General features: G+C 74.3%; 44 protein-coding genes and 4 pseudogenes (2 of these 48 cut by a window edge). 26 read left to right on the top strand and 22 right to left on the bottom strand.

Annotation, left to right across the window (positions count from 1 at the left end; all coding sequences use genetic code 11):
• From IPL61_13900 to IPL61_13875, 6 genes are all read right to left on the bottom strand, one after another.
• Positions 1 to 679 carry the 5' portion of an ABC-2 family transporter protein gene (locus IPL61_13900; protein ID MBK9032382.1) on the bottom strand. 122 nt of this gene lie to the left of the window's left edge, so only the first 679 of its 801 coding nucleotides appear in the window; it begins with the start codon at positions 677 to 679; the stop codon falls past the left edge of the window.
• Positions 676 to 1,659: an ATP-binding cassette domain-containing protein gene (locus tag IPL61_13895; GenBank protein MBK9032381.1), complete on the bottom strand. Its 984-nt coding sequence runs from the start codon at positions 1,657 to 1,659 to the stop codon at positions 676 to 678. The genes IPL61_13900 and IPL61_13895 overlap by 4 nt, the downstream gene beginning before the upstream one ends.
• Before the next feature lies 1 nt (position 1,660).
• Positions 1,661 to 2,197: a hypothetical protein gene (locus tag IPL61_13890; GenBank protein MBK9032380.1), complete on the bottom strand. Its 537-nt coding sequence runs from the start codon at positions 2,195 to 2,197 to the stop codon at positions 1,661 to 1,663.
• Between the two features lie 38 nt (positions 2,198 to 2,235).
• The gene (locus IPL61_13885; protein MBK9032379.1) at positions 2,236 to 3,900 is read right to left on the bottom strand and encodes an Hsp70 family protein; all 1,665 of its coding nucleotides are present in this window, start codon (positions 3,898 to 3,900) and stop codon (positions 2,236 to 2,238) included.
• Positions 3,901 to 5,213: 1,313 nt separating this feature from the next.
• On the bottom strand, positions 5,214 to 6,278 hold the full coding sequence (locus IPL61_13880; GenBank protein MBK9032378.1) for a response regulator: 1,065 nt from the start codon (positions 6,276 to 6,278) through the stop codon (positions 5,214 to 5,216).
• Positions 6,279 to 6,286: 8 nt separating this feature from the next.
• Positions 6,287 to 6,676: a hypothetical protein gene (locus tag IPL61_13875; protein ID MBK9032377.1), complete on the bottom strand. Its 390-nt coding sequence runs from the start codon at positions 6,674 to 6,676 to the stop codon at positions 6,287 to 6,289.
• 122 nt (positions 6,677 to 6,798) lie between these two features.
• Here IPL61_13875 and hemE point away from each other — a divergent pair, with 122 nt between their 5' ends.
• The 7 genes from hemE to IPL61_13840 all read left to right on the top strand — a co-directional run bounded on the left by hemE (position 6,799) and on the right by IPL61_13840 (position 13,198).
• Positions 6,799 to 7,863 carry a uroporphyrinogen decarboxylase gene (gene hemE, locus IPL61_13870; protein MBK9032376.1) on the top strand — a complete coding sequence of 355 codons (1,065 nt, stop codon included), beginning with the start codon at positions 6,799 to 6,801 and terminating at the stop codon, positions 7,861 to 7,863.
• Positions 7,860 to 9,191: a protoporphyrinogen oxidase gene (gene hemG / locus IPL61_13865; GenBank protein ID MBK9032375.1), complete on the top strand. Its 1,332-nt coding sequence runs from the start codon at positions 7,860 to 7,862 to the stop codon at positions 9,189 to 9,191. The genes hemE and hemG overlap by 4 nt, the downstream gene beginning before the upstream one ends.
• On the top strand, positions 9,188 to 10,081 hold the full coding sequence (locus tag IPL61_13860) for a hypothetical protein (GenBank protein MBK9032374.1): 894 nt from the start codon (positions 9,188 to 9,190) through the stop codon (positions 10,079 to 10,081). The genes hemG and IPL61_13860 overlap by 4 nt, the downstream gene beginning before the upstream one ends.
• On the top strand, positions 10,078 to 11,217 hold the full coding sequence (locus tag IPL61_13855) for a methyltransferase domain-containing protein (GenBank protein MBK9032373.1): 1,140 nt from the start codon (positions 10,078 to 10,080) through the stop codon (positions 11,215 to 11,217). The genes IPL61_13860 and IPL61_13855 overlap by 4 nt, the downstream gene beginning before the upstream one ends.
• Before the next feature lie 137 nt (positions 11,218 to 11,354).
• The gene (locus tag IPL61_13850; GenBank protein ID MBK9032372.1) at positions 11,355 to 12,056 is read left to right on the top strand and encodes a hypothetical protein; all 702 of its coding nucleotides are present in this window, start codon (positions 11,355 to 11,357) and stop codon (positions 12,054 to 12,056) included.
• Positions 12,057 to 12,209: 153 nt separating this feature from the next.
• Positions 12,210 to 12,608: a nuclear transport factor 2 family protein gene (locus tag IPL61_13845; protein ID MBK9032371.1), complete on the top strand. Its 399-nt coding sequence runs from the start codon at positions 12,210 to 12,212 to the stop codon at positions 12,606 to 12,608.
• A complete protein-coding gene (locus IPL61_13840; protein ID MBK9032370.1) occupies positions 12,605 to 13,198 on the top strand; it encodes a GNAT family N-acetyltransferase in 594 nt (197 codons plus the stop codon). Before IPL61_13845 ends, IPL61_13840 begins: the two co-directional genes overlap by 4 nt.
• 14 nt (positions 13,199 to 13,212) lie before the next feature.
• On the opposite strand, the gene IPL61_13835 is transcribed toward IPL61_13840, so the two are convergent.
• Entirely contained in the window at positions 13,213 to 14,361 is a 1,149-nt protein-coding gene (locus IPL61_13835) for a hypothetical protein (GenBank protein MBK9032369.1), read from the bottom strand.
• Positions 14,362 to 14,668: 307 nt separating this feature from the next.
• Here IPL61_13835 and IPL61_13830 point away from each other — a divergent pair, with 307 nt between their 5' ends.
• Positions 14,669 to 16,102: a hypothetical protein gene (locus tag IPL61_13830; GenBank protein MBK9032368.1), complete on the top strand. Its 1,434-nt coding sequence runs from the start codon at positions 14,669 to 14,671 to the stop codon at positions 16,100 to 16,102.
• Here the strand turns inward: IPL61_13830 and IPL61_13825 are convergent.
• Positions 16,078 to 17,679, bottom strand: a complete 1,602-nt coding sequence (locus IPL61_13825) for a hypothetical protein (GenBank protein ID MBK9032367.1) — start codon at positions 17,677 to 17,679, stop codon at positions 16,078 to 16,080. The two genes, IPL61_13830 and IPL61_13825, sit on opposite strands and share 25 nt — an antisense overlap.
• Positions 17,680 to 17,764: 85 nt before the next feature.
• Here IPL61_13825 and IPL61_13820 point away from each other — a divergent pair, with 85 nt between their 5' ends.
• From IPL61_13820 to IPL61_13810, 3 genes are read left to right on the top strand one after another with little or no spacing between them, the layout of a single operon-like run.
• Positions 17,765 to 17,986 (top strand): DUF4266 domain-containing protein, encoded by a 222-nt coding sequence (locus IPL61_13820; GenBank protein MBK9032366.1) that lies wholly within the window; start codon positions 17,765 to 17,767, stop codon positions 17,984 to 17,986.
• Positions 17,986 to 19,044, top strand: coding sequence for a DUF3570 domain-containing protein (locus IPL61_13815; protein ID MBK9032365.1), 1,059 nt, complete (start codon positions 17,986 to 17,988; stop codon positions 19,042 to 19,044). Before IPL61_13820 ends, IPL61_13815 begins: the two co-directional genes overlap by 1 nt.
• A gap of 1 nt (position 19,045) precedes the next feature.
• Positions 19,046 to 19,597, top strand: coding sequence for a hypothetical protein (locus tag IPL61_13810; GenBank protein MBK9032364.1), 552 nt, complete (start codon positions 19,046 to 19,048; stop codon positions 19,595 to 19,597).
• Positions 19,598 to 19,640: 43 nt separating this feature from the next.
• Here the strand turns inward: IPL61_13810 and IPL61_13805 are convergent, their stop codons facing one another.
• Entirely contained in the window at positions 19,641 to 23,042 is a 3,402-nt protein-coding gene (locus IPL61_13805) for a protein kinase (GenBank protein MBK9032363.1), read from the bottom strand.
• Between the two features lie 185 nt (positions 23,043 to 23,227).
• On the opposite strand from IPL61_13805, the gene IPL61_13800 reads away from it, so the two are divergent.
• Positions 23,228 to 23,761 (top strand): hypothetical protein, encoded by a 534-nt coding sequence (locus IPL61_13800; protein ID MBK9032362.1) that lies wholly within the window; start codon positions 23,228 to 23,230, stop codon positions 23,759 to 23,761.
• Positions 23,762 to 23,791: 30 nt separating this feature from the next.
• On the opposite strand, the gene IPL61_13795 is transcribed toward IPL61_13800, so the two are convergent.
• The gene (locus IPL61_13795) at positions 23,792 to 26,476 is read right to left on the bottom strand and encodes an alpha/beta fold hydrolase (GenBank protein ID MBK9032361.1); all 2,685 of its coding nucleotides are present in this window, start codon (positions 26,474 to 26,476) and stop codon (positions 23,792 to 23,794) included.
• Between the two features lie 98 nt (positions 26,477 to 26,574).
• Positions 26,575 to 28,851 carry a DEAD/DEAH box helicase gene (locus tag IPL61_13790; GenBank protein ID MBK9032360.1) on the bottom strand — a complete coding sequence of 759 codons (2,277 nt, stop codon included), beginning with the start codon at positions 28,849 to 28,851 and terminating at the stop codon, positions 26,575 to 26,577.
• A gap of 126 nt (positions 28,852 to 28,977) precedes the next feature.
• Between IPL61_13790 and IPL61_13785 the strand changes: the two genes are divergently transcribed.
• A complete protein-coding gene (locus IPL61_13785) occupies positions 28,978 to 30,132 on the top strand; it encodes a D-alanyl-D-alanine carboxypeptidase family protein (protein ID MBK9032359.1) in 1,155 nt (384 codons plus the stop codon).
• A gap of 90 nt (positions 30,133 to 30,222) precedes the next feature.
• On the opposite strand, the gene IPL61_13780 is transcribed toward IPL61_13785, so the two are convergent.
• A complete protein-coding gene (locus IPL61_13780; protein MBK9032358.1) occupies positions 30,223 to 33,114 on the bottom strand; it encodes a hypothetical protein in 2,892 nt (963 codons plus the stop codon).
• Between the two features lie 98 nt (positions 33,115 to 33,212).
• Between IPL61_13780 and IPL61_13775 the strand changes: the two are divergent.
• From IPL61_13775 to IPL61_13755, 5 genes and pseudogenes are all read left to right on the top strand, one after another.
• A pseudogene (locus IPL61_13775) lies at positions 33,213 to 33,998 on the top strand (DUF3344 domain-containing protein).
• A gap of 15 nt (positions 33,999 to 34,013) precedes the next feature.
• Positions 34,014 to 34,457 (top strand): annotated as a pseudogene (locus IPL61_13770) (DUF4215 domain-containing protein).
• A pseudogene (locus IPL61_13765) lies at positions 34,406 to 34,888 on the top strand (DUF4215 domain-containing protein). The pseudogenes IPL61_13770 and IPL61_13765 overlap by 52 nt, the downstream one beginning before the upstream one ends.
• Positions 34,868 to 35,164, top strand: a pseudogene (locus IPL61_13760) (DUF4215 domain-containing protein). Before IPL61_13765 ends, IPL61_13760 begins: the two co-directional pseudogenes overlap by 21 nt.
• A complete protein-coding gene (locus IPL61_13755; protein ID MBK9032357.1) occupies positions 35,047 to 38,172 on the top strand; it encodes a DUF4215 domain-containing protein in 3,126 nt (1,041 codons plus the stop codon). Before IPL61_13760 ends, IPL61_13755 begins: the two are co-directional and overlap by 118 nt.
• Before the next feature lie 16 nt (positions 38,173 to 38,188).
• On the opposite strand, the gene IPL61_13750 is transcribed toward IPL61_13755, so the two are convergent.
• The 4 genes from IPL61_13750 to IPL61_13735 all read right to left on the bottom strand — a co-directional run bounded on the left by IPL61_13750 (position 38,189) and on the right by IPL61_13735 (position 42,092).
• A complete protein-coding gene (locus IPL61_13750; protein ID MBK9032356.1) occupies positions 38,189 to 39,148 on the bottom strand; it encodes a polysaccharide deacetylase family protein in 960 nt (319 codons plus the stop codon).
• A 17-nt stretch (positions 39,149 to 39,165) separates the two neighbouring features.
• Complete coding sequence (locus IPL61_13745) at positions 39,166 to 39,909, bottom strand: glycosyltransferase family 2 protein (GenBank protein MBK9032355.1); 744 nt, start codon at positions 39,907 to 39,909, stop codon at positions 39,166 to 39,168.
• A gap of 70 nt (positions 39,910 to 39,979) precedes the next feature.
• Complete coding sequence (locus IPL61_13740) at positions 39,980 to 41,113, bottom strand: MFS transporter (protein ID MBK9032354.1); 1,134 nt, start codon at positions 41,111 to 41,113, stop codon at positions 39,980 to 39,982.
• Positions 41,100 to 42,092: an MBL fold metallo-hydrolase gene (locus IPL61_13735; protein MBK9032353.1), complete on the bottom strand. Its 993-nt coding sequence runs from the start codon at positions 42,090 to 42,092 to the stop codon at positions 41,100 to 41,102. The genes IPL61_13740 and IPL61_13735 overlap by 14 nt, the downstream gene beginning before the upstream one ends.
• A gap of 88 nt (positions 42,093 to 42,180) precedes the next feature.
• Between IPL61_13735 and IPL61_13730 the strand changes: the two genes are divergently transcribed.
• From IPL61_13730 to IPL61_13715, 4 genes are all read left to right on the top strand, one after another.
• The gene (locus tag IPL61_13730) at positions 42,181 to 42,603 is read left to right on the top strand and encodes a hypothetical protein (GenBank protein ID MBK9032352.1); all 423 of its coding nucleotides are present in this window, start codon (positions 42,181 to 42,183) and stop codon (positions 42,601 to 42,603) included.
• Positions 42,604 to 42,714: 111 nt separating this feature from the next.
• On the top strand, positions 42,715 to 44,535 hold the full coding sequence (locus IPL61_13725; protein ID MBK9032351.1) for a hypothetical protein: 1,821 nt from the start codon (positions 42,715 to 42,717) through the stop codon (positions 44,533 to 44,535).
• Between the two features lie 39 nt (positions 44,536 to 44,574).
• Positions 44,575 to 44,964, top strand: coding sequence for a PilZ domain-containing protein (locus IPL61_13720; protein MBK9032350.1), 390 nt, complete (start codon positions 44,575 to 44,577; stop codon positions 44,962 to 44,964).
• A gap of 13 nt (positions 44,965 to 44,977) precedes the next feature.
• The gene (locus tag IPL61_13715; protein ID MBK9032349.1) at positions 44,978 to 46,261 is read left to right on the top strand and encodes a universal stress protein; all 1,284 of its coding nucleotides are present in this window, start codon (positions 44,978 to 44,980) and stop codon (positions 46,259 to 46,261) included.
• A 145-nt stretch (positions 46,262 to 46,406) separates the two neighbouring features.
• Here the strand turns inward: IPL61_13715 and IPL61_13710 are convergent, their stop codons facing one another.
• A complete protein-coding gene (locus IPL61_13710) occupies positions 46,407 to 47,426 on the bottom strand; it encodes an RNA 3'-terminal phosphate cyclase (protein MBK9032348.1) in 1,020 nt (339 codons plus the stop codon).
• Positions 47,427 to 47,938: 512 nt separating this feature from the next.
• The gene (locus IPL61_13705; protein ID MBK9032347.1) at positions 47,939 to 49,144 is read right to left on the bottom strand and encodes an RtcB family protein; all 1,206 of its coding nucleotides are present in this window, start codon (positions 49,142 to 49,144) and stop codon (positions 47,939 to 47,941) included.
• 239 nt (positions 49,145 to 49,383) lie between these two features.
• Here IPL61_13705 and IPL61_13700 point away from each other — a divergent pair, with 239 nt between their 5' ends.
• On the top strand, positions 49,384 to 51,156 hold the full coding sequence (locus tag IPL61_13700; GenBank protein MBK9032346.1) for a sigma 54-interacting transcriptional regulator: 1,773 nt from the start codon (positions 49,384 to 49,386) through the stop codon (positions 51,154 to 51,156).
• Positions 51,157 to 51,456: 300 nt separating this feature from the next.
• Entirely contained in the window at positions 51,457 to 51,690 is a 234-nt protein-coding gene (locus IPL61_13695) for a hypothetical protein (GenBank protein ID MBK9032345.1), read from the top strand.
• A gap of 46 nt (positions 51,691 to 51,736) precedes the next feature.
• On the opposite strand, the gene yacG is transcribed toward IPL61_13695, so the two are convergent.
• The 3 genes from yacG to IPL61_13680 all read right to left on the bottom strand — a co-directional run bounded on the left by yacG (position 51,737) and on the right by IPL61_13680 (position 54,345).
• On the bottom strand, positions 51,737 to 51,964 hold the full coding sequence (yacG, locus tag IPL61_13690) for a DNA gyrase inhibitor YacG (protein ID MBK9032344.1): 228 nt from the start codon (positions 51,962 to 51,964) through the stop codon (positions 51,737 to 51,739).
• Between the two features lie 2 nt (positions 51,965 to 51,966).
• Positions 51,967 to 53,472 (bottom strand): sigma 54-interacting transcriptional regulator, encoded by a 1,506-nt coding sequence (locus IPL61_13685; protein ID MBK9032343.1) that lies wholly within the window; start codon positions 53,470 to 53,472, stop codon positions 51,967 to 51,969.
• A gap of 90 nt (positions 53,473 to 53,562) precedes the next feature.
• Entirely contained in the window at positions 53,563 to 54,345 is a 783-nt protein-coding gene (locus IPL61_13680) for an MBL fold metallo-hydrolase (GenBank protein ID MBK9032342.1), read from the bottom strand.
• A 220-nt stretch (positions 54,346 to 54,565) separates the two neighbouring features.
• Here IPL61_13680 and IPL61_13675 point away from each other — a divergent pair, with 220 nt between their 5' ends.
• Positions 54,566 to 54,847, top strand: coding sequence for a hypothetical protein (locus IPL61_13675; GenBank protein MBK9032341.1), 282 nt, complete (start codon positions 54,566 to 54,568; stop codon positions 54,845 to 54,847).
• Positions 54,848 to 54,900: 53 nt separating this feature from the next.
• Complete coding sequence (locus IPL61_13670; GenBank protein MBK9032340.1) at positions 54,901 to 55,836, top strand: ArsA family ATPase; 936 nt, start codon at positions 54,901 to 54,903, stop codon at positions 55,834 to 55,836.
• A gap of 493 nt (positions 55,837 to 56,329) precedes the next feature.
• On the opposite strand, the gene IPL61_13665 is transcribed toward IPL61_13670, so the two are convergent.
• A protein-coding gene (locus IPL61_13665; protein MBK9032339.1) for a SpoIIE family protein phosphatase crosses the window boundary here: on the bottom strand, positions 56,330 to 57,671 show its 3' portion. Its footprint extends 338 nt past the window's final position; only the last 1,342 of its 1,680 coding nucleotides appear in the window; its start codon lies beyond the right edge, outside the window; its stop codon occupies positions 56,330 to 56,332.

The following is a 57,671-nucleotide window of genomic DNA, read 5'->3' as shown; positions in this document are numbered from 1 at the left end:
GCACGCGCCCGATCACGATCGCGACCGGATCGCCCAGCATCGACCGGAACGGCAGCACCGCGGCCAGGTCCTGCATCCACCCGGGCAGGAGCGGCAGCGGCACCAGGTAGCCCGACAGGATCGCGAACACGCCGAAGTAGACCTCGATGATGCCCAGGGTCTTGTCGAGGAAGAACGCCAGCGCGCCCAGGCACAGGAACACCCCGAACGTGAGCAGCCACGCGCCGATCAGCGCGGCCGCGACCAGCGCCAGGTGGGCGCCGTCGGTGACCAGCACGCCGCGCGCGCTCGACGCGAACACGATCGCGATCACCGGCGCGACCGCGAGCGCCCGCAGCGGCACCGCGCCCAGGTGGGTGCCGAGGTAGCCGGTGAACGGGTGCAGCGGTCGCAACAGCCGCGCGGCCACGGTGCCGGTGCGGATCTCCTCGGACATCTGCCACGCCACCCAGTTGCTGGTCAGGTTGCGCACGATCAGCACGACCAGGTAGTACGCGACGAAGTCGCGCGTGGCCCAGGCCCGGAACGGCGCCTCGTCGGCCACCGACGTCCACAGCCCCAGCATGACCAGCGGCATGGTCGTCGTCAGCAGCCACACGACCATCTCGGCGCGGTACGCCAGCGCCTCGACCAGGCCGATCCGGGTCAAGGTCGGCAGCGCCCGCAGCGTCGCCATCATCGCGGCGGGTCCGCGCCGACGCGCTTGTCCTTGAACAGCTTGCGCATGACGTCCTCGAGCGGCGGATCCTCGACCGCGAGATCGGCGCCGGCGCGATCGAGCAGGTGGCCGACGACCTCGCGCAGCCGGGCCTCGGGCACGCGCACGGTCGTGCGGCCGCCCTCGGCCTTGACCAGCTCGCCCAGCCGGGCGACCTCCTCGGGCGCGACCGCGCCGGTGAAGGACACCAGCTTGTCGGGCAGCATGGTCTTGACCAGCGCCCGCAGATCGCCGTCGTGGATCAGCCGGCCGCCGTCGATCACGATCACCCGCGGGCACAGCGCGACCACGTCGTCCATGTAGTGCGAGGTCAGGAGCACGGTCGCGTCGTGGCGCTGGTTGTAGTCGCGGATGAAGTCGCGGATCGTCACCTGCATCGCGACGTCGAGGCCGATGGTCGGCTCGTCGAGGAACAGCGTCGTCGGCCCGTGCAGGAGCGCGGCGGCCAGCTCGCACTTCATGCGCTCGCCCAGCGACAGCTGCCGGGTCGGCTTGTCGGTGAGGCCGGCGAGGCCGAGCAGCTCGGTCAGCTCGGCCAGGGTCCGGCGCGCGACCGCGGCGTCGACGCCGAAGACCGCGCGGTTGAGCGCGTAGGTCTCGCTGGGCGGCAGGTCCCACAAGAGCTGCTGCTTCTGGCCCATCACCAGCGTGATCCGGCGCAGGAAGTCGGGCTCGCGACGGAACGGCTGGTGGCCCGCGACCGCGACCGCGCCCGCGGTCGGGTGCAGCAGCCCGGCCAGCACCTTCATCGTCGTGGTCTTGCCGGCGCCGTTGGGCCCGAGGAAGCCGACGCGCTCGCCGCGCGCGATCGTGAACGTGATGTCGTCGACCGCCTTGACCGTGTCGTAGGTGCGCCGGACCAGCGACCGCAGCGCCGCCGCCAGCCCGGGCGGGCGACGGTGGACGCGGAAGTGCTTGGTCAGCCCCGCGACCTCGATCACGCTACTTCGGCCCCGCCTTGCCGGCGCCGCCGACGGCCTTGGCCAGCTCGCCGACGGTCTTGATCGGCAGCGCGTCGACCGACTCGCCCGACAGGATCGACTCGATCAGGTGGGCGCCGACCCCGGCGAGCTGGGTCAGGCCGTTGACGCGGCCGGCGATGCCGGCCAGGCGCGCGCCCCGATCCGCGGTCGCGCCCGCGGCCAGCGCGGCGTCGGCCTCGGCGAACTGCTCGAGCGCGTCCTGGATCCAGCGCAGCTCGCGCTCGCGCAGCACCCGCGACACCATCTTCCAGATGCTGGTCTCGGCCTCGTAGAAGTCGCGGCGCTCGCCCGCCACCCACGCCTTCTTGACGACGCCCCACTGCCCGAGCTCGGCCAGGAGCATCGACATCGCGCCCGACGACAGGGTCAGGCGCTCGCCGAGATCGGCGGCCGACAACGGCGCCTGCTCGAGGTACAGCACCGCCCACACCCGACCCATGTTGCGCTTGAAGCCCCAGTGCTCGATGAGCGCGCCGATCGCGTCGGCGATCCTCAACACCGCCGCCTCGCCGGCTGGATCGAGCGCCGCCACGGTCAGCCCCCGCGCGGCTTGATCGGCGGCAGCTCCCGGGTCGGCATCCGGGCCAGGCCGCCGCCCACGCCCGGGCGCGTGGCCGCCGCCGCGGTCTCTTCCTCGCGCCGGCGCGAGATGATCTCGACGATCTCGCGCTGGGTCAGGCCGCCCGACGGCCGCAGCGTCACGCCGGCCTCGCGCCCGGTCGACAGCTCGCGGGCGGTGACGTTCATGATCGACTCGACGTCGATCGTCAGGTTGAGCTCGACCCGGATGCTGCCGGGCGGCCCGGGCGGCAGGCCCTCGAGCACGACCTGCCCGAGCCGCCGGTTCTTGCGCACGTCGGCGTGCTCGCCCTGGTACAGCTCGATCGAGACGAACTTCTGATCGGCGGCGGTGGTCGCGAACAGCTTGCGGACCCGCACCGGCAGCATCGAGTTGCGCGCGATCAGCACCGAGAACCCGGCCTCGCCGACCTTGATGCCGATGTCGTGCGGGGTCACGTCGAGCAGCGCCGCGCCGTCGTCGTCGCCGCCGATGATGCCGGCGTAGCTGGCGGCGCCGATCGCGACGACCTCGTCGGGGTTGGCCCCGCGCGACGGCTTCTTGCCGAAGATGCGCTCGACCGCCGCCGGCACCGCGGGCCACCGGGTCATGCCGCCGACCAGCAGCACCTCCTCGAGCTCGGCCGCGGTCAGGCGGGCGTCGGCCAGGGCCCGCTGGCACGGCTCGTCGACCCGCGCCAGCTCGGGCGCGGTCCACTGCTCGACCTCGTCGCGGGTGAGCCGGCGCTCGAGGTTGAACGGCTGGCCGTCCTGGTCCTGGGCCAGGAACGGCAGCCGGATCCAGGCCTCGCGCTCGACCGACAGGCTCTTCTTGGCGGCCTCGCACGCCTCGCGCAGGCGCCCGAGCGCGACCGCGTTCTGCATCAGATCGATGCGGGTCTTGTCGAAGATCTCGTCGGCCATGCGCTCGACCATGCGCCGATCCCAGTCCTCGCCGCCGAGCGCGCTGTCGCCGCCGGTGGCCAGCACCTCGAAGATGCCGTGCTCGACCGACATGATCGAGATGTCGAAGGTGCCGCCGCCGAGATCGAACACGGCGATCAGCCGCCGGCGATCGCCGACCCGGTGGGCGCCGTACGCGAGCGCGGCCGCGGTCGGCTCGTTGAGGATGCGGACCACGTCGAGCCCGGCGATCGTGCCGGCGTCGCGCGTGGCCTGGCGCTGGTGCTCGTCGAAGTACGCCGGGACCGTGACGATCGCGCGGGTCACGGGCTCGCCCAGCGCGGCCTCGGCGATCGCCCGCAGCCGCCGCAGCACGTGCGAGGCGATCTCCTGGGGCGAGCGCGACGTCGCGCCGATCCGGACCCAGGCGTCGCCGTTGGGCGCGGCGACGATCCGATAGGGCGCGGTCCGGGCCAGGAGCGCGACGTCGTCGGAGTTGACCTTGCGCCCGATCAGGCGCTTGGTCCCGAACACGGTCTGCGCGGTGTTCGACACCGCCTGCCGGCGCGCGGGCGTGCCGACGATGACCTCGGTGCCGGTCGCGGGCCAGGCCACGACCGACGGGGTCGTGCGCTCGCCCTCGGGCGAGGCCAGCACCGTCGCGACGCCGCGATCGTCGATGACCGCGACGCACGAGTTGGTCGTGCCCAGATCGATGCCGAGGATGCGCGACGCCATGGCGCTACTCCTTCTTCCCCATCAGGCGCGACAGCAGGCCGCGCCGCTCGTTGGTAGCCATGCGGCGCATCTCGGCGAGCTCGCGGGCCGCCCGCTCGTTGGTGGGATCGATCTCGAGCACGGCCTCGAAGCGCTGCGCGGCCTCGAGCCGATCGCGCTGCGCCAGCGCGCAGGCCCTCGGCCAGCTCGATGCCGGCCCGGGCGTTGCGGTCGTTGGGGTTCTTGCGGGTGTAGATCTTGAAGACCGCCAGCGCCTCGTCGTAGCGGCCGGCGTCGAGCAGCCCGTCGGCGGCGCGGAAGTCGACCGGGCCGTCGTCGGCCAAGGTCGGCGGCGCCACCGCCATCGGCCGGCGCTCGGTCTCGGGCGGGCGGCCGCTCACGGTCGGGCCCAACGACGACGGCGCCGGCCGGCGCGGCGCGGTCAACACCGGCGGCGCCGGCGAGCCGGCCGGGGCCCGCGGCGGCGGCTCGGGCGGACGCGCGGGCGGCGGCGCCGGGGCCAGCGGCCGCAGCGTCGGGACCTTCACCGACGGGCGCGCGCCCACGGCCTGCAGCGCCTTGGCCCGCGCCGGCTCGTCGCCGAGCCGGCGGTACGCGTCGCGGATCAAGATGAAGATCTCGGCCGCGAGGCCGCGCAGCTCCTGCGACGTGTAGCGCGTGAAGCGATCGGGGTGGTAGCGCTTGGTCAGGCCCGCGAACGCGGCGCGGATGTCGGCGTCATCGGCCTCGTAGCCGACCCCGAGGACCTGGAACGGGTTGAGCCTGCGCAACGACTCGAGCTCCGAGGTGAGCGCCGCCAGCAGCTCGTCCTCGGCCCGGCTGAGATCCTGGCCGTCGTCGACGGCGGCCTCGGTCGCAGGCGCGGTGGTCCCGCCTTGCTTCGACGCCGACGCCAGCGCGGTCTCGATGAGCCACATCGCGCTCTCGGGCAGCGTGTTGAGCTTGATGTCGACGCCGGGGCCGCGGCCCCCGAGCCCGCCCGGGGGCACGTGCTCGGACACGACGCCGGCGAGCACGATCATCGACTCGGTCGGCAGCGTGAGATCGATCCGGACCGGCGTGCCGATCGGCGGCGGCTGCGACGCCTTCAAGAAGATCGCGTGCCGCGACAGGTCGCGGCGATGGATGCTCGACAGCTGCTGCCACGACGCGCACCGCAGCTTGATATTGAGGGGCGCCTGCGACACCGATGGGCGAGTATGGCAACCCCTGCGATCCGCCGCAACCTCGCAGATCCACATCCGAAAGGCGCACGCCCTCGGCCGCGCGCCGCCGCCGGCCCAAACGCGGCGCCCCGCAGGGGGCCCCGGCGCTCACCGCGGCGTGCGCTCGCGCTCGATGTCGGCCAGCAGGAGACGGTACTGGCCCAGCACGCGCTCGTGCCGGGTCTTGATCCGCTGCAGGTAGCCGTGGTCGCGGGTGCGGGCCATCGCGGCGAGCGCCTCGCTCTTGACCCGGCCGATGAACGCCTTGACGTCGTCGAACGGCTTGAGCACGAAGCCGACCACGCCGAGATCGGCCGCGCGCGCGGTCAGCGAGGGATCGCTGAAGCCGGTGATCAGGAACGCGGCGACGCCCGGCCGCTCCTTGCGCAGGCGCCGGACCACCTCGAGCCCATCGATGCCGGGCAGGCCGATGTCGACCAGCACCAGATCGAGGGCCGCGCCGCGCTGGCTCATGCGCTCGGCGTGGACGACGGCCTCCTCGCCAGTGACGAACGCGAACGTGGTCAGCGCGGCGTCCTCGAGGTGATCGACCAGGAAGTCGGCGACCTCGCGATCGTCCTCGACCACCATCACCACCGGCGCGCGCTCGGCGTCGACGTCGCTGGCCAGGTCGGTCGCGCGGCCGGCCTTGGCCGCCAGCTGCTTCTCGAGATCGATCGAGCGGCGCTCGGTCTTGACCAGGTCGCGCAGCATGTCCTCGATCATCTCGCGCAGCTGCCCGACCGCGCGGCGCTGGGCGCCGGTGTGGGCGCGGCGGCTGGAGGCCAGCGCCAGCGCCCGCGCGGTGACCTCGAACGACTCCGAGCCCAGGTCGACGAAGTCGACCGCGCCGGCGCGCTGGCACGCGATCACCAGCCCGACCGACGGCCGCTGGGCCACCGCCACCGGCGCGGCGTCCGGCACCAGCGCCGCGACCTCGGCGATCCGCGCCGCGGCGTCATCGATCGAGACCGCGCCCCGGGCGGCATCCTCGACGTCGACCATCACGACCGCGCCCTCGTCGTCGATCAGGGCCTTGGCGGCCTCGGCCGCGTCGGCGACCATCGCGGTCTCGGCGCCGCTGCGCACCAGCCGCTCGACCAGCGTCCGCAGCGCCGCCGCGGTGCCGCCGCTCCAGCCCCGGGCGGCGACGACGATCACCGTTTCGGGCACCGGCGCGATCACGACCGCGCCCCCCGGCGCGCGGTGCCGTCGGCGATGATCTCGGCGGTGGTGAACGGCGCGTCCAGGTGGCGCTCCGATCGGTAGGGGGTCTCGCGCAGGTCGCGGTCGTGCGGGCTGCCCGGAGCGTAGATCACGCCGCCGGGGCGCTCGAGCCGCATCGCGCTCGGCGGGCCGATCGGGGCAGCGGCCCGGGATCGCTGCGCCGCCACCCTGGCGGAGCTGTCGTGACCGTGCGGCAGGCGGGCGAGCAGCGGCGGGCGGGCGGCGCCGTCGTCGCCGGGCCCGCGGACTTCGTCGTCGCCCGCGCTGCCGCCGGGCCCGCGAGCGCCGTCCCCGCCGGCGAGCACGGCGGCGGCGACCACGACGACGACCATGGAGCGCAACATGGACCTCGACGATACACCGAGCGGCGTCGGCGCGTCCGCGATCTGACCGCGGCGTCAGCGCCATCGGGTCGCAGGTGCGGCCCGGGCTGGCGCGGCAGCGACGGCGATGTAGGATGCGCGCGATGTCGCAAGATGCCCCGGCGGTCGATCACCTGTTCCTGCGCGCGTGCCGGCGCGAGCCCGTCGAACGGACCCCGTGCTGGATGATGCGCCAGGCGGGGCGCTACCTGCCGGCCTACCGCGCGGTCCGCGCCAAGGCGTCGTTCCTCGACCTGTGCCACACCCCGGCGCTGGCGACCGAGGTGACGCTGCAGCCGATCGACGAGTTCGGCTTCGACGCCGCGATCTTGTTCTCGGACATCCTGATCACCCTGCCGCCGATGGGCCTCGAGGTGGCGTTCCCCGAGAAGGGCCCGGTGATCTCGAACCCGGTGCGCGATCGCGCGGCGATCGACGCGCTGGTGGTGCCCGACCCGGTCGCGACGATGCCGTTCGTGATGGACGCGATCCGACAGATCCGCGGGGCGCTCGGCGGCCGGGTGCCGCTGATCGGGTTCGCCGGCGCGCCGTTCACGCTCGTGACCTACGCGGTCGAGGGCAGCGGCTCCAAGGAGTACGCCAAGGCCAAGGCGCTCCTGTTCAGCGACTCGGCCGCGGCGCACGCGCTGCTCGAGAAGATGGCCGCGACCGTCGCCACCTACCTGATCGCGCAGATCGAGGCCGGGGCCCAGGCGGTGCAGCTGTTCGACAGCTGGGCCGGGGTGCTGTCGCCGGCCGACTTCGACGAGTACGCGCTGCGCTGGGCGCGCGAGGTGATCGCGCGGGTCAAGGCCCACCCGGCGGCCGCCGGCGTGCCGGTGATCTACTTCGCCAACGGCTGCGCGCCGTACCTGGCCACGTACGCGTCGAGCGGCGCCGACGTGCTCGGCGTCGACTGGCGGGTCGATCTCGACACGGTCCGGGCGGCGGTCGGCGACGGCGTGGCGCTGCAGGGCAACCTCGATCCCGGCGCGCTGTACGCGCCCCCCGACGAGATCCGCCGCCGCGTCGCGCGCGTGCTCGAGCAGGCGGGCCCGACCGGCCACATCTTCAACCTCGGCCACGGCGTCACCCCGGCCACCAACCCCGAGCACGTGCGGGCGATGGTCGAGGCGGTGCGCGAGCTGTCGACGCGAGGCGGCGCGTGAAGGTCGCGGTGGTCGGCGGCGGCGTCGCCGGGCTGACGGCGGCCTGGCGGCTGGTGCAGGCCGGCCACGACCCCGTGGTGATCGAGGCCGGCCCGCGGCCGGGCGGCGTGATCACGACGTCGAAGGTCGACGGGTTCGTGCGCGAGCACGCGGCCAACGGCTTCCTGTCGGGCGACGACGACGGCGCGGCCGCGCTGTGCGCCGAGCTGGGCATCGCCGTCGACGAGGCCGCGTCGGCGGCCAAGCGGCGCTGGATCTATCGCCACGGCGAGCTGCACCCGGTGCCGCTCGATCCGATCGGGTTCGCGCGCTCGAAGCTGATGTCGTGGCGCGGCAAGCTGGCGGTGCTGGGCGAGCCGCTGCGGCGCGGCCGCGACGTCGCGGTCGCCGGCGACGAGTCGATGCTCGACTTCGCGACCCGCCGGTTCGGCGCGGAGGCCGCGGCCGCGCTGATCGGCCCGGTCGTGACCGGCGTCTACGCGGCCAACGCCGCCGACATCTCCTTGGCGGCGGGGTTCCCCAAGCTGGCCGAGCTCGACGCCGCCGGCGGGATGGTGCGCGGGATGATCGCGCGCGCCCGCGGCGGGGCCAAGCGGCCGCGGCCCAAGATGTGCGCGCCGCGCGGCGGCATGGGCGCGATCCCGGCGGCGCTGGCCGAGCGCCTGAGCGCGCGGGTGCGCTGCGACGCGCCGGTGACGACGGTGACCCCAGTGACCGGCGGGGTCGAGCTCGACGGCTTGGCCGGCGGCCGCTACGACGCGGCGGTGCTGGCGGTGCCGGCGGCGGTCGCGCGCGGGCTGATCGGCGCGGCGGTGCCGGCGCTCGCCACGGCGCTCGAGCAGGCGGTCGCGGCGTCGGTGGCGATCGTCTACCTGGCGTTCGACGAGGGCGTGGTGCCGCCCGAGCGCGACGGCTTCGGCCTGCTGGTGTGCGCGGGCGAGCGGGTGCGCGCGCTCGGCGTGGTGTTCGAGAGCACGCTCTACCCGGCGCGCGCGCCGCACGGCGCGCGGCTGTTCCGCATGATCTACGGCGGCGGCCGCGACCCGGCGGCGGCGACGCTCGACGACGCCGAGCTGTTCCGGCTGGCACGCAGCGACCTGGCGGCGGTGCTCGGCGTCACCGCCGACCCGCGCCACCAGAGCCTGGTCCGGTGGAAGGGCGCGCTGTCGCAGTACGCGGTCGGGCACAAGGACCGGGTCGCGCAGTGGGACGCGCTGGCGCGGCCGCACCGGCTGGTGCTGTGCGGCGCCCCGTACCACGGCGTCGCGGTCAACTCGTGCATCGCCGATGGGCGGCGCGCGGCCACGGCGATCGCGGAGCTGGCGTGAATCCACGCGGCGCGGTCGGGCTGGTCGGGCTGGTCGGGCTGGTCGGGCTGGTCGGGCTGGTCGGGCTGGTCGGGTGCGGCAGCAAGCGCGGCGCGACGGTGGCGCCCGCGGGCCACGACGCGGGCGACGCCGGCGTGGACGGCGAGCTGCTCGACGCACCGCCGGCGGCGATCGCGACCGACGCCGCGCCGCCGCGGGCCGGGACCGCGCCCGGCTACCAGGTGATCGACACGGCCCACGCCGGCACGGTGCGGGTGACCGTCGAGTGGCCGACCGCGTCCGCCGCGCTGCGCCGGTCGCCGGGCCGGACCGCGTGCGGCGGCGAGCGTCCGCCACGCGTCAGGATCGGCACGCTCCACGGCGTCGCGGCCGCGGTGGTGATCATCGACGTCGGCGCCGGCAAGGCCGCACCGCCCGCGGGCCCGGTGCGCCTGACCGCGCGCGACTGCACGATCACGCCGGCCGCGGTGGTCGCGCCGGGCCTCGGCGACGCGCTGATCATCGAGAGCGCCGACGAGGCCGCGCAGACGGTCGTCGCGACCGCGCTCGGGCCCGCGTGGGACAGGCCCGCGACCGCCGCGCTGCGCGCCCGCGCGCACCTGCCGATGCTGGGCCACGCGGTCGCCGTGGCGTTGCCCGAGGCTGGCGCGATCGCGGTCGCGCTCGACGGTGCGCGCGACGACGCCGCGGTAGTGATCGCGCCGCCGCACCCGTACGTGGCGGTCACCGACGACGTCGGCGTGGTGCGCTTCGACGCGGTGCCGCCGGGCACCTACCCGGTGCGCGCGTGGTTGCCGGCGCGCGCGGGCCACGCCGCGGTCGCGGCGTCCGGGTCCGTGACCGTCGCGGCCGACGACGACGCGACGGTCACGCTGGTGCTGGCGCCGTGACCCTCGAGGCCCGCACGCCGGTGATCGTCGAGGACGCGCTGTGGAACGCGGCGCGGGCGCGCTTGCCGGCCGCGGTGCTGGGGGGACCGGCCCTGACCGCGGCCGTGCTCGAGCGCTCGCGCCGCTACACCACCGCGCGCGAGGGGCTGCGCGGACCGAGCGGCGGGGTGGCCGCCGCCGCCGACCTCGCGGCCCGCGCGCTGTTCTTCACGGTCGCCGACGCCGGCAAGCTGCACGTGCCGCTGGCCGAGCTGATCGCCGGCCGCGCGCCGGCCGGGTTCCTCGACGGTCCCGAGGTGCGCGTGCTCGACGTCGGCGCCGGCTGCGGCGCGATGACGCTCGGGCTCGTGACCTTCCTCGGCGCGCGCCGCTGGACCGGACGGCTGACGGTCACGCTGCTCGATCGCGACGCCGACGCGCTGGCGATCGGCGGCGCCGCGATCCGTGAGGTCGCCGCGGCGGTCGGGATCGCGTGCGACCTGAGCGCGCGCGACCACGACGTCACCGCGCCGCTGCCGCGCGGGACGTACGATCTGATCGTCGCCAGAACGGTGATCAACGAGCTGGCCGACGGCGCGGCGCTGGTCGCGCAGCTGGTCACCGGGCTGGCGCCGGCCGGCGTGGCGATCGTGATCGAGCCGGCGCTGCGGGACACGTCGCGCGGGCTCCACGCGATCCGCGACGGCCTGATCGCGGGTGGCACCGCCACGGTGCTGGCGCCGTGCACGCGTCGCGGCGCGCCGTGTCCGGCGCTGACCGACGAGCGCGACTGGTGCCACGACCACCGCCCGGCCGAGCTGCCGCCGCGGGCGCGCCAGCTCGCCACGGTCACCGGCCTGCGCGACGGCGACGCCAAGCTGGCGTTCCTCGCGCTGGCCCGGCCCTCGGCGGCCCCGGCGGCCTCGGCGGCCTGGCGGGTCATCGACGATCCGCGCGCCCCCAAGGGCAAGGTCGAGCTGACCGTGTGCGGCGAGGCAGGCTGGGTCGCGGTCCGCCTGCTGCGGCGGCATCGCGCGCCGGGCAACCGCGCGATCGAGCGCGCCCGGCGCGGCGACCTGTTGCGGATCGCGCCGACGCCGATCGACGGCGCGATCGAGCTCACCAGCGGCGACGCGGTCGACGCGGTCACGCGCTAGTGCTGGGCTGGCGCCAGGTCGGCCCGCGATAGGGCTGGCGGTTGGCGGACCGACGCGGGCTCGGCCGCGGGCCGCTGATTCTGGGCACATGTGCGGGTCGTGGTTGCTCCTGAGATCCCACGTGGGATCCTCAAGCCGTGCATCGTCCCGCTGGATCGCTGATGATCGCCGCCGTGATGCTGGTCGCCGCGCCAGCGACCGCCGCGCCACCGACTCGATTCAGCGCAGGTACGCGCCCCGCCGACGTGACGGTGTGCTTGCAACCGCTCGGCAAGGTCGATCAACGAGCGCTGACCTCGGTCGAGCGCGGCGTGACCGCGGCCTACGGCTTCGCCACGCGGACCCTGCCGCCGCGGCCGCTGCCCGCGGCGGCGTACTACGAGCCGCGCAAGCGCTATCGCGCCGACAAGCTGCTCGATCACCTGGTGGCCGAGGTCGTCCCGAGGTCCGGATGCGCGCTGGTGCTGGGCGTCGCCACAGTCGACATCTCGGTCACCAAGGACCAGCACGCCGACTGGGGCATCCTCGGGCTTGCGTACCTGGACTCGCAGGTGGCCGTGATCTCGACGTTCCGTACCAAGCGACGCGTGTCGGCGCGTACGTCGCTCATGCGCACGGTCAAGGTCGCGACCCACGAACTGGGCCACGCGCTCGGGCTGGACCACGACAACTCGGTGGCAGGCTGCATGATGAACGACGCTCGCGGAACGGTGCGCACGGTCGATCACGAGACCGGCGCGCCGTGCGCCCACGAACGCGAAGGTATTGAGGCCCGGCTCGGCGTCGACCTCCCAGACGTGACCACGCTCGACTGGGACCATGTGCTCGCGGCGCCGTGACCGGCCTCGACGCTACGCCCGGGGCGTCGGCGCGACTGGCGCAGCGCGGAGACCGAGGTCGTCGGCGCGGGCGGCGGCGGCGAGGCCGGCCGGGTCCGCACCGAGGATGCACAGACCGTAGCGCACCGTCATGACGGTGCGTACTGTGAGGCGATGACCACCGCGACCATCGAGCAGTACTATGCGGCGTTCAACGCGGGCGACTGGGACGGCATGCTCAGCCACCTGACCGACGACGTCGCCCACGACCTCAACCAGGGCGGCCGAGAGGTCGGCAAGGATGCGTTCCGGACGTTCCTCGAGCGGATGAACCGCTGCTACCGTGAGCGCCTCGAGGACATCGTGGTGATGGCCACGCCGGGCCGCGCCGACCGGTTCGCGGCTGAGTGGACGGTCCACGGCGAGTACGTGGGGACCGACGCCGGTCTGCCGCCGGCGCGTGGGCAACGCTACGTGCTGCCGGGCGGCGCGTTCTTCGAGCTCCGCGGTGGCGTGATCGCCCGGGTCACGAACTTCTACAACCTGACGGCGTGGCTGGAGCAGGTGAAGTGACCGCGCTGCGCGTCGAGCCGGTGTGCGGCGCAGCGATCGGCCAGTACCTGGCCGCGCTGGCGGTGCTGCGGATTGATGTCTTCCACGAGTGGCCGTATCTCTACGACGGTGACGTCGAGTACGAGGAGCGGTACCTGGCGCCGTACGCGACCGCCGCCGACACGCTGGTAGCGATCGCGTGGGCCGGCGACGAGCTGGTCGGCGCCGCAACCGCGATGCCGCTGGGCTCGCACGGCGACGAGGTCGCGCCACCACTGGTGGCGGCCGGATACGATCCGGCGACCGTCTACTACTTCGGCGAGTCCGTGCTCCGCCCCGAGTACCGCGGTCGCGGGCTCGGCCACCGCTTCTTCGATGAGCGCGAAGCCTTCGCGCGCACGCGCGGCTATCGGACCGCGGCGTTCTGCGCGGTCGACCGACCGACCGACCACCCGCGGCGGCCGGCGGACTACGTCCCGCTCGATCGGTTCTGGAGCAAGCGCGGCTTCGTCCGGCGGCCTGACGTCGTCGGTGGGTTCACCTGGAAAGATGTCGACGAGCCGGGCGAGACCCGCAAGGCGATGGTGTTCTGGGTGAAGGACCTGGGCTGACCGGGCTGACCGGGTCACGCGCTCGAGTTCGGTCGGACGACCGGGGTCGTGCAACACGCCCGCAGCGCCGCACGTACCAGGACCGGGAGCGTCGTCGCACCTCCCACGTGGGATCGGGCCCGGTCGATCGCCACCCGGGCCTGCTGCGGCAAGTACCCCAGCGTCGTGAGCGCAAGCCGCGCCTCGGCCGCGACGTCATCCGATGCCGACGGTGGTGCCGCGGGCGGCGCGCCGTACGGCCGCCCGTCGGCGTGCGTGAACACCAGGGCACCCGGTGCGCGCCCTGTGACCACGAGCCGCCCGTCGTGGATCGCCGCGTGGTGCGCCGTGCATACGACCGCGAGGTTCTCGGGCAGGTGGCTGCCACCGCTGGCTCGCGGGCGCAGGTGATGGACGTCGAGCCATCGGGACGCGCGACAGCCTGGCACGACACATCGGCCACGGTCGCGACGCACCACCGCGCGCCGAACGCGCGGCGGGATCGTCCGCGTCGCGACCGCCGGCTCGGCCCCGTCGACCCGGCCGAGTACCTCGGCGTCGCAGCTCGCCTGCTCGACCGCCGCGGGCGCGATCTCGACGGTGCGTCCGGCCGCGTCCTGCCAGGCACGACCACAGTCTGGACAGGTCGTGACCGCGATCTGGTAGGCCGGCTGGTCCGTCGCAGATCCCACGTGGGATCCGTCCCCGAGCGGCCCACGACACAGCGCCGCCATGAGGTCGTCATCCGTCAACGGTTGCCCGCAGGTCTCCTCGAGCGCACGCCGGGCCGCAAGAAACAGCGCGAAGGTCGCGGCCGACAGCTCCAGCCGCAGCCGATGGATCCGATGCGCCGGGTCGGGCGTGCTCTCGGGCAGGTCACCCGGTCGTCGCCCTGCGACCGCCCCCTCGATCTCGCGCACGGTCTTGCCGGCCATCGCGTCGAGCCAGGCGCGCTCGGTCCCGCTGGTCGCGACCCGTGTCAGCTCGCGCACCGCCGAGTAGGGGACCGTCCCCGCCGCCAGCGCCGCGGCGGTCGCCGGCAGCTCGGCGAGCGCGTCGGCGACGCGCAGCCGCTCCCGCGCGACGTTCGGCGGATATCCGAGCGTCCGCTCGAGGTACTCGAGCAGCGACCCGTACCCGAAATGCCGATGCAGTCCGACGGCGCGCGCGGTCCGGAGCCACACCGCCTCCTCGGCGTTCAGCGTCGCTCGCAGGGCCGCGATCCTCCGCAGCGCACGATCTGCCGCCTGCCAGTCGCGCGCGCCCTCACCCTCTCCCTCACCTACCTGGCTCGTCATGACCACCTCCGCGCGGTCAGGTAAGCACGCCTGCCCGAGCGCGCCAGCTTCGGCACGCCGCGTGCGCCGTCGGACAACCGGACAGCCCCGGACACCGTGCGGACGCCCTGGCCCCGGACACGCCAGCCACCCCGCCGGGGTCCGGATCTCTCCCGCTGTTGACCGGATCGATCGAGCCTCGTACCGTGATCAGGTGTCCGGGCCCGATGGGATCTCGCGGTCGTGGGTCGACCTGCACCGCCTGCGCGCCAGCTTCGGCGCGGCCCGGACGCGCGCCGACGAGGCGACCCTGCGCGCGCTGGCCCGGACGCTCGGCGCGACCGCCGTGCCCCTGTGCGCGCGCGAGCTGGCCGGCGGCCCCGAGCGCCGGACCTGGGCGATCGAGCTCCTGCGCACGATCGCCCAGGTCGCCGACGAGCGCGTCAAGATCGAGCTGCGCACCCTCGCCGGTCGGGACAGCGCCGACGACGCCAAGTTCGCGGCGCTGGCCCTGCTGGCCGAACTCGGGGACGAGACCACCACCGCGCGGTTCCAGGACCCGCGTCAGATGCACCAGCAGTCGCTCGAACGCTTCGCGCGTCAGCTCGCCACCCCAGCCGAGGTCGCCAGCGCCGCCGACCTCCTGATGTCGCGGCTCGGCACCGAGCAGCTGGTCGAGTTCGTCGAGGCGTTCTCCGAGACCGACCCCGAGCGCGCCCGCGAGCTGGGCGACGAGCTCGCGGCCCGCGTCGATCTCGACGTCGCCGCCCGCGGCGAGCTGTCCCGGGTCACCGCGCCGCTGCGGCTCACCACGCCGCCCCCGGGCCCGCGCCTGCCCGCCCGCGCGCTCGGACGCCCGGCGCTGCTGATCGGCCTGCGCCACCGCGACGGCCGGATCGTGATCGCGGTCGCCCGTCGGGTCACCGGCGAGCCGCGCTGGCGTTCGCTGGCGGTGCTGTGCACCAGCGACGGGGCGCTCGACACGGTCCGCTACGACGACGACACGACGCCGCGCCAGGTCAAGGACGCGATCGTCGCGCCGCTGACCGCCGACGGCTACGCCCGGTTCGCCCTGACCACCGCCGCGGCCCAGCGCGTGATCGCCCAGGCGGCGCGGCGCGCGGTCGCCGCCGGCAAGGCGCTGCCGTCACCGTATTACCTGGGGCGCGACCTGCTCGGCCTCGCCGACAGCCACCTCGGCACGACCACCAGCGCCGACCGCGGCGCCCTGCTCGGCCGGGCGATCGATCTGCTCGCCGGTGGCGCGCCCGCCCGCGCCCGCCCGCTGCTCGAGCACTGCGCGGCGGTCAGCCCCGACGACGCCGACGCCCACGCTCACCTCGGCCTCTGCCGCTTCGCCCTCGGCGACTTCCCGGCCGCGGTCACCGCGTTGACCCGCGCGACCTGGCTCGAGCCGGCCTGGCCCCTGCACCACTGGAACCTCGCGGCCGCCGCCCACCGCGCCGGCGATCTCGCCACCTGCGCCCGCGCGCTCCACGGCTTCCTGGACCACGCCGGCGATCCGCTCGCCCACGCCATCGATCACGCCCACGGCCACCGCGTGGCCCTGGCCCGGCGCTTCCTCGCGGATCACGGCGCGCTCCGGCGCGGCCGCGTCGACGATCAGAGCCTGGCGCCGAGCACGTAGCGCGCGGTCACCCGCGCCGTGCCCGGCCGCGACCGCGCGACCAGCTGCCACGCCCGCGCGCGCTCCTCGACGCAGCCGGCCACCTGGGCCAGCCCCTCGGCGCCCCGGGCCGGGTCCGTGGTCGCGCCGATCACCGCGCCCGCGGCGTCGATCTCGAGCACCAGCGTCAGCGCGCCGCCGACCGCGGGCGTGCCTTGCAGCGTCGCCTCGTAGCAGGCCAGCACCTCTTGCTGGCGCAGCGCCAGCGGGACCTTGAGCGCGTCGCGGTACTGGGCCCCGTCGGCCGGCGCTCGCACCCGCGCGAAGTCGGCCGCGTACTGCGCGACCGCCGCGTGATCGCGCCGGCTCGCAACGTCGGGCAGCGCCGCGAACAACCGGTACAGCTCGGCGGCCGCGCGCTGGTACCGCGCATCGCCCGAGGTCGCGAAGATCGTGTGGGCCTCGACCGCGCGCGCCGCCAGGCCGTCGCCGACCGCCTGGCGATCGTCGGCGCTGCAGCCCGAGCACGCCCCGACCGCCGCCACCGCCGCGCGCCAGGCGCTGGCGAGGTCGTCGATCCGTCCGGCCCGGCGCACGTACTCGGCTTGCAGCAAGCGCACCGACGGCAACAGCTCGGTCGGCGGCGCCGGCAGCGCGGCCAGCGCCGCGTCGAGCGCGCCGCGCGCGAGGTCGGGCCGACCGGCGAACGCCGCCGCGGTCGACAGCTGGTACAGGAGCGCGTGGCGCCGGGCCGCGTCGCTGGTGACCGCCGCCACGGCGTCGACCGCGGTCTCGAGCGGCAGGCCGCTGCGCGCGTGCATGACCACGAAGTCGCGATCGATCGCCGCCTGGGCCGCGGCCACGGTCCAGCCCTGGGCCGCCAGCGTGATCGCCGCCGCGGCGCCGGGCCCGTCGCCGGCCCGGAACCGGACCCACGCGATCACGTAGGCCAGCTCGGGCTGGGCCGCGGTCGGCGTGGCGTCGCCCACGAGGGCCCCGGCGATCGCGTCGTCCCCGTCGCGCAGGCGCGCGAACGCCAGCTGGGTCCGCGCCATCGCGCCGCCCGGTCGATCCGCGAACCGCTGGGCCAGCTCGGTCAGGTACGGCTCGGCCCCGGTCGGGTCGCCGGTGGCGAACGCCAGCGCCGCCCCCATGATCAGCGTGGTCTCGTCGGTCGCCCCCGGCGCCAGGCTGTGCAGCGCCGCGACCGCCGCGCGGGCCTCGGCCAGGAGCGCGTCGCGCCGGGCGGCGTCGGTGCGCGCCGCCTCGAACAGCGCGGTCACGAGCAGCTCGCCGTCGAGCGTGCGCCGCGCGACCGACGCCCGCCGGTCGGCGCGGGTCTTGGCCCAGGACGAGCGCAGCCGCTCCAGCGACGGCGTCCGGGTGCCGTGGACCAGCAGCATCGACGGCGCCGCGATCGCCTCGGGCTCGAACCGCACGCCGGTCAGCGCGACCTCGCCCGCGTCGATCGTCAGGTCCTCCGGCGCCGCGGGGTCGCGCTCGGGCCGCGCGGTCACGGCCGGCGTCGTCGACGCACCACACCCGGCCAGCCCGATCAGGCCAGCGGCGATCGCAACGCGCGCGCGGAGGCATCCCACCGCCCCGTTGATACCACGCCGGCGCGACAACACGCCGCCGATGAGCGCCGACGGTGCCGCCCGGCGCCGCCCGAATCCGGGTAGGATGCCGGCCGTGTCGCGCTGTCTGTTTGTCGTCGTGCTCGGCATCACACTGCTCTCTGGGTGCGCGGTCGTGCGACCGCACGAGCGTCAGAACCTGGCCCGGCGCTCGATGACCGCCGATCGGGATCCGGGCGAGGCCCGGTTCACCCAGCACCAGCACGGCGCGCGCGAGGGGGCTGACGGCGGCACCGGCGAGCCCGGCGGCGGCTGCGGGTGCAACTGATGCGGCGGATCGCGGTGATCGTCGTCGCGGCCCTCGGGCTCGCGGGCGTCGACGCGGCCCGGGCCGACGGCGAGCTGACGATGCGCGGCGTCTACTACAAGGAGCGCGCGACCCGGGTCGAGCAGCCGATGCTCGACGGCCGGTTCGACGTCGGTGACCACGGCACGGTCGACGCGCACCTGCTGGTCGACGCGATCACCTCGGCCTCGGCCTCGGCCAGCGCCTTCGACGAGAAGCGGGTCGAGGGCGGGCTGGGCTACGCCCACGTGTTCGGCCGCTACACCGCCGCCGCGACCGCGCGCTACTCGAGCGAGCCCGACTACAAGTCGGCGTTCGGTACCGTGCGCGGTCAGGCCGAGCTGTTCGACAAGAACGTCACCGTCGGCCTGACCCTCGGCGTCGGCCGCGACGACGTGACCAACGCCGGCGCGGCGACGATGATGCGCGTCGCCGGCACGCTCGACTCGTACCTGATCTCGGCCAGCGCGTCGCAGATCCTGGGCGAGAACACGACCGCCTCGCTGGTCTACGACCTCAGCTACCTCGACGGCTTCCAGCAGAACCCGTACCGCCAGGTCGCCGTCGCCGGGTCGCCGACCCTCGAGCGCCACCCGAGCGCGCGCACGCGCCACGCGGCCGCGGTCGTGCTCAAGCGGTTCGTGCCGGCCACCGCGACCACGGTCGTCGCCAGCTACCGCCTGTACCGCGACGACTGGGGCATCCTCGCGCACACGCCCGAGGTCCGCGTGATCCAGGACGCCGGCGACACCGTCTGGTTCGGCGCCGGCTACCGCTACCACCGCCAGACCGGCGCCGACTTCTGGCAGGGGTCGTACACCGAGGCGCAGCCGTTCCTCAGCGCCGATCCCAAGCTGTCTCAGCTGACCACCCACAACCTCGCCGCGCGGCTCGGCGTGACCGGCGCCACCTTCGGGCTCGAAGATCGATGGGCCGACGTGCGCGCCGAGGTCATGCTCGAGTACTACATCCAGGCCGACCACACCTTTGGCAACGCCACGATCGCCCATGCCGCCCTCACCTTGCCGCTCGAGTACTGACGTGCGCGCCGTCGCCGCCGCGCTGATCGTGCTCGCCGCGGGCGCCTGCTCCGACGACGCCGTCTGCGGCCCGGGCGCCGCGCCCGCCGACGGCATGATCGTCAGCATCGGCACCGAGGCGGTGACCTACGGCGGGTTCACCGCGTCCGCCAACAACGACTGCACGATCGCCGGCAGCGGGGTCATCAGCGTGTCGGTGCACGGCACCCAGGTCGACGGCGGCTCGGCCCTGACGCTGTGCCTGCCGCGCCCCGATCTGCTCGGCCCGAGCTCATCGCAGCTGGCGCCGAGCCGGGTGCCGCCGCTGGCCACCGATCGGGTCCAGGTGATCGACGCCAGCGCGACGTTCGCGGGCGGCTGCACCGCGACGCTCGACCCGACGCTGACGCCGATCGGCGAGGCGACGTTCGCGGGCTACTGCGCCGACGGCGCCGATCCCGCCGGCTACGCGATGACGATCAACGGCCAGCTGCCGCTGCGCGTGACGTGCCCCGCCGGCACCACGGCGATGACCGCCACCATCACCGGCACCGTCGCGGTCGCGGTCCAGTAGCGGCGGCGAGGCCTGGAACGCCGCGCCAGCGCGTCGCGCTACGTTAGCGCCGGACCGGCGACAGCGCGCGGTGGTCGTCGCCGACCTCGACCGCGGTCAGCGCGTCGAGCCGCCGACGCAGCTCGCGCGCGTCGGCGGCCGGCAGCGGCGGCACCGCCCAGCGCCGGACCGTGCCGTCGGCTGAGGCCGACACCACCTGCCCGTCGTCGAGCCACGCGACGCTCCACACCGGCCCGACGTGCCCCGACAGGACCCGGCTGTCGCCGGTCGCCAGGTCCCAGATCCGCACCGTGCGATCGTAGCTGGCGGTCGCGAGCCGGGTGCCGTCGGGCGAGAACGCCTGCGCGAACACGCCGTCGCGGTGGCCGCGCAGCGTCGTGCGGGTGGCGCCGGTCGCGGCGTCCCACAGCCGCAGCGCCCGGCTCTCGACCCCGCCCGCCAGCCAGCGGCCGTCGGGCGACACGACGATGCCGGGGTGCGCGTAGCGCGAGTCGGCCAAGGTGACGAGCGTGCCGCGCCCGGGATCCCACACCCGCATGCCGACGTCGGCGTCGGGGTTGCCGGTGATCGCCACCCGCGGATCGTCGGGGAGGAACCACGCCATCGCCGTCTCGTTGAGGCCGAGCTCGGCGCGGCCCAGCGCCGCGCGCTCGGCGCCCGTCTCGAGATCGAGCACGCGGAAGCCCAGCCGATCGCGCACCAGCACGGTGCGGCCGTCGGACGACGGCCCGGCGGCCGCGCCCGGCGACGCCTGGGCCAGGCGGAAGGTGCCGCGCTCGTCCTGGCGCGTCACCACGCCGGCCTCGTCGACGCCGATCACCGTGCGCCCGTCGCGCGCGACCTTGGCCGAGACGATCTCGGTCGAGAACCGCAGCGTGCGGGTCACGCCGTCGCGCCACAGGATCGCCTCGGTCGGGCTCCGGCGGAACAGCGCCGAGCGCCCGTCCGGAGACAGGAAGTTGAGCATCGTGCCGGAGGTCGGCGTGCTCACCAGCACCTCGGTCGCGCGCGTGGCCAGATCGATGTCGACGACCCGGGCCTCGGCCCCGACCGACAGCACCCGCACCCGATCGCCGCCCATCGCCGCCACCGCGCGCACGTCGTCGAGCGGCCCGACCACGGTCGTGCGGCGATCGTCGAGCCGCCACAGCCGCATCGTGTCGTCGTAGCTGGTGCTGAGCACGGTGCGCCCGTCGCTGGCGATCGCCACCGTCACGACGTCGTCCTTGTGGCCGCGCAGCTCGCGCACGTCGCCGGTGCCGAGGTCCCACACCCGCACGGTGCCCTCGTCGCCGGCGGTGACCAGCCGATCGCCGCGCTCGTCGAACGCCGCCATGAAGACGCCGTCCTTGTGGCCGCGCTTGACGTCGACCGCGCCGGTCGCGAGGTCGACGACGTAGACGTCGTTGCCCTTGCCGACCACCGCGGCCCGCCGGTCGTGGTGATCGATCGTGATCTGGTACAGCTCGGCCGACAGGTCGAGGATCCGCGCCACCGCGCCGGCGGTCAGGTCGACCCGGTACAGCGCCGCGGTGGTCGCGACCAGCGCGACCTTGCCGTCGGCGGTGACCGCCAGGTGGTGCGGGATGCCCGGCACGGTCGCCACCAGCGCCGCCGGCCGATCGCCGCGCCAGACCCGCACGCCACCGTCGGCGCCGTGGCCGACCCGGACCTCGCCGCGGGCGCGATCGATCGCCTCGGTCAGGTGCTCGTTCTTGCGCCCGGCCGGGTACAGCGCGGCGACCACCCCGGTGCGCGGGTCGCGCAGGAGCCAGCTATCGGCGGTGTGGATCAAGACGGCGCCGCTGGGCAGGCCGACCAGGCCCTCGACCGTGCCGGCGATCGCCGCGAGCTCGGTGCGCGCGCCGGTGGCGGCGTCGAGCATCGCCAGGCGACCGCGCGCGTCGGCGACGTACAGCTCGGCCCCGCTGGCGCTCTGGGCCACCGCGGTGATCGGCGCGCCGCCGTCGCCGAGCAGCCGCACCGCGCCGGTGTCGGTGTCGTAGACCCGCACGTAGCCGTCGCTCTGGCCTACCGCGACCCGGCGCCCGTCGGGGGACAGCGCCAGCCCGCGCGGTCGATCGCCCAGCGGCCAGACGTGGCGCGCCACGCCCGCGGCCTCGGCCTCGTCGATCAGCGTCCGCAACGGCGCCGCGGTCGCTGCGCCGATCGGGTAGCGCTTGAGCCAGGCCAGCGCCGTCGTCGGATCGGTGGCCAGCGCTGCCCGGGCCTGGGCCGCGATCAGCTCGTGCTCGCCGGCCTCGGCCGCCGCCCGCGCCACCTCGGCCTCGGCCCGCCGGGCCTCGGCCACGCGCCGCTCGTCGAACACCCGCACGAGCATCGCGATCGCGACCGCGGCGATCGCGGCCCCGGCGATCGCCGCCATCGCCACGTAGCCCCGCCGGCGCACGACCCAGCGGCGCAGCAGCCGCCACGTGCCGTAGCGCTGCGCGGTCACCAGCTGCCCGGTCTGGAACCGCTTGAGATCCGCGGCCAGCTCGCGCGCGGTCGGGTAGCGATCGCGCGCCGACCGCGCCATGGCCTTGGTGACCACCGCCTCGAGATCGGCCGGCACCTCGGGCGCGACCGAGGCCAGCGCCCGCGGCGGCCCGGCGTGGACCTGATCGAGCAGGCTCTTGACCGAGTCGCCCTCGATCGGCGGCCGGCCGGCCAGGAGCTCGTAGAGCATCGCGCCGACGGCGTAGACGTCGGCGGCCGGCCCCACCGCCTCGCCCCGGGCCTGCTCCGGCGACATGTACTGGGGCGTGCCGACCACGCGGCCGGTCACCGTCGGGCAGACGCCGACCGGGCTGCCGGCGACCGCGTCGGCCATCGGCACCGCGTCGACCACCCGCAGATCGCGCGCCAGGCCCCAGTCGATGACGACCGTCTCGCCGAACTCGCCGACCAGCACGTTGGTCGGCTTGAGATCGCGGTGCACCACCTGCTCGCTGTGCGCGTAGCCCACCGCCTCGGCGACCGCGATCAGGTGCGGCAACAGGGCCAGCCGGTCGTGGAGGGTGCCGGCGTCGGTCATGACCTCCTTCAGGGTCCGCCCCGACACCAGCTTCATCACGTAGTACGGATCGCCGCTGGCCCAGCGCCCGGCCTCGTGGACCGGCACGATGCCCGGGTGCTCGAGCCGCGCGGTGATCATCGCCTCGCGCACGAACAGCTGCTGGGCCAGGTCCGAGGTGCGCAGCAGCTCCTTGACCGCGACCAGGCGTCCCAGGCGGCGGTCGCGCGCGCGCATGACCCGGCCGAGGCCGCCGCGGCCGTGCTCCGCCAGGAGCTCGTAGCGATCGTCGACCCGGGCCTCGTCGTCGCCCAGCGCCGGCTCGGCGCCGCTGGTCAGCGGCCCGGTCGTCGCACCCGCGCCCTCGCCGCGCGGGCCCAGGGTCTGGGTCCGGTCGATGGCCTCGTTGGTGACTGCGGGTGGTGACACGGCTGCGACGGGTGCGGGTGGTGACACGGCTGCGGGTCGCCCCGGGACGATCCAGCCCCCCCCGGGCCGGCCGAGCGGTGGCTACACGACCAGGATGCCACAGGCGGTCCCGCGGTTGACCGACCACCTGAAGTGCACAACCGCTGCCGCTGCGCCCCGATTCCGGGACAGATATGCTCCGCGCCATGCGGGCTGCGCTGGTGGTCGCCGCCCTGGTGGCGGAGGTCGGGCCGACCGCCGCGGAGCCCCCGCGGGCGCTGCGCCTCGGCGTCGACGGCGTGGTGCCGTTCGCGGCCTGGGACCAGGTGGCGGGCCTCGGCGCCGGCGGCTCGCTGACCGTCGCGGTCGCCGTGGCCCCGGCCATCGACGTCACCGCGCGGGTCGCGGTGATCGGCCACGCCGCGGTCACCACCGACGGCCTGACCAGCCGGGTGCTCGAGGCGCCGATCGTCGGCGGGGTCCGCTACCAGGTCGCCGAGCTCGGGCGCGCCCATGGCTTCGCGTTCGGCGAGGTCGGGCTGGCCGCGCGCCGGACGACCGTCGCGATCGCGAACGTGCGCGAGCACGACAGCTCGGTCGGGTTCGCGGCGGCGATCGGCGGCGGCGTCGGCTACGGCCGGGTCGACCTGCGGGTCGCGGCCTGGCTCGCGGACCTCGGCGACCTCGACCACGGCGTCGGCGTCACCGCGGCGGTCGACGTCGCGCTGGTCCGCTGGTAGCGCCGCGCGCCGCGCGCCCGGACCGCGGGCTCAGGCCGCGCTCGAGTGGCTGCGCGGCCCGGCGCTGCCCCCGGTCGGCGCGCGGCCCGGCGGCGCGGGCGACGCGCACACCCGCTCGCCGTCGAGCTCACACCGCTCGAGGGGCGTGGCCTGGTCGCCGAGCAGCGCGCACAGCGCCGTCGACGCGAACAGCTGGCCCGGCGCCGCCCGCTGCGCCAGCGCCGTCGCGCGCTCGATCGCGGCGCCCTCGAGGACCCGCCCGGCGGTGATCGGCCCGACGTCGAGCCCGATCGCCAGCGGGATCGCCGCTGCGACCAGCGCATGGGCGCAGGCCAGCGCCCGCGCCGGCCGATCGAACAGCTTGATCGCGAGCAGGCCCGGGCGCGGCCCGAAGCCGACGCCGCCGTGGCGCGCGACCTCGGCCCCGACCAGCGAGCGCGCCCGCGCGCTGACGGCGCCGTCGACGTCGGCGATCGCCATCACCGCCGCCGCCGCGACCGTCGAGTTCTGGTCGGTCGGCAGGTCATCGACGAACTCGCACAGCGCCGCCAGCATCGCGTCGGCGTCGCCGGCCCACGGGACGTGGTCAGCACCGGGCAGCTCGCGCAGGGTCGCGCCGGTGATGCGCTCGGCCAGGCGCCGGGCCGCGGCCGCGCTGCAGACCTGATCGTCGCTCCGACGGATCACCAGCGTCGGGGCCCGGACCGCCGGCAGCACTGCGCTGACGTCGACCGCGGCCGCGCGTGCCAGCAAGGTGGCGGCGTCGCTCGGGTTCGAGGCGCCGCGCAACAGCGCCGCCCACCAGTGGCGGTAGGTGGGGTCGGCCGCGAGGCTCGGAGCCAGCGCGCCGATCCGCACCGCGCCGCCCCAGCCCGCGCGCAGCTCGTCGCCGAGATCGGGCGGGGCCGCGCCGGGGTCGGCGAGGCCGCCGCCGACCACGACCAGCGCGCGGACCCGGCGCGGGCGAGTGGCCGCGTACAAGGCCGCGGCCGCGGCGGCGTCGCCGAGCGCCAGCAGCACCGGGCGATCGGCGCCGGCGGCGTCGAGCACCGTGCGCAGATCGTCGACGTGGGCGTCGAGCGTCGGCGCCACCGACCGGGTCGAGCACCCGGTGCCGCGTCGATCGAACAGGATCACGCGGTGGCGCACGGCCAGCCCGAGGAAGAACCCGGCCACGAGCGGGTGGCGCCAGGTCGCGTCGACGTCGGTCAGCCACTCGCCCATCACGACCACGTCGATCGGCCCGTGGCCGACCTCCTGCCAGGCGACGTCGCCGCCGGGCCGCACCGCCCACCGGGTCCGCGGCGGCGCCGGCGGCAGCACCCAGCGCCACGGCTCGATCGGCCGCTCGGCCGACGGCTCGACCTGCTCGAGCGTGCGCCGCAGGATCTGGGCGACGCCGTTCCAGGCGGTCGTCCACGCCCGGCGCGTGGCCTCGGTCCACGCCGGATCGAACACCGCCAGGGTCGCGAGCAGCGCCTCGCCCATCGGCGCGAAGTGCTCGGGCCGCACGCCCTTGCCGACGTGGCGCCGGCCGAGATCCTCGATCGTCGCCAGCATCCCGGCCGGGTCGTGCAGGTTCTCGACCGCGAGCTTGAGCGCGCCGAGCAGCATCCGCGGCCGCGACGCGGTCGCGTCGGCGAGCACCGGCACGACGCTCGGGTCGGCCGCGAACCAGCGGTGGAAGAACTCCTCGGTCACCGCGATCCCGCGCCGGCTGAGGCGCTCGAACGATCGGCCGACCTCGTCGGCGGCCTCGGCCAGCGCGCCGCCGAGGTACGGGCGGTACAGCGCCCGCAGCATCTCGAGCTCGTCGCGGACGACCTCGGCCGAGGCCGGGCGCTCGGCTGGATCCCGGGCGACCAGGCGATCGATCAGCTCGGTCAGCGGCCGCGGCGCCGACGGCACCTCCTCGGTCAGCCGCGGCAGATCGTGGGCGCGCACCTGCTGCGCCAGCTCGACGCCGACCAGCAGGCTGCGCGGGTGGTAGCCGAGCAGGAGCTCGTACGCGATCAGCCCGAGCGCGTAGAGGTCGACCCACGGCGTCGGCCGCTCGCCGCTCCACAGCTCCGGCGCCAGGTACAGCGGCGTACCGACCAGGCTGCCGATCGACGTGAGCCGGCCCGACGGCGTCGAGGTCGACGCGTCCCAGGTGGTCGCGGTGTGCTCGAGCGGCGCCAGCACGTACGGGTCGGCCTCGCCGAGATCGACGCCCTCACCCAGGCCGGTCGCCGGGTCGAAGATCCGCGCCAGCCCGAAGTCGAGGACCTTGACGTCCCCGCCGGGCGCCAGCATCAGGTTGGCCGGCTTGAGATCGCGGTGCAGCACGCCGGCGTGGTGGGCCGCGGCCAGGCCGCGCGCGACCCCGAGCATGATCGCCAGCACCTGCGGCCAGCCCATCGGCAGCCGCAGGCGATCGATCCGCTCGCCGTCGACGAACTCGTACGCGAGGTACGGATGCCCGTCGACCTCGCCGAGCCGGTAGACCGCGACGATGTTGGGGTGCTGCAGCCGGGCCAGCGCGCGCGCCTCGATCCGGAAGCGCTCGGTCGCGTGAGGATCGCGCGTGCCGGTCGCGACGAACTTCACGGCGACCAGGCGATCGAGGTGACGCTCGCGCGCCAGGAACACCGAGCCCATGCCGCCAGCGCCGAGCGGACGGATGATCATCAGGTCGTCGAACTCAGGCGGCGGGGTCCAGCCCGGGTTGTCCACGCCTCCATGCTGGCCACGGGCCAACTCCGACGCAAGGATCGGTGTTGGCCGCTACGTCGCGATGGTCAGGTCGACGGCGCGGCATTCTGCCGCAGCCGTCAGCTCAGCGGCGCGAGCAGATCGTCGATGTCGCACTCGGACAGCCCGGCCGCGCCGGCGCTGCCCTCGGCGAAGATCGCCTCGGCCAGCTTCTTCTTCTTGCGCTGCAGCCGGAGCATGCGCTCCTCGACCGACCCGGCCGCGATCATGCTGAACGCGAACACCGGCTTCTTCTGGCCGATCCGGTAGGCGCGATCGGTGGCCTGGGCCTGGACCGCCGGGTTCCACCACGGGTCGTAGTGGATGACGGTGTCGGCGGAGGTGAGGTTGAGCCCGGCGCCGCCGGCCTTGAGGCTGATCAGGAACACGTCGGCGCGGCCCTTCTCGAACGCGTCGATCGGCTTCTGGCGATCGGGCGTCGCGCCGGTCAGCGTGACGTGGCCGATGCCGTGGCCGAGCAGGCCCTCGCTGATCAGCGCCAGCATGCGCGCGAACTGCGAGAACACCAGGATCCGGTGGCCGGCGCCGAGCTGCTGCTCGATCAGGTCGAGCAGCATGACGTACTTGGCCGAGTCGGTGACGCCGCGCGCGGCCTCGACCCCGACCAGGCGCGGATCGCAGCACACCTGGCGCAGCTTGAGCAGCGCGTCGAGGATCGCGATCTGCGAGCCGCCGATGCCGCGCTCGCGGATCTGCTGGCGGACCTCGGCGTGGGCGGCCATGCGCAGGCCCTCGTACAGCTCGCGCTGCGTGCCGGTGAGGTCGACCGAGCGCACGATCTCGGTCTTGGGCGGCAGCTCCTTGGCGACGTTCTCCTTGGTCCGGCGCATCAGGTACGGCCGCACCCGCTCGCGCAGCGCGTCGAGGCGGCGGGTCTCGCCGTGGATCTCGATCGGCACGCGGAAGCTGGTCTTGAACTGCTCGGCGGTGCCGAGCATGCCGGGGTTGACCAGATCGAACAGCGCCCACAGCTCGCCGAGGTGGTTCTCGATCGGCGTGCCCGACAGCGCCAGGCGATTGTCGGCGGTCAGGCTGCGGATCGCCTCGTGGGCCAGGCCGTCGGGGTTCTTGACCGCGTGGGCCTCGTCGAGCACGACGGTGTGGAAGCGGTGCGCGGCCAGCACGTCGCGATCGCGCCACACCAGCGGGTAGGTGGTGATCGCGACGTCGTGCTTGGCGAGCTCGGCCAGGCGCTCGTGGCGCGCGGCGCCGTGCAGCGGCACCACCGTCAGGCCCGGCGCGAACTTCGCGAACTCGCGCTGCCAGTTGCCGACCAGGCTCGTGAGCGTGACGATCAGCACCGGCCGATCGAGCCGCCCCGCCTCCTTCTCGAGCAGCACGTGGGCGATCGTCTGGAGCGTCTTGCCCAGGCCCATGTCGTCGGCGAGGATGCCGCCGGTCGCGCACGCGCGCAGGTGCTGCAGCCAGCGCACGCCGTCCTCCTGGTAGCCGCGCAGGGTCGCGACCAGGCCGGCGGCGATCACCGGCGCGGTCGCGCGCGGGCCCAGGGCCAGATCGTAGCCGCGATCGCGGACCGAGGTGTCGCCGGCCCAGCGCACCGGGCGGCCGGTGTCGTGGAGCGCCGCGCCCAGCTCGGCCAGCGCGGTCGCCCGGGTCAGCGGCGCGCCCAGCTTGCCGTCCTTGTCGCGGTACATCTCGCGCAGCACCGCGAGCAAGATCCGGAGCCGCTCGGGGGGCACCGGCAGGTACTTCTTGTCGCCGACCGGCACCGCGATGCAGCGCCGCGGCGTGCGCGCGAGCTGGTCGAGGCTCGAGGCGCTGTCGAGGATGCTGAGCAAGGCCGGCAGCAGGTCGACGCGGTGGCCGTCGACGTCGATGCCCAGCTCGAGGCTGAACCAGTCGGGGCGCTGCTCGTCGGCGTCGACGGTCGCGGCCAGGGCCACGTCCTCGGCCACGGTCTGCCACGGGTAGTCGGCGGCGACCTCGACCCGCCAGCCCAGCGTGCGCAGCTGCGGCAGCGCGTAGGCGGTGAAGCCGCACAGCGCGTGGACGTCGCGATCGAGCCGGACCGCGTAGTCGACCGCGCCGGCGTCACAGTCGTCGAGGCACGACAGATCGATCGCGCCCAGGCCCTCGAGCACGCGGCGGGCGCCGACCTCGGCCGCGCCGTCGCGGCGGATCCGCGGGGTGGCGGCGGCGCGGGTGCCGGCGCGGACCGAGATCCCGTCGTACTCGAACGCCAGGCGGATCGCGGCGATCTCGTGCTCGTCGCCGTCGATCCACACCGTGGCCACGCCCAGGTGGGCGACCGGCACACACACCTGCGCTGGCGCGCTGGCTGGCTGGATCCCGGTCATCATCAGCGGTGGCGACATGCCCAACATCCGGTAACAGGCCCTGATCGCCAGGACAACAAAACCGCGGCGCCGCGACACTGATCAGATGGATCGTGGTGATCCGGACGCGGTACGATCACGCGCCGGCTTGCGTCGGCGTCGCCGATGCGCATCACCGCCGCCCTGCTCCTGTCCGCGACCGCGCTGGCGTGCACCGAGCCGCCGTCGCTGGGCGAGCGCGGCGCCGCCGCGACCGTCAGCGACTTCGAGACCACGTCGTGCTCGACCGCCGTGGTGCTCGAGCTGTCGCGGCAGATCGCCGGCGAGGTCGGGTGCATGGTGCCGGGCCAGCTGGTCGCGTTCCCCGAGGGCAACGGCCTGGTCTTCACCGGCGGCGCGATCCTGCCCTACGCCAGCGAGGTCGGCCGCGCCGATCTGCTCGCGGCGGTCGCGGCCGGCGGCGGCGCCGAGCTGCAGCTGACCTCGGCTTACCGCACGGTCGCGCAGCAGTACCTGCTCTACCGCTGGTACCAGCTCGGGCGCTGCGGCATCCCGGTCGCGGCCGCGCCCGGCGGCTCGAACCACGAGAGCGGGCGCGCGATCGACGTCGGCAACTTCGCCGCGTGGATCACGATCCTGGGCGATCACGGCTGGGCCCACGACGTGCCCGGCGACGACGTCCACTTCGATCACCTGGCGTCGCCGGATCTGCGCGGCACCGACGTGCTGGCGTTCCAGCGGCTGTGGAACCGCAACCGGCCGGCCACGCCGATCGACGAGGACGGCGACTACGGCCCGATGACCGCGATGGCGCTGGCGATGGCGCCGGCCGAGGGCTTCGCGCTCGGGCCGAGCTGCGCGACCGAGGCGCTCGCGGTCGAGGTCCTGTCGATCGCCGGCGCGCGCACCGTCGCCAGCGGCGCCACGTTCACGGTCGAGGTCACCGTGCGCAACGCCGGCACCGTGACCTGGCCGGCCGACACCGCGCTGGTCACCGCCGAGCCGCTCGGCCGCGCCAGCGACCTGACCGCGCCGAGCTGGCTCGGGCCCGATCGGATCGCGCTGGCCGAGGCCGCGACCCCGCCCGGCGCCACCCGGCAGTTCACCTTCGACGCGATCGCGCCGGTGGTCGAGTCCGACACCGAGCTGACCGAGGCGTTCACGCTGGCGATCGGCGCCGACCACGCCGGCGCGCTGGCGCTGGTCGTGACCGTCACCGCCGACGGCGGCGGCTGCTGCTCGACCGGCGGCCGCGGCGACGGCTGGGTGCTGCCGGCGCTGGCCGGGGCGCTGGGCCTGCGCCGTCGGCGCCGGCGATGATCGATGACCGATGCTGAGAGGTTGCTGATCGCGAGATCGCGTGATCGCGGGATCGCGGGATCGCTCGCCGATCGATCGCTCGATCGCTGATCAGAGATCGGCCCGCAGCGTCAGCACCTGGCTAGTGCGCTGACCGAAGTAGTCGCTGTCGAGCCGCCCGAGCTGGTAACGCAGGGCCAGCGGCGCGCGGAACAGCACCACGCGCACGGTCACCGCCGCGCCGTAGGTGAGGTCGGCGCCGCTGGCGTAGGAGACCGCGGCGCCGAACAGCTCGAGGTCGAGCTGACGCAGGAACGACGCCGGCAGGAACGCCAGGTGGGCCCACCCGCGATCGAGGATCAGCGGGTAGCGCAGATCGACCTCGCCGATCAGCGCGCGCGCCTCGCTGCGCTCGATGGTCTCGAGGCCGCGGACCCGCTCGACCGGCGCGATCGCGCCCGGCAGCGCCTCCGCCGGCACCGTGGTCTGCGCCGGGTCGATCCACAGCACGGTGCCCGGCGCGGTGCCGCCGACGAGCAGCTCGCCGACCCGGCCGAGCAGGCGCCGCGCGCGCACGGCCGCGTGCAGGGTCAAGCGATCGCTCACCGGCACCGGCACGACCGCGGTCGCGCGCCCGCCGATCATGATCGGCCGGGTCGGGCCGTCGACCGCGTCGCCCGGCAGCTCGGCGAACACCGTCGCGTCAGCGGCGACCGACCAGCCGCGTCGGGCGCCGCCGTAGAGCGTGCCCTCGAACGCGCCGTAGCCAGCCGCGAGCTGCGCGCCGCGCAGCGTGCGATCCAGCGGACCCGCGCGCCGGCGCTCGGCCAGCGCCGCGGCCTGGACCCAGCTCGCGCCGCGCCACGACCGGCCGACGGTCAGCGCGCCGGCATCGACCGCCTCGGCCTGCACCACCGGCACGCCGTCGCCGAACTCGCCGATCTGCACGCGGTAGCGCTGGCGCGCGGCGGTCGCGAGCACCTGCCACGGCGCCAGGCTGGCGTCGAGCACGGTCACGTCGCCGCTGACCTGGTGGGTGTCGCCGTCGACGTAGAGCGCCCCGCCCCAGCGCAGGTAGCCCAGGCGATCGCCACCGCCCAGCGCCACGCCCCACGCGGTCGAGGCCTCGGTCGCGAACACCGTCGGCACGCGCAGGCGCGGCACCAACAGGCCGTCGAGCCGCGAGTACGCGCGATCGGACCGCACGGTCACCGCCGGCGGGGCCGCGACCTCGGCCGACGGCGGCGTCGCCGTCGACGGCGGCGCCAGCGGCGGCGCCAGCGCCGGCGGCAGCGCGACCTCGTCGAGGGTCGCGCGCCAGCCGGCCCGGGCCTGGAACCGCAGGCGATCGCCGACCACGCGCGGCTCGAGCGCGCCGTAGGGCGCGTCGGTGACGATCGCGCGGGCGCCGACGCCGCTCGCCACCGCGACCTGGAACCGACCGTCGATCGCGTCGAGGAACACCACCCGACCGTCGGGCGTGAACGCCGCGTCGTAGACCGGCCCGCCGGCGCTGCCGGTGAAGCTCGCCAGGCGCGCGCCGCTGGCCGCGTCGAGCAACCAGATCGCGTACTGGCCGCCGTCCCAGACGCTGACCGCGAGCTGCCGTCCGTCCAAGCTGACCGCCACCCGCAGCGCGTACTGCCCGGGCAGCGCGCTCCAGACCACGCGCCGCGCGCGGGTCGCGAGGTCGTAGGCGACGAGGCTCCAGCGATCGCCGTCGGACGCCAGCGCGTAGTAGGTCGCGCCGTCGGGCGCGATCCCGCCGCCCGAGCCCAGGTCGCGCGCGACCTCCTCGAGCCGACCGCTGCCGACCCGCAGGCGCAAGAGCCGCGTGGTCTGGAAGGTCGCGCCCAGATCGAGCGCGGTCAGGTACAGGGTCTGGCCGTCGGCGGTGAAGCCCAGGCCGGTGGTCAACAGCGCGCCGGCGATCGCCAGGGTCCGGCCGGGCAGCACGCCGGTGAGCGCGAGCTCGTCGACCACCCGACCGTCCGGGTTCCGGACCACCAGCCGGGTCGGCCGATCGACGTCCTCATCGACGATCGCGGTGGTGCCGTCGGCGGCCCAGGCCCAGCGCGCGTCGGTGCCGAGCGCGCGCACGATCCGCTGCGCGGCCGGCCGCGATCGCCGCGGGTAGCGCCGGGCCACCCAGCCGCGGAACTCGGTGAACAGCTCGTCGACGCCCTTGCCGTAGACCTCGTCGAAGCGACCGTCGAGGCCGAGCACGATCGACGCCGAGCTCGCCTGCTCACCGATCAGCCGCCACAGCGCGTCGTCGCCGTAGGTCTCGGCCAGCCAGCCGACGAAGATCGTCCCGACGAGGTAGTGGTGCCCCGGCGTCGCCAGGCGCCCGTACTCCGACAGCGACCCCGGGGTCAGCCCGGCGCCGCCGGCGTAGGCGGCGTGGAACATGCTGGTGAACACCGGCCAGCGCGGCCGCCCGACCCCGGGCAGGAGCTTGGCCTCGTAGACGGTCGCGAGCCCCTCGAGGAACCACGGATCGAACCCGCCCTGGGGCGTCGCGACGTCGCCGAAGACGTCGTCGAGCACGCGCCACAGCCCGGCGATCTGCCGGACGTGGACGTAGTGGGTCAGCTCGTGGCAGCCGGTCATGCCCGGATCCGGCGGCAGCCCGAACTCGGTGACGAAGTCGAGCGTGTCGCCGGTCGGGATCACCGCGACGTCCTCGATGCCGATCGCCGGCGGGAACACGTAGGCGTTGTTGAACGGCGCCTCGGGCAGGACCACGCGCAGCTTGCGCCGCGTCAGCTCGTTGGCGATCGGCGCGGCGGCGTCGAGCACGCCCGCGCACTGCTCGAGCCGCGCCGCCACCCGCTCGGCCTCGGCCCGCCGCGGCGCCGGGTAGTACAGCACCAGCCGCGCGGTCTCCATCCGGCGCATGTCGTCGCGCACCACCGCCGTCTGCACGTCGTCGGGGAACCGCGGCAGCACCGTCGCGCACCCGACGAGCGCGACCACGGCGAGGGCGAGGCGGCACGACACGCGCGCCGACGATACGTCAGGGCACGCGTCCCGACGGGCGTCAGGACCGATCTTGAAGTAGTTCTGCCGATGCAATATCTGGTGGCTTGCATACATACATGTGTGAGGGCGACACTGCGGCAATGAGGGTCTATTGTGGCGCTAGCCTTGTCCTGATCTCGAGTCTCCTGGTCGGTGGCTGTGGCAACGACGAGCCCAGCGCACCTGGGCTCGCGTCGACCGAGCAGGAGGTCGTCGTCGGCGCCTTCAGCGCGCGCTTCGACGACACGCTGCGCGGCGGCGGCGTGGTCGCCCAGGGCGCCAGCATGGCCGGCCGCGCCGACGCGACCGCCAACGCCAGCGCGCCCATCACGATCGCCGGCATCCCGGCCGGCTCGACGGTGCAGCGCGCGCTGCTCTACTGGTCGATCTCGGGCGGGGTCGACACCACGGCCACCATCAACGCCACCGCGGTCACGGGCGCGCTGCTGCTCACCGCCGGCGACACCTGCTGGGGTCCCACCAACAGCACGTTCCGCGCCGACGTCACGGCGCAGGTGACCGGCAACGGGACCTACACCATCGCCGGCCTGCCGTCGTCGACCAACGCCGCCGCGGCCGACACCGACGGCGTCGCGCTCGTCGTCACCTACCAGAACCCGGCGTCGGGCAATCGCCGCCGCGTGATGATCCGCGACGGCGCGATCAGCACCCAGGGCGACGTCGCGACCGACACGTTCCCCGGCGTCGCGGCCCCCCTCGCCAGCGCGGGCCAGTTCCACATGGTGGTCGGCGACGGCCAGACCGCGGGCGGCACCGTGGTCTTCAACGGCCCCACCCTCGCCACGGGCCAGTTCGGCGGATCTGACGGCTCGCTCTGGGACACCAACACCTACCCGGTCACGATCCCCGCGGGCCTCATGAGCGCAGCCTGGACCGCGACCGATCCCACCGACTGCATGCTCTACGTGGCCGGCGTCCTCGACTGGAACGTCGCGACCTGCGGCGACGGCGTCCGCACCGGCGGCGAGGCCTGCGATCAGGGCAACACCACCAACGGCGACGGCTGCTCGTCGACCTGCGACGTCGAGCCGGGCTGGACCTGCACCGCGGCCAACCCCAGCGTCTGCACGCCGATCTGCGGCGACGGCATCATCGCCGGCGGCGAGACCTGCGATCAGGGCGGCGGCAACACCACCAACGGCGACGGCTGCTCGGCGACCTGCCAGGTCGAGACCGGCTGGACCTGCGCCGGCTCACCCAGCGTCTGCACCACCACCTGCGGTGACGGCATCCGCGCCGGCGCCGAGCAGTGCGACCAGGGCAACACCACCAACGGCGACGGCTGCTCCGCGACCTGCCAGATCGAGCCCGGCTGGACCTGCGCCGGGTCCCCCAGCGTCTGCACCACCACCTGCGGCGACGGCATCCGCGCCGGCGCCGAGCAGTGCGATCAGGGCAACACCACCAACGGCGACGGCTGCTCCGCGACCTGCCAGATCGAGCCCGGCTGGACCTGCATGGGCAACACCCCCTCGGTCTGCACCACCACCTGCGGCGATGGCGTCCGCGCCGGCGCCGAGGCCTGCGACGACGGCGACACCACCAGCGGCGACGGTTGCTCCGCGACCTGCGCGATCGAACCCGGCTGGACCTGCGTCGGCACCACCCCTCGGTCTGCACCACCACCTGCGGCGATGGCGTCCGCGCCGGCGCCGAGGCCTGCGACGACGGCGACACCACCAGCGGCGACGGTTGCTCCGCGACCTGCGCGATCGAACCCGGCTGGACCTGCGTCGGCACCACCCCCTCGGTCTGCACCACCACCTGCGGCGACGGCGTCCGCGCCGGCGCCGAGGCCTGCGACGACGGCGGCACCACCAGCGGCGACGGTTGCTCCGCCACCTGCGCGATCGAACCCGGCTGGACCTGCACCGGCGTCACACCGTCGGTGTGCTCGACCACCTGCGGCGACGGCGTCCGCGCCGGCGCCGAGGCCTGCGACGACGGCGACACCACCAGCGGCGACGGCTGCTCCGCGACCTGCGCGATCGAACCTGGCTGGACCTGCACCGGCGTCACACCGTCGGTGTGCTCGACCACCTGCGGCGACGGCGTCCGCGCCGGCGCCGAGGCCTGCGACGACGGCGGCACCACCCGGGCGACGGCTGCTCCGCCACCTGCACGGTCGAACCCGGCTGGACCTGCATGGGCACCACCCCGTCGGTCTGCTCGACCACCTGCGGCGACGGCATCATCGCCGGGGCCGAGGCCTGCGACGACGGCAACCCCGCCAGCGGCGACGGCTGCAGCGCCACCTGCGCGATCGAACCAGGCTGGACCTGCACCGGCGCGCCCAGCGCGTGCGTGACCACTTGCGGCGACGGCATCCCGGCGGGCGCCGAGACCTGCGACGACGGCAACACCACCGCCGGCGACGGCTGCGGCGCGACCTGCGCCACCGAGCCCGGCTGGACCTGCACCGGCGCGCCCAGCGCCTGCACCACCAGCTGCGGCGACGGCGTGGTCGCCGGCGCCGAGACCTGCGACGATGGCAACACCACCGCCGGCGACGGCTGCGACGCGACCTGCGCCACCGAGCCCGGCTGGACCTGCACCGGCGCCCCGAGCGCCTGCACGACGACGTGCGGTGACGGCGTGGTCGCCGGCGCCGAGGCCTGCGACGACGGCAACACCACCGCCGACGACGGCTGCTCGACCACCTGCGCCATCGAGCCGGGCTGGTCGTGCACCGGTGCGCCCAGCGCGTGCTCGCCCAACTGTGGCGACGGCATGGTCGACGGCGCCGAGACCTGCGACGACGGCAACACCACCGCCGACGACGGCTGCTCGCCGACCTGCCAGGAGGAGCCGGGCTGGACCTGCGACGCCGCGATGCCGAGCGTGTGCACCGAGGACTGCGGCAACGGCGCCCTCGACGACAACGAGGCCTGCGACGACGGCAACATCGCCGCCGACGACGGCTGCTCGCCGACCTGCGCGGTCGAGGTCGGCTGGATGTGCACCGGCGACCCGAGCGTGTGCGGACCGATCTGCGGCGACAGCATGATCATCGGCGGCGAGGCGTGCGACGACGGCAACACCGCGCCGCTCGACGGCTGCGGCGCGACCTGCGCGATCGAGGATCACTGGACCTGCCCCACGCCGGGCCAGCCGTGCGAGCCCGACGTCAGCATCGCCGGCGGCTGCTCGGCGGGCGGCGGCGGTGGCGGGCTGCCGCTCGCCGCGGGCCTGCTGCTGCTCGGGATCGTGGTCCGGCGCCGCCGCGGCGCGGCCACCCTCGCGGTGCTGCTCGCGCTGGCGTCGACCGCGGCGCCGGCCGCGGCCCAGGTCACCGGCTCGTCGGCCTACTCGGCCGAGCGGTTCCGGCTGGCGATGGATCGCGACGGCGTGCTCGGCGCCGAGGCGGCCCGGGCGCCCGGCCACCTCGTCCTCGACATCGGCCTGTGGCTCGGCTACGCCAACGACCCCATCACGGTCCGCGACACCGATCCCGATCACACCCGCCTGGGCGCGCTGGTCAGCGGCCGCGTCGGCGGCGATCTGGTCGCGTCGGTCGGGCTCGGCTCGCGGTTCGAGCTCGGCCTGGCCGCGCCGGTGATCCTGTCGCAGTCCGAGTCGCTGGGCATGCTGTCGACCAGCACCGGCGAGCTGTCGAGCCTCGGGTTCGGCGACCTGTCGCTGACGCCCAAGGCCGCGCTCCTGCGCGGCTCGGTCGACGTCGCCGTCGCGGTGGCGGTCACGCTGCCGACCAGCGGCGGCTCCGACTACCTCGGCGAGGACGGCGTGACGGTGGCGCCGGCGCTGCTGGTCGGGCGCACCGCCGGGCCGCTGCGGCTGCTCGGCAACCTCGGCTACCGCGCCCGCAAGAGCGCGCAGATGGTCGACCTCGCGGTCGACGACGAGCTGTTCGCCCGCGCCGGCGTCGGGTACCAGATCGGCAAGGCCGACGTGATGGGCGAGCTCTCGTTCGCCACCCAGGCCAGCGACCCGTTCGCCTCCTACAACATCACCCACGCCGAGGCCCGCGCCGGCGTCGGCTACGACGTCACGCCCGGCCTGCGGCTGTTCGCGGCCACCGGCGCCGGCCTGGCCTCGGGCTTCGGCACCCCCGACTGGCGCGCGCTGGGCGGCGTCTTCTTCGGCGCCGGCCACGGCACGCCGGTCGCGCGCGAGGTCGCGAAGGTGGTCGACACCGATGGTGACGGCTTCCTCGACGACGTCGACAAGTGCGTCACCGAGCCCGAGACCGTCAACAGCTTCGAGGACGACGACGGCTGCCCCGACAACCCCGACGCCGACGGCGACGGCATCCTGGTGCCGGCCGACCAGTGTCCGGACGAGCCCGAGACCGTCAACAGCTTCGAGGACGACGACGGCTGCCCCGACGCGATCCCCGACGCCGACGGCGACGGCCTGACCGATCCCAACGACAGCTGCCCGACCGAGCCCGAGGACGTCGACGGCTTCGAGGACGACGACGGCTGCCCCGACGCCGACAACGATCAGGACACGGTCCTCGACGCCGTCGACCGGTGCCCGCTCGAGGCCGGCGTCGTCGACAACGCCGGCTGCCCCGACACCGATCGCGACGGCGACACCGTGGTCGATCGCCTCGACAACTGCCCGGACGTGCCGGGCTCGGTCAAGAACCAGGGCTGCAAGGACAAGCAGCTCGTGACGATCACCGGCGGCACGATCGACACGCTCGAGATCATCTACTTCAAGACCGACAAGGACATCATCCAGAAGCGCTCGTACAAGCTGCTCACCAACGTCGCGTCGGTGATCAGCGGCCACAGCGAGATCGTCCGGGTCACGATCGAGGGCCACACCGACAACTTCGGCGACGACGCCTACAACAAGGACCTGTCGCAGCGCCGGGCCCAGGCCGTCGCTGACTTCCTGGTGGGCCAGGGCATCTCAGCCGATCTGCTGGTGCCGATCGGCTACGGCGAGGAGCGCCCGATCAAGGACAACAGCACCAAGAAGGGCCGGGCCCGCAACCGCCGCGTCGAGTTCAAGCTCGAGACCGGGCCGGCGCCCGCCACGCCCTGAGCCGGGTCACGCGGCGTCACGCACCGCGCTGGACCGAGGCCGCGACCTCGGCCAGCGTGGCCGGCGCGCGCGTCGCGACCAGCTCGGCGAGGATCGCGTCGAGCGTCGCGGTCTTCTCGGCCAGCGTGCGGCGCAGGTCGGGCTGGCGCGCGACCAGCTCGCCGGGGATGCCGTCCTGCTCGGCGTCGCACAGGTCGATGCCGTGCAGCTCGAGGTTGAAGAACGCCCGCCCGCGCATCGCCGCGAGGAAGCGGCGCCGCAGCCACGGCGGCGCCAGCAGCAGCGACGTGCCGATCGCCGGCACCCGCGCCCACGGCGTCACCGCGATCGGCAGCTCGACCACCGGCGCCTGGCCGCGGCACCACGGCGCCGTCATCGCCGGGCGGTAGGGATCGGTCGGGGCGATCAGCGCCCGCGGATCGGTCACGACCGCGCCGCTGGGTCGACCGAGCACCCGCAGGCCCGTCATCACCGCCAGCTTGGCCGCGTAGTAGCCGGGCGCGGGGAAGATCGACGAGTCGTAGCGGTAGCCGCGCGCCGCCAGCTCGGCCAGCATCGTCGGCGACAGGTCGTAGCCCGGCGCCCGGAAGCCGGCGATCGGCGCGCCGGTCAGCGCCCGCAGGCGCGCGTCGCACGCGCCGATCTCCTCGGCGACCTCGGCCGCCGGCGCCCGCGCCAGATCGTAGCGGTGGTGCTCGGAGTGGTTGCCGAGCTCGTCGCCGGCCGCCACGCGCGCGGCCAGGAGCGCCCGCGCCGCCGCGGCCCGGGCCGGGCCGACCGCGGCCGGGTCGAGATCCTCGCCGACGACGAACCAGGTCGCGCGCAGCCCGTGGCGCGCGAACAGCGCCGCCAGCCGCGGCAGCGCCTGGGTCAGGACCGCGTCGCGCAGCTCGTCGGGCGGCTCGCCCAGCGCGTGGATGCGGTAGTAGCAGGGGATCGGATCGAGATCGACCGAGACCGAGACCAGCGGTTCCATGGCGCCGGTCGCCGCCGCTACGGCTCGCCGCCGAACCGGATGACCCGGGTCAGCTTGACCAGGCCCCTCATCACGCCCGGCACCCGCTTGACCAGGTTGATCGCCGGCGGGCGCTTCTCCTCGATCCGCAGCGGGATCTCGATGATCGACACGTCGGCGCGGCCGGCGCGGATGACCAGCTCGGACGAGAACAGATCCTTGTCGATCACGCACGCGGCCACGATGTCCTCGAGCGCCGCGCGCCGGAACGCCTTGAGGCCGTGGGTGTCGGTGCCGTGGAAGTCGAGGGTCACGCGCAGCATGTTGTTGATGACGCGGGTCGCGACCCGGCGCAGCAGCGGCCGGCGATCCTTGGCGCCGCGCATCGCCTTCGAGCCGACCACCATGTCGCAGCCGCGCGCGCGCAGGAGCGCCAGCGCGCGCCGGTAGAAGTCGGTGTCGCACAGGTCGATCTCGTCGCAGATCACCAGCTCGCCGCGCGCCTCTTCGATGCCGCGGCGCAGCGCCTTGCCGTAGTTGGGCTCGCCCAGCGAGAAGGTGCGCACGTCGGGCAGCTCGGCGGCCAGGCCGTTGGCCAGGTCGACCGTGCGATCGCGCGAGCCGTTCTCGGCCAGGATGATCTCGACGGTCAGGTCGGGCGCGCCGAGATCCTCGCGCACCGCGGCCAGGCCCTTGCGCAGCTCGGTCACGGCCTCGCGCAGGATGCCTTCTTCGTTGTAGATCGGGATGACGATCGAGACGTCGGGGCCCGGGTCGGCCATGGGGTCGGTGTGTAGCACAGCCCCGCGGGCCGGCACTACGACGCGGGCCGATCGATGGCGGGGCCCGGCGTCAGCGCCGATCGGGCGACGTCGCGAGCACCGCCGCGGCGACCGCGCCGGCCCCGGCCGCGATCCAGTAGATCGCCGGGTAGCCCCACGCGCGCGCCACCGGCCCGAGCCCGAACGCCGCGGTCACCAGGCCGACGCCGAACGCGAACGTCGACCACGCGATCGCCGCGCTCTTGCGCCCGCCCGCGCGCTCGACCACCAGCGCCTGCAGCGTCGGGTAGTAGACGCCGTGGCACAGGCCGTAGAGCCCGCCGATCGCGATCAGGTGCCAGCGGGCGCCGAGGAACGCCATGCCGACCAGCGCGGCGCCGTGGCCGATCAGCGCCGGCGCGGCGACCGCGCGTCGGCCCAGGCGATCCGACAGGGTGCCCAGCGCGAGCCGGGCCGTCACCGCGGCCACGACGTAGGCGCTGAAGAACGGCGTCACCGTCGGCACGCCGACCCGGGGGCCGTAGTCGGCGACGAACGTCCAGATCGAGCCGAAGCCCACGCCGGCCAGCGCGGTGGCGATCAAGGCCGCCCACGCCGGCCGGGTCGCGCCGCGCGCGGGCGCGGGCTGCGCCGCCGCTGGCGGCAGCGTGGTCGCGACCAGCCACCCGGCCGCGCCGCTGATGATCCCGGCCCGCCACACCCACGGCCAGCCCAGGTGATCGTGGAGCAGCTGGGCCAGCACCGGCCCGAGCGCCATCGCCACCAGCGTCAGCACCCCGGCCGCGCCCAGGGCCTGGCCCAGGCGATCGACCGGCGCCGACTCGGCCACGTACGCGGCCGCGCCGATCATCAGGCACGCCATGCCCGCGCCCTGGATGGCCCGGGCCGCGGCGTAGCCGATCATCGCGTCGGCGCTGGCGAACAGCCCGGCGCCCAGCGCCGCGAGCACGCAGCCGCCGCCGATGACGCGCGCGTAGCCCAGCCGGGTGGTCAGCGCCGCGACCACCGGCGACATCGCCAAGGACGCCAGGTTGAACGCCCCCATGACCACGCCGATCTCGCGCTTGTCGTAGCCGGCCGCGCCGAGGAAGCGCGGCGCGATCACGAACAGGTTGGCGACGCCCGCGCCGAGCAAGAGCGTCACCATCACCCGCACCATCGCCGGGGTCCAGACCCGGCGCGCGTCGGCGTCAGGCCCGGACATCGGCGCCGAGCACGAGCGCGTCGTCGAGCCACGGCCCCGCCAGCAGCGCCGGGCGCTCGGCGCCCGCGGGCCCGTCGCCGTCGCGGCGGCCGCGCCCGAGCCGATCGCCGCCGCGCCACACCGCCGACTGCCCGGGCGCGAGGATGCGCACGTGCTCGGCCAGGTCGCGCTCGTCGATCAGCTGCCGCAGCCAGCGCACCGGCTCGCCGAGGCGCTCGTAGCTGAGCGCGAACGCGCCGTGGTGGATCGGCACCAGCACGCGCGCGCGCAGATCCTCGAACGCGTAGAGCGCGTCGAGCGGGCTCATGTGGCGGGCGCGGAAGCTGCGCGGCCAGAACCCGCCGATCGGCAGGAGCGCGATGTCGGGCTGGGCCCGCGCGCCGATCGCCTCGAACTGCGGGCCGTAGGCGCCGTCGGCGCACGCGAACACCCGCGGCCCGTCGCCGGCGATCGTGTACGCCAGCGTCGGCCCGTCGCCGCCGTGGGCCACCGCGCACGCCTCGATCCGGACGCCCTCGAGCTCGACCGCGGCGCCGTCGCCCAGCTCGATGACCCGCGCGAACCGCCGGCCCAGCCGGGCCGCGGTGCCGCTGGGCCCGACCACCGTCGCGGTGACCGGCACGTGGCCGAGGCTGCGCGGGTGCAGGTGATCGGCGTGGCCGTGCGAGATCAAGACCAGCTCGGTCGCGGCCAGCTCGGTCGGCGACAGCCCCGGCGCGACCGCGCGGTGGACCCCGCCGACCCAGCGGCCCAGCATCGGATCGAGCGCGATCGTGCGGTCGGCGTAGCGGATGAGGGCGCTGGCGTGGCCCCCGAACGTGACCGCGACCTCGCCCGCGACCACCGCCGGCAGCGGCTCGATCGCGACCGCGCGCGGCGGCACGAAGTACCGGCCCAGCCACGTCAGCAGCAGGCTGGGCGTGCGCCGGATCCGCACCCGGCGGTGCAGGCGAGCGAGCTCGGACGTGCGATCGGCCACAGCGATGGCCGAGTGTGCCCCGCGCCGACCGCAGACGGCAAGTAACCGACCTTGCGCTGCCGCCGGATCTTCCTTACCGTCGCGGCGCTTGCGTCTGCCTTCGATCGTCCGCCATCCGGCCGTCCTGGCCGCCGCGCTCGTCGTGTTCGCGGCCCTCGTGCTCGTGCCGGGGCTGGGCCGGCCGGGGCTGTGGGAGCCGCTCGAGATGGGGGTGGCCGATCAGGCCGCGGCCCGCGCCGACGGCACCTACCAGCAGCCGCTGACCATGACCTCGTGCGCGACCAAGCCCGACGTCAACGGCGCCCGCACGCTGACCCCGCGGCTCGCGGCCTGGGGCCTCAAGCACGTCTCGTCGTCGGACGCCGGCCTCCGGGTGCCGATGGTGCTCATCGGCCTGCTCGGCGTGCTGGCGGTGTTCGGGGTCGCCTGGCGCCTGGCGTCGATCCGGGCCGCCGCGATCAGCGCGCTGGTCCTGACCAGCTTCCCGCTGTGGAGCCTGCAGGCCCGGTAGCTGACCGGCGAGCTGCCCGGCGCGGTCGGCGGCACGCTCATCATCTACGCCCTGGCCGCGGTCGCGGCGCCGCGCCGTCGGTCCGGCCTCATCCTGGCGCTCGATCTCGCGGTGGCCGCCGCGGCGCTGGCCCTGGGCGGGCACCTGGCGTTCCACGGCAGCGGCGCGTTCGTCGGGTTGTTGCCGCCGCTGGCCGCGATCGCCTTCGCCGGCGCGTTCGCCCTGCCCGAGGCCGGGCTCGGCCTGCGCGCGCTGTGGGGCGCGGTCGATCGCAAGCGCGTCCGCCCGCCGTGGCCGCGCATCGATCCCTGGCGCACGACCGCGATCGCGGTCGCGACGATCGCCACCGCCGGCCTGGCGATCTGGATCGCGGCCCAGGTGTTCGACCTCGGCCCGCGCACCCCGGGCACGCGGCAGGTCGCCGATCACAGCATCCTCACCGCCGACTGCTGGTCGTCGGCGCTCGGCGGGCTGTGGCGCAAGGACGACAACCTGCTGTCGACCTACGACGGCCTGTTCGAGCAGGCCGGCTTCGGCATGTTCCCCGCGGCGGGCCTCGTGCTGATCGCGCTGGGCGCGCTCGCGAGCGGGCTGGTCGGCGCGCGCCGTCGGTTCGCCGGCGCGGTGGTGTTCGCGTGGGCCGCGGCGGCGTGGATCGTGGCGGCGGTGTTCGCGCGCAAGGTCGGGCCGGTCGTCTGGACCGGGTTCCCGGCCGGCGCGGTCGCGGTCGGCATCTTCATCGACGAGCTCTACCAGCAGCGGGCCGAGGCCCAGACCGAGCCGGCGCGGTTCCGGGCCATGGCCTGGAGCGTGGCCGGGCTCGCGGTGCTGCTGGCGGCGGTGGTGCTGGGCAAGGACCTCGAGGCGTTCCCCGAGCGCATGACCTCGCTGACGTTCGGCACCGCCGACGCGGTCAAGTACCCGACCCAGGCCCACCTGCTCGGGCTGCCGACCAAGCTGTGGTTGTTCGTGCTCGGGCTGGGCGCGGCCCTGCCGTTCGCCCTCGACCTGTGGCTGTGGCGCCCGCGCCGCGCGGCCGGTGAGCGCGGCGGCGCGCTCGAGGACTCGGGCGTGGCCGCGACCGCGCGCTACGGCGCGCCCGCCGCGCTGGCGATGCTCGCGGTGATCGCGCTGTTCTGGACCCACGGCTGGCACCGCGGCCTGTCGCAGAACCTGTCGTCGAAGCACATCTTCTCGCAGTACCGCGACCTCAAGAAGCCGGGCGACACGCTCGGCATCATGGGCGCGATGGGCAACGCCCCGCGCTACTACGCCGGCGGCGCCTGGGACGAGCTCGCCAACCGCGAGGCGCTGATCTCGTACCTGCGCAAGCCGACGCGCGTGTTCGCGATGGCCCCGGCCGGCGAGCTGTGCGCGATCCACAAGGCCAAGGCCGACGGGCTCGAGTACTACGTGCTCGACGACTCGAACACCCAGACCTTGCTCCTGTCGAACCAGGTCACCGGCGGCCGCGACCACAACCCGATCGCGACGGCGATCCTGCGCGCGCCGCCGGCCGACATCGGCACGCCGGTGTCGGCGGTCTACGACGACACGATCGAGCTGATCGGCGTCAAGATGCCGGCCGCGGTCGGCCGCGGCGACACGTTCGAGATGACGCTGTTCTACCGGGTCAAGAAGGCCGTGGCCGGGTCGTGGCGGGTGTTCGCCCACTTCGACGGCGGCCAGCGCTTCAACGGCGATCACGACCCGATCCGCGGCCGGTGCGCCACCAGCTTCTGGCAGGCCGGCGACTACATCGTCGACAGGTTCTCGGTCAACGCCGGCAACGTCAGCTTCAACAAGGGCGCGTACACCGTCTACGTGGGCTTCTTCACGGGCTCGAACCCCAACTGGCGCAACATGCCGGTGTCCCAGGGCGACAAGGACAGCAACAACCGCGTCAAGATCGGCCGCCTGATCCTGAAGTGAGCCCTTGGAGCGGGGCCGGGCCCACGGTATGACCGCGCCATGGTCCGCCGCGCCACCGCCAGGTCGGGCCTCGAGCGCCGCTCGTCGACCCGCATCGAGGTGCTGATCGACGTGCTGGTCGACCCGCGCTGCGACGGCACGTACCTGTTCGCGCGCGCGACCTCGGTCAGCGCCGACGGCCTGTTCGTCCGCTGCGCCGAGCCCGAGCCGGTCGGCACCGCGCTGCGGCTGCGGATCGTCGACGACGACGACACCACGATCGAGCTGGAGGGCGAGGTCGCGTGGCGCAACCCCGCCGGCCTCGGCGCGATCGACCCCGGCATGGGCGTCCGCTTCGTCGGCGCGTCCACCGCGGCCCGCCGCCGCCTGATGGCGCTGATCGGCCGCATTGCGTACCTGGACGAGGCCGTGCCGGCGCAGGCGGAGTAGGATTGGCGGCGTCATGACCATCGTCTGTGGCACCGATCTATCCGACAACGCGAACCAGGCGGTGAAGGCGGCGTTCGCCTTGGCGCGGCTCCGGGGCGATCGCGAGCTCGTGATCACCCACGTGCTCGACCGCGACGCCGACGACCACGACGCCGCGGCCGCGACCGCCCGCGATCACCTCGCCAGCTGCATCGCGGCCGCGTCGACCGACCGGGTGCCGGCGGCGCGCATCGAGATGCTCGCCGGCCCCGCGGTCGAGTCCCTGGTGGCCACCACCGAGACCGAGGGCGGCGACCTGCTGGTGGTGTCCTCGCGCGGCCACGGCGATCGCTCGCTGATGTCGCTGGGCGGCACCTCGGGCGGGGTCGTGTCGTCGGCGACGATCCCGGTGCTGATCGTGCGCGACGCCGCGCCGCTCGAGGCCTGGGCGGCCGGGCGACGCGCGCTGCGCGTGATGATCGGCCTCGACGAGTCGGCCAGCTGCGATCCGGCGATCGGCCAGCTCCACCGCCTGCGCGCGCTCGGACCGGTCGACGTGGTCGCCGGGCACGTCTACTACGCCGACGAGACCGCCCGCCGCTACGGCCTGCGGACCCAGTCGATGGTCGACGCCGATCCGACGCTCGAGCAGTTCCTGCGGCGCGACCTCGAGCGGCGCCTGGGCGACCTGCCCGGCGCCGGCACGGTCGAGTTTCGGTTCCGCGCCGGGCTCGGGCGCATCGGCGATCACCTGCTCGAGATCGCCGACGCCGCCAAGGTCGACCTGATCGTGGTCGGCACCCGCCAGAAGGGCGGCATCGGCCGGCTGTCGTCGGTGTCGTCGGTGCTGATCCACGACGCCAAGCAGTCGGTCTGGTGCGTGCCGACCAACAGCCAGCTCGGCGTCGCGGTGGTGCCGCGCTTCAAGACCGTCGTGGTCGCGACCGATCTGTCGGAGTTCGGCAACCACGCCGTGCCGTACGCGTTCACGCTCGTCGGCGCCCGCGGCGGCGACGTCCACCTGGTCCACGTCCGCGACGAGGAGCACGAGGGCCGCGATCCAGCCGAGACCGAGCGGGAGCTGCTGGCGCTGACGCCGCCGGGTCAGGCCGGCGTGACCGTGCACGCGCACGTGATCGCCGGCGACGACGCCGCGGTCACGATCGGCGAGGCCGCGGAGCGCCTGGGCGCCGACGTGGTCGTGATCGCGTCGCGGGCGCGCTCGGGGCTCTCGCGCGTGCTCCTGGGCTCGGTCGCCGACAAGGTGCTGCGCACGTGCCGGCGCCCGGTCCTGATCCTGCGGCCGCCGACCGAGTAGCGGCCGCGCGCTCAGCACCAGTAGGTTGTGCCGATCGAGCGCCGGTCGGCGCGCCGGGTGTCTCGCGTCTCGGGCGGTCTCGGGTGGGGGCCTCGTCGGGGCTTGCCCCCGACGGGCGAGGACCTGGCGACAGGCCCTCGGGAGCTCAGCGCGTCGGCACCGTGACCAGCCAGGTGCCGTCGCCGCGATCGACCGCGCCGACCTCGACCCCGAGGAACTGCCGGATCAGATCGATCTGCGTGCGCGTGTGCAGCGTCGGCGCGACCGTGACGAAGCGGCCGCCGCCGCCCAGCGCCATCGGCACCAGCAGCTGATCGGCCAGGTGCTCGCCCACCGGCGCCGCGGTGGCCAGGTACGCCGCGCACTCGCGCGCCGCCGCCGCGGCGACGGTCTCGGCCGCGATCCCGCGGGCGCCGTAGGCGGTGAACACCTCGGTGACGTGCGCGGCCTCGACCACGATCGCGACGACGTTGCCCGGGCCCGGCGAGCGGACCTCGGCCACGACGCCGGTCGCGCGATCCCAGCCGAGCCGCTCGGTGACCGTCGCGAGCTCGCGCTCGGCGACCGAGGCCGGCACCCGCGCGACGGTCGCGATCACCTGGCGGCCGTGGATCGCGCCGCGGTCCTCGAGCACCAGCGGCCCCAGGCGCGCGCCGGCCGCGCCCGCGAGGCGCACCCGCCCGCCGCCGGCCGGGTAGAAGCCCGCCACGTCCAGGGTCGCGGTCACCGGCGCGCCCATGCGCGCCAGCACTGGCGCCAGCGCGCGGCTGAAGAAGTCGAACGACGGCGCCGCCGGGTTGTGGGTGCCGCCGCCCAGCTCGAGCGACCACGCGCGGCCGTCGGCCAGGAGCGCCGGCACGATCGCCTGCGCCACCAAGAGCGTGCTGCCGGCCGAGCCGACGTCGAAGCGGTGATCGCCCGCGACCAGCGGCCCCGGCGCGAACGTCAGCGCGCCCGAGCCCAGCCGCGCGCCCGTGACCTCGGCGCCGCTGATCGCGCGCGCGGCCTCGACGCAGGTCAGGTGCTGGCGCAGGAGGCCCGGCTTGGCGCGGCCCGCGCGGATCCGCTCGATCGCGAACGGCGTGCCGGTCGCGAGCGCCAGCGCCAGCGCGCTGCGGATGATCTGGCCGCCGCCCTCACCGTGGGCGCCATCGATGGTCAACATGGGATTGGTCCTTGGAGCGTAGGGGAACGGGGATCGGGATCGGGGATCGGGATCGGGATCGGGATCGGGGATCGGGGATCGGGATCGGGATCGGGATCGGGATCGGGGATCGGGATCGGGATCGGGATCGGGATCGGAGTCGGGTCGGGATCCGGATCGGGATCGGGGATCGGGATCGGGATCGGGATCGGAGTCGGGATCGGGATCGGAGTCGGGATCGGAGTCGGAGTCGGGATCCGGATCGGGATCGGAGTCGGAGTCGGGATCCGGATCGGAGTCGGGATCGGAGTCGGGATCGGGGTCGGGAACCGGAACCGCAGCCGGAACCGGGGTCGGGAACCGGAACCGGAACCGGAGCCGGAACCGGAGCCGGGATCGGGGTCGGGAACCGGAACCGGAACCGGAGCCGGAGCCGGAAAACCAGATCGGGGTCCGGCTCCCGATCGAAGAACATCGAGATCGAAAACAGAACCGGCCGGGCCTGGAGTCGCCTCCAGCCCCGGCCCTCGCCCCTACCCCTTCACGCACACCACCTGCCGCAGCGTCGCCACCACCTCGACCAGGTCGGCCTGCGCCGCCATCACCGCGTCGATCGCCTTGTACGCCGCCGGCGTCTCGTCCACGACGTCGGCGTCCTTGCGGCACTCGATGCCCGCCGTGGCCAGCTCGTGATCGGCGACCGAGAACCGCCGCTTCGCCTCGGTCCGCGACATGGCCCGGCCGGCGCCGTGGCTGCACGAGCAGAAGCTCTCGGGGTTGCCCTTGCCGCGCACGATGAAGCTCTTGGCGCCCATCGAGCCCGGGATGATGCCGAGCTCACCCAGGCCCGCGCGCACCGCGCCCTTGCGGGTCACGAGCACGTTGGCGCCGAAGTGCCGCTCGGTCGCGACGTAGTTGTGGTGGCAGTTGACCGCCTCGGCGTCGACGGTGAAGGCCGGCAGCGCGCCCAGGCCGCGGACCGCCGCGAGCACGGCCGCGAGCATCAGCGTCCGGTTCACCCGCGCGTAGTCCTGGGCCCACGACACCGCGCGGACGTAGTCCACGAAGTGCTCGGTGCCCTCGGGCAGGTACGCGAGATCATCGTCGGGCAGGTTCACGAACCACTGGCGCATGTCGCGCTTCGCGAGCTCGATGAAGTAGCTGCCGACGCGGTTGCCGACGCCGCGCGAGCCGGAGTGCAGCATCACCCAGACCTGATCGAGCTCGTCGAGGCAGATCTCGATGAAGTGGTTGCCGGTGCCGAGCGTGCCGAGGTGCTGCGGGGCCACGCCGCGGCCGATCTTGGCGTGCTTCTCGACGATGGCCGCGAAGCCCGGGGCCAGCGCCGCCCACGCCTCGGCCTGCGCCGTCGGCAGGTCGTGCCACGCGCCGCGATCGCCGGGGCCGCCGTTGGCCGTGCGGCCGTGCGGCACCGCCGCCTCGATCGCCGACCGCATCGGCGCCAGATCGTCGGGCAGGTCCGACGCCGTCAGCGACGTGCGCACCGCGATCATGCCGCAGCCGATGTCGACGCCGACCGCGGCCGGGATGATCGCGCCCTTGGTCGCGATCACGCTGCCGATCGTGGCGCCCTTGCCCGAGTGCACGTCGGGCATCACCGCCACCCACTTGTGGATGAACGGCAGGCTCGCGACCCGCGTCAGCTGGGCCTTGGCCTCGGCCTCGAACGGGACGCCCCGGGTCCACGACTTGACCGGCACGCCACCGGGGACGTTCATGGTCTCGTACGCGCGCGGCGCGGCCGTCGTCGTCGTCGCCGTCGTCGTCGCCGCCGTCGCCGTCGCCGTCGGGGGCTGGAGGTCGTGGGTCATCGTGGTCGTCATGGTCATCCTTCCCTTCGCCAACCAGCTAGAGCACCGATCATGCCAGCGCTAGAAATCCGCAAGACATTGAAATCTCATCGACTCCGATCCAAGGTTCTATCCAGATTTATAATGTACTATCCTGGCCGCTAGCCATGGCTCGCAAGCGGCTCGTCGTGTTCGGCTTCCTCGGCACCAGCCTCGATGCGGGCGCCCGCGACCGGCGCTGGACCCGCTGGCGGCCGACCGTGTCGCTGTGCCGACAGCCCGATCTGCCGATCGATCGCCTCGAGCTGTGGCACGGCGGCGCCTCCGGGCCGGTGCTCGAGCAGGTCGTCACCGATCTCGCCGAGATCGCGCCCGACACCCAGGTCGTGCCGCGCCAGCTCACGATCCGCGACCCCTGGGACTTCGAGGAGGTGTTCGCGGCGCTGCACGACTTCGCGCGGGCGTACCCGTTCGATCGCGAGCACGAGGACTACCTGGTCCACATCACCACGGGCACCCACGTCGGCCAGATCTGCCTGTTCCTGCTGGTCGAGTCGCGCCACCTGCCCGCGCGCCTGGTCCAGACCAGCCCGGGTCGCAGCGGCGCCGGCACGCCGATCGGCCGGCACGAGCTGATCGATCTCGACCTGGCCCGCTACGCCGGCCTCGCCGCTCGGTTCCAGCGCGAGCACGCCACCAGCCAGGCGCTGCTCAAGGACGGCATCGCGACCCGGTCGCCGAGCTACAACCAGCTCATCGCCGAGCTCGAGGCGGTGGCCGTCGGCGGCCGCGATCCGATCCTGCTCCTGGGGCCGACCGGCGCCGGCAAGTCGCGGCTGGCCCAGCGCGTCTACCAGCTCAAGCGCCAGCGCCATCAGCTGGCCGGGCCCCTGGTCGAGGTCAACTGCGCGACCCTGCGTGGCGACGGCGCGATGAGCGCGCTGTTCGGCCACGTCAAGGGCGCGTTCACCGGCGCCGCCACCGCCCGGGCCGGCCACGTGCGCGCGGCCGACGGCGGCGCGCTGTTCCTCGATGAGATCGGCGAGCTGGCGACGAGCGAGCAAGCGCTGCTGCTCCACGTGCTCGAGACCAAGCGCTGGCGGCCGGTCGGCGCCGACGACGAGGTCGCCAGCGACTTCGTGCTGCTGGCCGGGACCAACCGCGACCTCGCGACCGAGGGGGCGGCCGGGCGGTTCCGCGCCGACCTCCTGGCCCGCATCGATCTGTGGACCTTCCGGCTCCCGGGCCTGGCCGAGTGCCGGGCCGACCTGGCGCCCAACCTCGACCACGAGCTGGCCCGGGCCAGCGCGGAGCGCGGCCGCCGGGTCACGATGACCGCGGACGCGCGCGCGCAGTTCCTCGCGTTCGCCGAGAGCCCGGCCGCCACCTGGCCGGGGAACTTCCGCGACCTCGCGGCCGCGGTCCGGCGGATGGCGACGCTCGCGCCCGATGGTCACATCGACGTCGCCACCGCCGCGCGCGAGGTCGAACGACTCCGCGGCCTGTGGCACGGCCGGGCCGCCGCCGAGACCGGGGTCGACCATGTCGCGCGCGCGCTGGGCGCACGCGCCGAGGAGCTGGACGCCTTCGATCGGGTCCAGCTCGAGGCGGTCCTCGCGGTCTGCGCGGACGCACCGAGCCTGTCGGAGGCGGGACGCCGGCTGTTCGCCGTGTCCCGCGCTCGCCGCACCTCCACCAACGACGCCGACCGGCTCCGGAAGTACCTGGCGCGCTGGCAGCTCCGGTGGGAGCACCTCGCGCGCCGGGGCGAACTAGCGGCGCGGCGCGGGTGGACCGGAACTCCGGCGCCTGGACATCGGGGCCGCGACGTGCCCATCGAAGGCGCGGTCACGGCGACGTCGACCGTCAGGCTGGAGATCGTGACGTTGCAGTTGTCCATGACCAGGGTGCAGTTGCCACCGCCGGCCGGGCAGTCGTAGTGGTTGAACTGGGCGCCCGAGATCGTCGCCTGGAAGCGGCCGCCACCCACGTCGCCAGCGTCGGTGATCGTGATGGTACCCGTGTCGGGGAAGAACAGCTGGGTCTCCATGATCGTGCCGTTCACGATCTCGGCGTCACCGTTGAGCGCCCAGCAATCGGGTGGACGTGCCGGATGACCGATCGCCCGGGAGTGCCGACCTGTCGCCGGAACGGGATAGACGAGCTGGAAGAAGTCGACCTTGGTGTTCGACGGGTCGTGCTCCGTGGGAATCCAGTTCCACACGTACCTGAGCGCACCCATGCTGTTCATGACCTTCAGCACGGCCGAGTTGCCCGTCGCGCCCTCGACCACACCCTCAGTGATCGTGGTCGGCACGGTGCACGCTGGGGCGTCGGGGGTGTCGCCGCCGCCGCTGTCAATGCGGCGGGCGTCGATCACGGAGGGACCACCGTCGTCGCCGCCGCAAGCGGCGACCGACATCGTGGCGAGAATCAAGGCGAGCGTGGAGGTGAAGCGCATCGGCGGAAACTAACCGTCGCGCCTACCTTGGTAAAGGACTTTTTGACAGGAACGCGACATCAAGCACGACCAGGGCCCTCACCCGCGGCCGGGGCGCCGTCGACCCCACCGCCCGACTGATCCTCGCCGTCGGCGATCCGGTAGTCCTCATCGAGCCACTTACCGAGATCGATCAGCTGGCACCGCACCGAGCAGAACGGGAACGGGTCGGGAGTCCCCGGGGTCGCGGCCGGCACTGGGGCCTGGCAACCCGGGCATCGGCCCCGGCGCGCGTCCCGCTCCGCCACCGTCAGTCCTTGCGCTCGAGGCCGTAGAACGCGCACTTCTGGATGAGGTAGCTACGAGAGATCCCGAGCTCCTTGGCCAGCTGGGACTTGTTCCAGTGGGTGCGGATGAGCCCGGCCAGGATCACCTCGGACTCGACCTGCTCGACCACGTCGCGCAGCGTGCCGGTCAGCTCGCGCGGCGCGGTCCGCGCGGCCGGGGGCGCCGCGGCCGCGTCGCGGATGCGCTGGCTCAGGAGCTCGGGGCCGATCTCGGTGGTGTCGCCGCCTAGCACCAGCGCGCGCTCGATCTCGTTCTCGAGCTCGCGGATGTTGCCAGGCCACGGGTACCCAACCAGCATCGCCAGGGCCGCGTCGGTCGGCCGCGGCACGTCCTCGAGCGCGACCCCGGCCGCGCGCTTGTGCTTGCGGCCGAAGTGCTCGACCAGGGTCGGGATGTCGGTGGGGCGCTCGCGCAGCGGCGGCAGCGTGATCTTGAGGACGTTGACCCGGTAGAACAGGTCCTCGCGGAACTGCCGGTGCGCCACCATGCCGGCCAGGTCCTTGTGCGACGCCGCGATGATGCGGACGTCGACCTTGACCGGCTTGGTGCCGCCGACGGGCGTGAACGTGCCCTCCTGCAGCACGCGCAGGAGCTTGACCTGCAGCGCCGCGGACATGTCGCCGATCTCGTCGAGGAAGAACGTGCCGCCGTCGGCGACCTGGAACAGGCCGTGCTGATCCTTGACCGCGCCGGTGAACGCGCCGCGGACGTGGCCGAACAGCGCGCTCTCGAGGAGGTTGTCGTTGAAGGCCGAGCAGTTCTGGACCACGAACGGCTTCTTGGCGCGGGGCCCGTGGTAGTGGATCGCGCGCGCGACCAGCTCCTTGCCGGTGCCGCTCTCGCCGTGGATCAGCACGGTCGACTCGCTCTTGACGATCTTCTCGAGCAGCCGCATCACGTCGCGCACGGCCGGGCTCGCCCCGACGATCTCGCTGAACGGGTGGCCGGGCGCCGGCGTGACCGAGCCGACGAACCGGGGCGCCGCGCGCACGCACTCGGCGGCCGCGGCGGCGATCAGGTCGCGCAGGTGCTCGAGCTCGGGCTCGGTCAGCTGCGGGATGTCGGCGATCGCGCGCTCGCCGTCGCCCTCGAGATCGGCGAACTCGCGGACCTTGCGCAGGAGCTCGGCCTTGCCGATCGGCGCGTACGGCGCGCGGACGCTGCCGCCGGTGAACACGAACCCGACCAGCTCGCCGCCGAACCACAGCGGCGCGGCGACGACGTCGAAGCCGAGGTGGCACTCGTGGACGAACGCGGTCGGCGGCTCGCCGGGGCCGCTCGCGCGCCCGGCCCGGAGGTGATCGCTGACGACCTTGACGCTCTCGTTGCAGCGGCGGAACCCCTCCTTGGAGAAGAGCGCCAGCCGGCACAGCTCGTTCTGGGACGGGAAGATCTTGCCGTCGGCGTGATCGAGCACGTAGCCCTTGGGATCGGCGAAGGCCAGCTCGAGGCCCCACCACCGACGCATCAGCTCGCGGATCAGTGCCAGGGTCGGCAAGTCGCGAAAGCGGCGAAGGTCGACCACGGTTCGTCACTATAGCGGACGGGGCTCGGCGGTCTACGCCCGTCGCCAGCGATCCGCGACGGTGACCGCGCGCCCGTCCTCGGCGAGCTTCACGAGGTGCGCCAGGAGCGAGCGCAGGGCGATCGGCGCCAGCGCCGGCGGCGTGTCGGCGTAGGCGATCGCGACCAATTCCGAGGCCGGCGCGGGCGCGTCGGTCAGCGCGGCGGCGACCCGCTCCTCGCGCATCCGCCGGTGCGCGAGATACTCGCGCAGCTTGTGCGGGCCATCGGCGATCATCGGCCCGTGCGCCGGCAGCAGCGCACCCACGCCCAGGGCCAGCAGGCGCTCGAGCGTGGCCAGGTAGGTCGCCATGTGACCCTCGCCCGGCCCGGGGTCGATCAGGATCGTGCCGACGCCGGCGACCAGATCGCCGGCGATGACCGCGCCCGACGCCTCGTCCTGGAGCGCCAGGTGACCGGGCGCGTGCCCGGGCGTGTGCAGGACCCGCAGCCGCACCGCGTCGACCTCGATCACCTCGCCGTCGAGCAGCGCCCGGGTGATCGGCACTCGATCGCCGAGGCGCGCCGCGGTGGCCGGGTGGGCGGCGATCGGCGCGCCGGTGCGTCGGGCCAGCTCGACCGCGCCGCCGACGTGATCGCCGTGGTGGTGCGTGAGCACGATCATGGTCACGGGCGTGCCGTCGAGCGCCGCGCTCAGGCGGTCGCGCTCGTCGGGCCAGGGCGACGCCGGGTCGATGGCGACGACGGCCCGCTGCCCCGCCAGGTAGCAGCCGGTGTGGGTCGCGGGCGGCAGCGTCGGGGTCCGGAGGGGTATCATCGAGATCCCAGGGGCGACCTCGGTCCGGGGCCCATCGAGGCCCGCGCCGACACCCATCCGGCTCCGGATCTCCGCGTAGATCTGGTCGATTCCGTCGTCGCCGGGATCCGGCGACGGGCGCTCGCTGTCCGTGCCGCGCTGTGCCATGGGTGGCTCCCCTGCGATCGTTTACGTGACGATGGTCGCGCTTGTGGGTAGAATCTAGCTCACGGCCACGGCGATGGTCAGCGTCACAGCCCGCAAGATTCGCGACCACAGCGTCGAGCGCACCTCGGCTGGGCTGGGGCGCGTCTACACGGGCTATCTGATCAGCTTCCCGATCGTCGGCCGCGGCATGGTGATCTTCCGCGATCCCCACGGGCACCGCATGATCACCACCCCGGTCAAGCGGGTCCTGGGCGAGCCGGCGGGCAAGATGATCTACGTCGAGACCGAGAACAGCGTCTACAAGCTCGAGATCCACGGCGAGCCGTTGTTCCCGATGAAGCAGCCGGGCGAGTAGGTGGGGGCGGCGCGCACTGGACTCCGCAGGCGGTTCCGGTAAGGTCCGCCGCGGTGTCCCTGCTCGACCGGCGGCTCATCCTCGTGCTCGGCAAGGGCGGCGTCGGCCGCTCGACGGTCGCCGCCGCGATCGCCAGCGCGTGCGCGCGCCGCGGCCGCAAGACCCTGCTGTACCAGTCCAACGCGCGCGATCGCCACGGCTCGTACTTCGGCAAGGACGAGCTGACCCCGGCCCTGTCGGAGCTCGGCCCCAACCTGTGGGGCATCAACACGACCCCGGCCGAGGCGCTCCACGAGTACGGCCTGATGATCCTGAAGTTCGAGACCGTCTACCAGATGGTGTTCGAGAACCGGATCACCAAGGCGTTCCTGCGCGCTATCCCCGGGCTCGACGACTACGCGGTGCTGGGCAAGGCTTGGTTCCACACCACCGAGGAGAAGCGCGGCAAGCCGGTCTGGGACACGGTCGTGTTCGACATGCCGGCGTCGGGCCACAGCCTGTCGATGCTGCGGATCCCGTGGGTCATCGTCGACACCGTGCCCGAGGGTCCGCTGACCCGCGACGCGCGCACGGTCCAGGCCCTGCTCCGCGACAAGACCCGCACCGCGGCGGTGCTGGTGACGCTGGCTGAGGAGATGCCGGTGATGGAGGCGTCGGAGCTGGCGACCAAGCTGACCGCGCTCGGCGTCGAGCCGGCGCGGGTGGTCGTCAACCAGGTCGCGCCCGACCACTTCCCAGCGGCCTCGCCCGCGGCCCGGGTCGCCGACGCGCTGGCCGCGACGCCGCCGGTGGCGCCGGCCCTGGCCGCGATGAGCGGGCACGCGGCGCTGGCCCGCGGGCGCCGCCACCTGTGCGAGCGCTATATCGCGGAGATCGCCACGCTGATACCCGCGGCCCCCGCCCGGCTGCTGCCGTTCTTGCCGCGGGTCGCGCTCGGCCCGAGCGACATCGCCGAGCTGTCGGCCCAGGTCGAGCTCGCGCTGAGCTGAGCTGGGCTGGGCTGGGTCGGGCTGGTACCATTCCCCGACACCCCTCGTGGGATCTCGGCCCGGACGATCTCCCACGTGGTCCGGCCGGACCTCGGCGTGCGTTCCCACCGGACACCTCCCTCGTGGGATCTCGGCCGGGCAGCACTGCGCATCTCCCACGGCAGGATCCCCACGTGGGATCTCGGACACCCCCGGACCCGACGTCTCCGTCGGACGTCGGCGTGCGTCCCCCCACGTGGACGGGCACCTCCTCGGGGATCTCCATGGGCCGGCCGGACGTCCCCCGGCACGCACCTCCCCGTGGGATCTCGGCGGAGCAACCCGCCCGGCATCCCCAGGCTCACGGGATCTGATCTCGGCCGGACGGACAACTCCCACGTGGGATCTCGGCCGGGCATCTGCCCGATCTCCCACGTGGGATCTCGATCGGCACTCGCGCGCTCGGCCCGGGTGCCCCGCCGCCCTCCATCCCCGCATGCGCGGGGCCCAGCGGTCAGAAGATCTTGCCGATGACCAGCGTGATGTCGTCCTTGCGGACGGTATCACCGAAGAAGTTCGCGGCGTCGGTCACGACCGCGTCCCGGATCTCGCCGGGGTCGAGCGCCCCGGCCCGACGCACCGACGCGCGGAACCGCTTCTCGCCGTACTCCTCGCCCGTGCTGCTCTCGCACTCGACGATGCCGTCGGTGTACCAGACCAGGATGTCGCCGGGCGCGAGGTCGGTGGTCTTGACCTCGTACTTGGACTCCTTCAGGTCGCCGAGGCGGTTGCCGCGGATCATGAGCGAGCCGAACTCGCCGCCGTTCTCGCCCATCCGGTACAGGTACGGGAAGTTGTGGCCGGCGTTGGAGTACGTGATCGTCCGCTTCTTCACGTCGATGGTCGACGCGAAGCACGTCATCACGAACTTGCGCTTGGCGCTCTGGTAGATCGCCGAGTTCATGATCTCGAGCAAGAGCGACGGCTCGAGGTCGTCGCCGTGGACCGACCGGGCCACGTCGCACGCGGCCTTGGCCGCGGCGGTGATCATCGCCGACGGCACGCCGTGGCCTGTGACGTCGCCGATGACGACCAGGATCTTGTCGCCCACCATCTCGTGCCAGGTCCACCAGTCGCCGCCGCACTGCGAGGCCGGCTGGAAGTAGCCCGCGAACTTGAACACGCCCTTGTCGATCGGCTCGTTGGGCGGGACCAGCGTCTCCTGGATCGTGCGCGCGACCTCGAGCTCCTTCTCCATCGTCGCCTTCTCGGCGGTCTGCTGGAGCAAGATCGTCAGCTGGTCGGCCATGAAGTTGAAGTTCTCGCCGAGCATGCCGATCTCGTCGGTCGAGCGCACCTCGACGCGCGCGGCCAGGTCGCCGCGGGCGATCTGGTCGACCTTCCACGACAGGAGCTTGATCGGCTTCGAGATCTGCAGCCCCTGGAAGATGGCCAGGAGCGTCCCGATCAGCACGAACAGCAGGCCGACGACGCCGGTGCGGATCGCGGCCTCGCGGGACGCCTTGTCCTTCTGCTGGGCGCTGAGCGCGGCGAACTCGTCGATCGGAGCCAGGTCGTAGCCGAACACCACGTAGCCCTGGCGGCTCTCGCCCGGGTCGGTCGCGATCGCCGCCGCGGCGGTCGGCTCGGCGCCGACGAACACCGGGAAGCCGAACGCCTCGAGCTTGCCGTCCTCGCCGATGTTGTCGATGACCACCAGCGGGTCGGCGTTGTTGGCGCCGGCCCGCGCGGTCCACTCCGTCAGGACCTTCTCCCACGACTTGTGCTTGACCGGCACGTGCATGCCCGGCGGGTAGCCGCTCGCGTCGCACAGCTCGGCGTTGCCCCGCTGGACC

This window comes from Myxococcales bacterium, from assembly GCA_016717005.1.
Taxonomy (GTDB): Bacteria; Myxococcota_A; Polyangia; order Haliangiales; family Haliangiaceae; genus UBA2376.
This window is presented reverse-complemented; position numbering and strand designations above follow the sequence as displayed.

Coding starts and splice junctions, on each gene's coding strand:
- IPL61_13885 (MBK9032379.1), bottom strand. CDS start 3,900: ATGGCGTCGCGCATCCTCGGCATCGATCTGGGCACGACCAACTCGTGC.
- IPL61_13875 (MBK9032377.1), bottom strand. CDS start 6,676: ATGTTGCGCTCCATGGTCGTCGTCGTGGTCGCCGCCGCCGTGCTCGCC.
- hemE (MBK9032376.1), top strand. CDS start 6,799: ATGTCGCAAGATGCCCCGGCGGTCGATCACCTGTTCCTGCGCGCGTGC.
- IPL61_13845 (MBK9032371.1), top strand. CDS start 12,210: ATGACCACCGCGACCATCGAGCAGTACTATGCGGCGTTCAACGCGGGC.
- IPL61_13820 (MBK9032366.1), top strand. CDS start 17,765: ATGCCGGCCGTGTCGCGCTGTCTGTTTGTCGTCGTGCTCGGCATCACA.
- IPL61_13815 (MBK9032365.1), top strand. CDS start 17,986: ATGCGGCGGATCGCGGTGATCGTCGTCGCGGCCCTCGGGCTCGCGGGC.
- IPL61_13800 (MBK9032362.1), top strand. CDS start 23,228: ATGCGGGCTGCGCTGGTGGTCGCCGCCCTGGTGGCGGAGGTCGGGCCG.
- IPL61_13790 (MBK9032360.1), bottom strand. CDS start 28,851: ATGTCGCCACCGCTGATGATGACCGGGATCCAGCCAGCCAGCGCGCCA.
- IPL61_13785 (MBK9032359.1), top strand. CDS start 28,978: ATGCGCATCACCGCCGCCCTGCTCCTGTCCGCGACCGCGCTGGCGTGC.
- IPL61_13750 (MBK9032356.1), bottom strand. CDS start 39,148: ATGGAACCGCTGGTCTCGGTCTCGGTCGATCTCGATCCGATCCCCTGC.
- IPL61_13745 (MBK9032355.1), bottom strand. CDS start 39,909: ATGGCCGACCCGGGCCCCGACGTCTCGATCGTCATCCCGATCTACAAC.
- IPL61_13740 (MBK9032354.1), bottom strand. CDS start 41,113: ATGTCCGGGCCTGACGCCGACGCGCGCCGGGTCTGGACCCCGGCGATG.
- IPL61_13720 (MBK9032350.1), top strand. CDS start 44,575: ATGGTCCGCCGCGCCACCGCCAGGTCGGGCCTCGAGCGCCGCTCGTCG.
- IPL61_13715 (MBK9032349.1), top strand. CDS start 44,978: ATGACCATCGTCTGTGGCACCGATCTATCCGACAACGCGAACCAGGCG.
- IPL61_13710 (MBK9032348.1), bottom strand. CDS start 47,426: ATGTTGACCATCGATGGCGCCCACGGTGAGGGCGGCGGCCAGATCATC.
- IPL61_13705 (MBK9032347.1), bottom strand. CDS start 49,144: ATGAACGTCCCCGGTGGCGTGCCGGTCAAGTCGTGGACCCGGGGCGTC.
- IPL61_13700 (MBK9032346.1), top strand. CDS start 49,384: ATGGCTCGCAAGCGGCTCGTCGTGTTCGGCTTCCTCGGCACCAGCCTC.
- IPL61_13695 (MBK9032345.1), top strand. CDS start 51,457: ATGCTGTTCATGACCTTCAGCACGGCCGAGTTGCCCGTCGCGCCCTCG.
- IPL61_13685 (MBK9032343.1), bottom strand. CDS start 53,472: ATGCGTCGGTGGTGGGGCCTCGAGCTGGCCTTCGCCGATCCCAAGGGC.
- IPL61_13680 (MBK9032342.1), bottom strand. CDS start 54,345: ATGATACCCCTCCGGACCCCGACGCTGCCGCCCGCGACCCACACCGGC.
- IPL61_13675 (MBK9032341.1), top strand. CDS start 54,566: ATGGTCAGCGTCACAGCCCGCAAGATTCGCGACCACAGCGTCGAGCGC.